Origin of the sequence: Curtobacterium sp. VKM Ac-2887, from assembly GCF_015350935.1 — a bacterium.
Classification (GTDB): Bacteria; Actinomycetota; Actinomycetes; order Actinomycetales; family Microbacteriaceae; genus Curtobacterium.
The window spans coordinates 1-53,945 of sequence record NZ_JADKSB010000019.1 but is presented as its reverse complement, the minus strand read 5'-3'; the positions used below and the strand labels follow the sequence as shown (position 1 = coordinate 53,945).

At 71.4% G+C, this 53,945-nt stretch carries 62 protein-coding genes (1 of these 62 running past the window's edge); 41 read left to right on the top strand and 21 right to left on the bottom strand.

Going from position 1 to position 53,945, the window contains the following annotated elements; translation table 11 throughout:
- The 3 genes from ITJ69_RS17220 to ITJ69_RS17210 form a co-directional block, all read left to right on the top strand.
- Positions 1 to 588 carry the end of an MFS transporter gene (locus ITJ69_RS17220; RefSeq protein WP_194673440.1) on the top strand. The gene continues 765 nt to the left of window position 1, outside the view, so only the last 588 of its 1,353 coding nucleotides appear in the window; its start codon lies beyond the left edge, outside the window; its stop codon occupies positions 586 to 588.
- Between the two features lie 89 nt (positions 589 to 677).
- Entirely contained in the window at positions 678 to 2,171 is a 1,494-nt protein-coding gene (locus ITJ69_RS17215) for an LCP family protein (protein ID WP_159570680.1), read from the top strand.
- 34 nt (positions 2,172 to 2,205) lie between these two features.
- On the top strand, positions 2,206 to 2,988 hold the full coding sequence (locus ITJ69_RS17210) for an endonuclease/exonuclease/phosphatase family protein (protein WP_194673439.1): 783 nt from the start codon (positions 2,206 to 2,208) through the stop codon (positions 2,986 to 2,988).
- A 1-nt stretch (position 2,989) separates the two neighbouring features.
- On the opposite strand, the gene ITJ69_RS17205 is transcribed toward ITJ69_RS17210, so the two are convergent.
- Positions 2,990 to 3,721, bottom strand: coding sequence for a hypothetical protein (locus tag ITJ69_RS17205; protein ID WP_194673438.1), 732 nt, complete (start codon positions 3,719 to 3,721; stop codon positions 2,990 to 2,992).
- Positions 3,722 to 3,919: 198 nt separating this feature from the next.
- On the opposite strand from ITJ69_RS17205, the gene ITJ69_RS17200 reads away from it, so the two are divergent.
- Complete coding sequence (locus ITJ69_RS17200; protein WP_194673437.1) at positions 3,920 to 4,846, top strand: SDR family oxidoreductase; 927 nt, start codon at positions 3,920 to 3,922, stop codon at positions 4,844 to 4,846.
- Between the two features lie 90 nt (positions 4,847 to 4,936).
- Here ITJ69_RS17200 and ITJ69_RS17195 read toward each other — a convergent pair whose 3' ends face one another.
- Positions 4,937 to 5,254 carry a hypothetical protein gene (locus ITJ69_RS17195; protein WP_194648941.1) on the bottom strand — a complete coding sequence of 106 codons (318 nt, stop codon included), beginning with the start codon at positions 5,252 to 5,254 and terminating at the stop codon, positions 4,937 to 4,939.
- A gap of 178 nt (positions 5,255 to 5,432) precedes the next feature.
- Here ITJ69_RS17195 and ITJ69_RS17190 point away from each other — a divergent pair, with 178 nt between their 5' ends.
- Positions 5,433 to 6,116, top strand: a complete 684-nt coding sequence (locus ITJ69_RS17190; protein ID WP_159570694.1) for a TetR/AcrR family transcriptional regulator — start codon at positions 5,433 to 5,435, stop codon at positions 6,114 to 6,116.
- A gap of 10 nt (positions 6,117 to 6,126) precedes the next feature.
- Here the strand turns inward: ITJ69_RS17190 and ITJ69_RS17185 are convergent, their stop codons facing one another.
- Together ITJ69_RS17185 and ITJ69_RS17180 are read right to left on the bottom strand one after the other, a co-directional pair.
- A complete protein-coding gene (locus ITJ69_RS17185) occupies positions 6,127 to 7,656 on the bottom strand; it encodes a threonine/serine ThrE exporter family protein (protein WP_194648940.1) in 1,530 nt (509 codons plus the stop codon).
- Positions 7,657 to 7,769: 113 nt separating this feature from the next.
- Positions 7,770 to 8,210 carry an OsmC family protein gene (locus ITJ69_RS17180; RefSeq protein WP_111085865.1) on the bottom strand — a complete coding sequence of 147 codons (441 nt, stop codon included), beginning with the start codon at positions 8,208 to 8,210 and terminating at the stop codon, positions 7,770 to 7,772.
- 176 nt (positions 8,211 to 8,386) lie between these two features.
- On the opposite strand from ITJ69_RS17180, the gene ITJ69_RS17175 reads away from it, so the two are divergent.
- Positions 8,387 to 9,430, top strand: a complete 1,044-nt coding sequence (locus ITJ69_RS17175) for an NAD(P)-dependent alcohol dehydrogenase (RefSeq protein ID WP_194673436.1) — start codon at positions 8,387 to 8,389, stop codon at positions 9,428 to 9,430.
- Positions 9,431 to 9,555: 125 nt separating this feature from the next.
- On the opposite strand, the gene ITJ69_RS17170 is transcribed toward ITJ69_RS17175, so the two are convergent.
- Both ITJ69_RS17170 and ITJ69_RS17165 read right to left on the bottom strand, forming a co-directional pair.
- On the bottom strand, positions 9,556 to 11,433 hold the full coding sequence (locus tag ITJ69_RS17170; RefSeq protein WP_416354940.1) for a gamma-glutamyltransferase family protein: 1,878 nt from the start codon (positions 11,431 to 11,433) through the stop codon (positions 9,556 to 9,558).
- A gap of 29 nt (positions 11,434 to 11,462) precedes the next feature.
- Positions 11,463 to 12,281, bottom strand: a complete 819-nt coding sequence (locus ITJ69_RS17165) for a sulfite exporter TauE/SafE family protein (protein ID WP_123294862.1) — start codon at positions 12,279 to 12,281, stop codon at positions 11,463 to 11,465.
- Positions 12,282 to 12,357: 76 nt separating this feature from the next.
- Between ITJ69_RS17165 and ITJ69_RS17160 the strand changes: the two genes are divergently transcribed.
- The 9 genes from ITJ69_RS17160 (at position 12,358) to ITJ69_RS17120 (ending at position 19,463) form a co-directional block, all read left to right on the top strand.
- Entirely contained in the window at positions 12,358 to 13,113 is a 756-nt protein-coding gene (locus tag ITJ69_RS17160) for an AraC family transcriptional regulator (RefSeq protein WP_194673435.1), read from the top strand.
- Positions 13,114 to 13,191: 78 nt separating this feature from the next.
- Positions 13,192 to 13,608 carry an ArsR/SmtB family transcription factor gene (locus tag ITJ69_RS17155; protein ID WP_194673434.1) on the top strand — a complete coding sequence of 139 codons (417 nt, stop codon included), beginning with the start codon at positions 13,192 to 13,194 and terminating at the stop codon, positions 13,606 to 13,608.
- Positions 13,605 to 14,081 carry an SRPBCC family protein gene (locus tag ITJ69_RS17150; protein ID WP_194673433.1) on the top strand — a complete coding sequence of 159 codons (477 nt, stop codon included), beginning with the start codon at positions 13,605 to 13,607 and terminating at the stop codon, positions 14,079 to 14,081. Before ITJ69_RS17155 ends, ITJ69_RS17150 begins: the two co-directional genes overlap by 4 nt.
- 123 nt (positions 14,082 to 14,204) lie before the next feature.
- Complete coding sequence (locus ITJ69_RS21040; protein WP_194673432.1) at positions 14,205 to 15,398, top strand: peptidoglycan DD-metalloendopeptidase family protein; 1,194 nt, start codon at positions 14,205 to 14,207, stop codon at positions 15,396 to 15,398.
- Between the two features lie 150 nt (positions 15,399 to 15,548).
- A complete protein-coding gene (locus ITJ69_RS17140; RefSeq protein ID WP_131844825.1) occupies positions 15,549 to 16,265 on the top strand; it encodes an NYN domain-containing protein in 717 nt (238 codons plus the stop codon).
- Between the two features lie 97 nt (positions 16,266 to 16,362).
- Positions 16,363 to 16,560, top strand: a complete 198-nt coding sequence (locus ITJ69_RS17135; RefSeq protein WP_131844824.1) for a hypothetical protein — start codon at positions 16,363 to 16,365, stop codon at positions 16,558 to 16,560.
- 84 nt (positions 16,561 to 16,644) lie between these two features.
- Positions 16,645 to 17,295, top strand: a complete 651-nt coding sequence (locus ITJ69_RS17130; protein ID WP_194673431.1) for a DNA alkylation repair protein — start codon at positions 16,645 to 16,647, stop codon at positions 17,293 to 17,295.
- 69 nt (positions 17,296 to 17,364) lie between these two features.
- The gene (locus tag ITJ69_RS17125) at positions 17,365 to 18,897 is read left to right on the top strand and encodes an MFS transporter (RefSeq protein ID WP_323743141.1); all 1,533 of its coding nucleotides are present in this window, start codon (positions 17,365 to 17,367) and stop codon (positions 18,895 to 18,897) included.
- Between the two features lie 8 nt (positions 18,898 to 18,905).
- Positions 18,906 to 19,463 (top strand): TetR/AcrR family transcriptional regulator, encoded by a 558-nt coding sequence (locus tag ITJ69_RS17120; RefSeq protein WP_123294868.1) that lies wholly within the window; start codon positions 18,906 to 18,908, stop codon positions 19,461 to 19,463.
- A gap of 76 nt (positions 19,464 to 19,539) precedes the next feature.
- On the opposite strand, the gene ITJ69_RS17115 is transcribed toward ITJ69_RS17120, so the two are convergent.
- The gene (locus ITJ69_RS17115) at positions 19,540 to 19,908 is read right to left on the bottom strand and encodes a nuclear transport factor 2 family protein (RefSeq protein ID WP_194673430.1); all 369 of its coding nucleotides are present in this window, start codon (positions 19,906 to 19,908) and stop codon (positions 19,540 to 19,542) included.
- A 22-nt stretch (positions 19,909 to 19,930) separates the two neighbouring features.
- Here ITJ69_RS17115 and ITJ69_RS17110 point away from each other — a divergent pair, with 22 nt between their 5' ends.
- From ITJ69_RS17110 to ITJ69_RS17080, 7 genes are all read left to right on the top strand, one after another.
- A complete protein-coding gene (locus ITJ69_RS17110; RefSeq protein WP_194673429.1) occupies positions 19,931 to 20,818 on the top strand; it encodes an aminoglycoside phosphotransferase family protein in 888 nt (295 codons plus the stop codon).
- Positions 20,819 to 20,942: 124 nt separating this feature from the next.
- Entirely contained in the window at positions 20,943 to 22,136 is a 1,194-nt protein-coding gene (locus ITJ69_RS17105) for a zinc-dependent alcohol dehydrogenase (protein WP_194673428.1), read from the top strand.
- A complete protein-coding gene (locus tag ITJ69_RS17100) occupies positions 22,136 to 23,221 on the top strand; it encodes an NAD-dependent epimerase/dehydratase family protein (RefSeq protein ID WP_194673427.1) in 1,086 nt (361 codons plus the stop codon). The genes ITJ69_RS17105 and ITJ69_RS17100 overlap by 1 nt, the downstream gene beginning before the upstream one ends.
- 177 nt (positions 23,222 to 23,398) lie before the next feature.
- On the top strand, positions 23,399 to 23,752 hold the full coding sequence (locus tag ITJ69_RS17095) for an SHOCT domain-containing protein (RefSeq protein WP_131844819.1): 354 nt from the start codon (positions 23,399 to 23,401) through the stop codon (positions 23,750 to 23,752).
- Positions 23,749 to 24,003: an SHOCT domain-containing protein gene (locus ITJ69_RS17090; RefSeq protein WP_194673426.1), complete on the top strand. Its 255-nt coding sequence runs from the start codon at positions 23,749 to 23,751 to the stop codon at positions 24,001 to 24,003. Before ITJ69_RS17095 ends, ITJ69_RS17090 begins: the two co-directional genes overlap by 4 nt.
- Positions 24,004 to 24,012: 9 nt before the next feature.
- Positions 24,013 to 24,432, top strand: a complete 420-nt coding sequence (locus ITJ69_RS17085; protein ID WP_194673425.1) for a DUF6314 family protein — start codon at positions 24,013 to 24,015, stop codon at positions 24,430 to 24,432.
- A 4-nt stretch (positions 24,433 to 24,436) separates the two neighbouring features.
- On the top strand, positions 24,437 to 25,102 hold the full coding sequence (locus tag ITJ69_RS17080; RefSeq protein ID WP_123937311.1) for a pentapeptide repeat-containing protein: 666 nt from the start codon (positions 24,437 to 24,439) through the stop codon (positions 25,100 to 25,102).
- Between the two features lie 83 nt (positions 25,103 to 25,185).
- On the opposite strand, the gene ITJ69_RS17075 is transcribed toward ITJ69_RS17080, so the two are convergent.
- Positions 25,186 to 26,172 (bottom strand): NAD(P)/FAD-dependent oxidoreductase, encoded by a 987-nt coding sequence (locus tag ITJ69_RS17075; protein ID WP_194673424.1) that lies wholly within the window; start codon positions 26,170 to 26,172, stop codon positions 25,186 to 25,188.
- A 67-nt stretch (positions 26,173 to 26,239) separates the two neighbouring features.
- Between ITJ69_RS17075 and ITJ69_RS17070 the strand changes: the two genes are divergently transcribed.
- Positions 26,240 to 26,848 (top strand): helix-turn-helix domain-containing protein, encoded by a 609-nt coding sequence (locus tag ITJ69_RS17070; RefSeq protein WP_194673423.1) that lies wholly within the window; start codon positions 26,240 to 26,242, stop codon positions 26,846 to 26,848.
- Positions 26,849 to 26,874: 26 nt separating this feature from the next.
- Here ITJ69_RS17070 and ITJ69_RS17065 read toward each other — a convergent pair whose 3' ends face one another.
- Both ITJ69_RS17065 and ITJ69_RS17060 read right to left on the bottom strand, forming a co-directional pair.
- Positions 26,875 to 27,552, bottom strand: coding sequence for a hypothetical protein (locus ITJ69_RS17065; protein WP_194673422.1), 678 nt, complete (start codon positions 27,550 to 27,552; stop codon positions 26,875 to 26,877).
- A 95-nt stretch (positions 27,553 to 27,647) separates the two neighbouring features.
- Complete coding sequence (locus tag ITJ69_RS17060) at positions 27,648 to 28,403, bottom strand: glycosyltransferase family 2 protein (protein ID WP_194673421.1); 756 nt, start codon at positions 28,401 to 28,403, stop codon at positions 27,648 to 27,650.
- Between the two features lie 52 nt (positions 28,404 to 28,455).
- Between ITJ69_RS17060 and ITJ69_RS17055 the strand changes: the two genes are divergently transcribed.
- From ITJ69_RS17055 to ITJ69_RS17030, 6 genes are read left to right on the top strand one after another with little or no spacing between them, the layout of a single operon-like run.
- Positions 28,456 to 28,881 (top strand): MarR family winged helix-turn-helix transcriptional regulator, encoded by a 426-nt coding sequence (locus ITJ69_RS17055; protein ID WP_123339094.1) that lies wholly within the window; start codon positions 28,456 to 28,458, stop codon positions 28,879 to 28,881.
- A gap of 57 nt (positions 28,882 to 28,938) precedes the next feature.
- The gene (locus tag ITJ69_RS17050; protein WP_194673420.1) at positions 28,939 to 29,580 is read left to right on the top strand and encodes an MBL fold metallo-hydrolase; all 642 of its coding nucleotides are present in this window, start codon (positions 28,939 to 28,941) and stop codon (positions 29,578 to 29,580) included.
- Positions 29,581 to 29,635: 55 nt separating this feature from the next.
- Entirely contained in the window at positions 29,636 to 30,325 is a 690-nt protein-coding gene (locus ITJ69_RS17045) for an HAD family hydrolase (protein ID WP_194673419.1), read from the top strand.
- A gap of 40 nt (positions 30,326 to 30,365) precedes the next feature.
- On the top strand, positions 30,366 to 30,848 hold the full coding sequence (locus ITJ69_RS17040) for a GNAT family N-acetyltransferase (protein WP_323743140.1): 483 nt from the start codon (positions 30,366 to 30,368) through the stop codon (positions 30,846 to 30,848).
- Positions 30,849 to 30,898: 50 nt separating this feature from the next.
- A complete protein-coding gene (locus ITJ69_RS17035) occupies positions 30,899 to 31,519 on the top strand; it encodes a TetR/AcrR family transcriptional regulator (RefSeq protein WP_323743139.1) in 621 nt (206 codons plus the stop codon).
- The gene (locus ITJ69_RS17030; protein ID WP_194673418.1) at positions 31,516 to 33,219 is read left to right on the top strand and encodes an MDR family MFS transporter; all 1,704 of its coding nucleotides are present in this window, start codon (positions 31,516 to 31,518) and stop codon (positions 33,217 to 33,219) included. The genes ITJ69_RS17035 and ITJ69_RS17030 overlap by 4 nt, the downstream gene beginning before the upstream one ends.
- A gap of 263 nt (positions 33,220 to 33,482) precedes the next feature.
- Here the strand turns inward: ITJ69_RS17030 and ITJ69_RS17025 are convergent, their stop codons facing one another.
- Positions 33,483 to 34,481: a LacI family DNA-binding transcriptional regulator gene (locus ITJ69_RS17025; protein WP_323743138.1), complete on the bottom strand. Its 999-nt coding sequence runs from the start codon at positions 34,479 to 34,481 to the stop codon at positions 33,483 to 33,485.
- Between the two features lie 163 nt (positions 34,482 to 34,644).
- On the opposite strand from ITJ69_RS17025, the gene ITJ69_RS17020 reads away from it, so the two are divergent.
- From ITJ69_RS17020 to ITJ69_RS16995, 6 genes are read left to right on the top strand one after another with little or no spacing between them, the layout of a single operon-like run.
- The gene (locus tag ITJ69_RS17020) at positions 34,645 to 35,658 is read left to right on the top strand and encodes a nucleoside hydrolase (protein WP_134196181.1); all 1,014 of its coding nucleotides are present in this window, start codon (positions 34,645 to 34,647) and stop codon (positions 35,656 to 35,658) included.
- Positions 35,659 to 35,663: 5 nt separating this feature from the next.
- On the top strand, positions 35,664 to 37,094 hold the full coding sequence (locus tag ITJ69_RS17015; RefSeq protein WP_123294886.1) for an MFS transporter: 1,431 nt from the start codon (positions 35,664 to 35,666) through the stop codon (positions 37,092 to 37,094).
- The gene (locus ITJ69_RS17010; RefSeq protein WP_194673417.1) at positions 37,091 to 37,972 is read left to right on the top strand and encodes a ribokinase; all 882 of its coding nucleotides are present in this window, start codon (positions 37,091 to 37,093) and stop codon (positions 37,970 to 37,972) included. The genes ITJ69_RS17015 and ITJ69_RS17010 overlap by 4 nt, the downstream gene beginning before the upstream one ends.
- Positions 37,973 to 37,981: 9 nt before the next feature.
- A complete protein-coding gene (locus ITJ69_RS17005; protein ID WP_194673416.1) occupies positions 37,982 to 38,926 on the top strand; it encodes a Ppx/GppA phosphatase family protein in 945 nt (314 codons plus the stop codon).
- Positions 38,927 to 38,945: 19 nt separating this feature from the next.
- Entirely contained in the window at positions 38,946 to 39,656 is a 711-nt protein-coding gene (locus ITJ69_RS17000; protein WP_194673415.1) for a DUF998 domain-containing protein, read from the top strand.
- The gene (locus ITJ69_RS16995; protein ID WP_194673414.1) at positions 39,653 to 40,264 is read left to right on the top strand and encodes a TetR/AcrR family transcriptional regulator; all 612 of its coding nucleotides are present in this window, start codon (positions 39,653 to 39,655) and stop codon (positions 40,262 to 40,264) included. Before ITJ69_RS17000 ends, ITJ69_RS16995 begins: the two co-directional genes overlap by 4 nt.
- Here ITJ69_RS16995 and ITJ69_RS16990 read toward each other — a convergent pair.
- The 4 genes from ITJ69_RS16990 to ITJ69_RS16975 all read right to left on the bottom strand — a co-directional run bounded on the left by ITJ69_RS16990 (position 40,261) and on the right by ITJ69_RS16975 (position 43,110).
- Entirely contained in the window at positions 40,261 to 40,872 is a 612-nt protein-coding gene (locus ITJ69_RS16990; protein ID WP_123937324.1) for an antibiotic biosynthesis monooxygenase, read from the bottom strand. The two genes, ITJ69_RS16995 and ITJ69_RS16990, sit on opposite strands and share 4 nt — an antisense overlap.
- A 48-nt stretch (positions 40,873 to 40,920) precedes the next feature.
- Positions 40,921 to 41,403 (bottom strand): hypothetical protein, encoded by a 483-nt coding sequence (locus tag ITJ69_RS16985; protein WP_194673413.1) that lies wholly within the window; start codon positions 41,401 to 41,403, stop codon positions 40,921 to 40,923.
- Positions 41,404 to 41,639: 236 nt separating this feature from the next.
- Entirely contained in the window at positions 41,640 to 42,020 is a 381-nt protein-coding gene (locus ITJ69_RS16980; protein ID WP_123937326.1) for a hypothetical protein, read from the bottom strand.
- Positions 42,021 to 42,090: 70 nt separating this feature from the next.
- Positions 42,091 to 43,110 (bottom strand): Ku protein, encoded by a 1,020-nt coding sequence (locus tag ITJ69_RS16975; RefSeq protein ID WP_194673412.1) that lies wholly within the window; start codon positions 43,108 to 43,110, stop codon positions 42,091 to 42,093.
- 106 nt (positions 43,111 to 43,216) lie between these two features.
- On the opposite strand from ITJ69_RS16975, the gene ITJ69_RS16970 reads away from it, so the two are divergent.
- The 6 genes from ITJ69_RS16970 to ITJ69_RS16945 all read left to right on the top strand — a co-directional run bounded on the left by ITJ69_RS16970 (position 43,217) and on the right by ITJ69_RS16945 (position 48,614).
- Positions 43,217 to 44,107, top strand: coding sequence for an SDR family oxidoreductase (locus tag ITJ69_RS16970; RefSeq protein ID WP_123294896.1), 891 nt, complete (start codon positions 43,217 to 43,219; stop codon positions 44,105 to 44,107).
- Positions 44,104 to 46,620 carry an ATP-dependent DNA ligase gene (locus ITJ69_RS16965; RefSeq protein ID WP_194673411.1) on the top strand — a complete coding sequence of 839 codons (2,517 nt, stop codon included), beginning with the start codon at positions 44,104 to 44,106 and terminating at the stop codon, positions 46,618 to 46,620. Before ITJ69_RS16970 ends, ITJ69_RS16965 begins: the two co-directional genes overlap by 4 nt.
- A 178-nt stretch (positions 46,621 to 46,798) precedes the next feature.
- On the top strand, positions 46,799 to 46,954 hold the full coding sequence (locus ITJ69_RS16960; protein ID WP_159570798.1) for a hypothetical protein: 156 nt from the start codon (positions 46,799 to 46,801) through the stop codon (positions 46,952 to 46,954).
- A gap of 153 nt (positions 46,955 to 47,107) precedes the next feature.
- Complete coding sequence (locus tag ITJ69_RS16955) at positions 47,108 to 47,722, top strand: RNA polymerase sigma factor (RefSeq protein ID WP_235035797.1); 615 nt, start codon at positions 47,108 to 47,110, stop codon at positions 47,720 to 47,722.
- Entirely contained in the window at positions 47,719 to 48,288 is a 570-nt protein-coding gene (locus tag ITJ69_RS16950; protein ID WP_131922097.1) for a hypothetical protein, read from the top strand. Before ITJ69_RS16955 ends, ITJ69_RS16950 begins: the two co-directional genes overlap by 4 nt.
- Positions 48,285 to 48,614, top strand: a complete 330-nt coding sequence (locus tag ITJ69_RS16945; protein ID WP_194673410.1) for a hypothetical protein — start codon at positions 48,285 to 48,287, stop codon at positions 48,612 to 48,614. Before ITJ69_RS16950 ends, ITJ69_RS16945 begins: the two co-directional genes overlap by 4 nt.
- A 3-nt stretch (positions 48,615 to 48,617) precedes the next feature.
- Here the strand turns inward: ITJ69_RS16945 and ITJ69_RS16940 are convergent, their stop codons facing one another.
- The 6 genes from ITJ69_RS16940 to ITJ69_RS16915 all read right to left on the bottom strand — a co-directional run bounded on the left by ITJ69_RS16940 (position 48,618) and on the right by ITJ69_RS16915 (position 53,690).
- A complete protein-coding gene (locus tag ITJ69_RS16940; RefSeq protein WP_165901280.1) occupies positions 48,618 to 48,794 on the bottom strand; it encodes a hypothetical protein in 177 nt (58 codons plus the stop codon).
- Between the two features lie 11 nt (positions 48,795 to 48,805).
- Complete coding sequence (locus ITJ69_RS16935; protein WP_132099402.1) at positions 48,806 to 49,798, bottom strand: sugar phosphate isomerase/epimerase family protein; 993 nt, start codon at positions 49,796 to 49,798, stop codon at positions 48,806 to 48,808.
- A gap of 159 nt (positions 49,799 to 49,957) precedes the next feature.
- Complete coding sequence (locus ITJ69_RS16930; protein ID WP_194673409.1) at positions 49,958 to 50,641, bottom strand: fumarylacetoacetate hydrolase family protein; 684 nt, start codon at positions 50,639 to 50,641, stop codon at positions 49,958 to 49,960.
- Positions 50,642 to 50,674: 33 nt separating this feature from the next.
- Complete coding sequence (locus tag ITJ69_RS16925; RefSeq protein WP_159570810.1) at positions 50,675 to 50,890, bottom strand: hypothetical protein; 216 nt, start codon at positions 50,888 to 50,890, stop codon at positions 50,675 to 50,677.
- The gene (locus tag ITJ69_RS16920) at positions 50,871 to 51,173 is read right to left on the bottom strand and encodes a hypothetical protein (protein ID WP_131844797.1); all 303 of its coding nucleotides are present in this window, start codon (positions 51,171 to 51,173) and stop codon (positions 50,871 to 50,873) included. Before ITJ69_RS16920 ends, ITJ69_RS16925 begins: the two co-directional genes overlap by 20 nt.
- Positions 51,174 to 51,293: 120 nt before the next feature.
- Complete coding sequence (locus ITJ69_RS16915) at positions 51,294 to 53,690, bottom strand: phosphoketolase (protein WP_194673408.1); 2,397 nt, start codon at positions 53,688 to 53,690, stop codon at positions 51,294 to 51,296.
- Between the last annotated feature and the right edge of the window lie 255 nt (positions 53,691 to 53,945).

The following is a 53,945-nucleotide window of genomic DNA, read 5'->3' as shown; positions in this document are numbered from 1 at the left end:
ACGGGGTGGAAGGCCCTGCTCTTCTGCGTCGGGTTCGTCGTCCTCAAGGCGGTCGGCCACTGGATCCTGCAGACCTTCATGCCCTCGTACCTGCAGGTGGACCTCGGGTACTCGCCACTCGTGTCCTACGGCGTCGTCGTCATCGGGTTCCTGGTGATCGCCGGGCTCGTGCCGTTCTTCGGGCTGCTCTCGGACAAGATCGGTCGGAAGCCCGTCATGCTCGCCGGGTGCGCGGGGTTCCTCGTGCTGACGTACCCGACGCTCATGCTCATGGACGCCGGCAACTTCTGGGCTGCCGCAGCCGCGATGGTGTTGCTCGGCCTTTTCATGGCGGCGTTCGACGGGGCGGTGAGTGCGGCGATGGCCGAACTGTTCCCGACCGCCATCCGCTACGGGTCGATGGGCATCGCCTACAACATCAGCGTCGCGGTCTTCGGCGGCATCACGCCGTACTTCGCCACGTGGCTGATCAGCGCGACGGGCAACACCTTCGCGCCGGCCTTCTACGTGATGGCGGCCGCCGCGATCACCGGCGTGACGGTCCTCCGCGCACGCGAGACGCACAAGCAGGGGCTCGCTGCCGAGTGAGCTGCACGTGAGGGGTGTCGCAGGGGCTGTGGGGTGACCTACCAGGCGGATTCCATGTCCCCTGCGCGCGCTCCGGTTATGGTTTCCCGGTGAGCAACGAACCCGAGCAGACGACGGAACCCGCGCGCCGCGGTGCCGTGACGCCGCGCCACGGGCGCCAGAAGCGACGAGCGGGCGTGGTGTTCCCGGCGATCGCGGGCGTGCTCACGATGGCGGTCCTGCTGAGTGGCGGGTACGCGGCCTACGCCTACAACCAGCTGTCCGGCGGCGTCACGATCGTCAACGCGATCACCGGCAAGAAGGACACGAAGAACGACGTCGACGGCAAGGCGCAGAACATCCTGCTGGTCGGCGACGACCACCGGCCGGACAACGCCACCCCGGAGCAGCTCGCCGAACTGAGCACCGAGTCGGACGGCGGGGCGACGAACACCGACACGATGATCGTCCTGCACATCAACGCCGACGGCTCACAGGCGACGATGATCTCGTTCCCCCGCGACTCGTACGTCGACATCCCGGACGTCGGCAAGGGCAAGCTCAACAGTGCCTTCTACTACGGCACGCTCAACGGTGGCGGCGACACCGGTGGCGCGAAGATGCTCATCAAGACCATCGAGAACCTGAGTGGCCTGCAGATCGACCACTACGTCCGGGTCTCGCTGCTCGGGTTCTACCAGGTGGTCAAGGAGCTCGGCCCGGTCGAGGTCTGCCTGAACCAGGCGACCAACGACCCGTACTCCGGCGTCGACCTGCCGGCCGGCAAGTCCACGCTCGACGCCAAGCAGGCCCTGTCGTTCGTCCGCCAGCGCCACGGTCTGCCGAACGGCGACCTGGACCGCAACGTCCGACAGCAGTACTTCCTGTCGCAGGAGGCCCGGAAGGTCACGTCCGCGGGCACGCTGCTCAACCCGGTCAAGATGGGCAACATCCTGAAGGCGGTCGGGGGTTCGATCCAGACGGACACGAACCTGCTCGACCTCGCCTCGCAGATGAGCAACTTGCGGCCGGCCAACATCCAGTCCGCCACGATCCCCACCCTCGGCACGCCGACCATCTACGTGAACGGTTCCGCGCTGTCGATCGTCGAGATCGACACCGTCGGGCTGCCCGCCTTCGTGCAGGGACTGGTCGGCGAACCGGACACCTACACGAAGGCCGCGGCCGCGCAGCCCGCGAACACCTCGGTCACCGTGCTGAACGGCAGCGGTGTCACGGGGGCCGCCGCCGCAGCGGGTCAGGTCCTGACGAGCCGCGGGTTCCAGGTCGCACCGCCCGGTTCCTCGGACCCCACCACGGCCACGCAGGTGCAGTACCCCGCCGGCCAGGAGGCCCAGGCGAAGGCGGTCGCGGCGGCCGTGCCCGGTGCCGTCGCGGTCCGGACCGGTGCCGTGACCGGCGTCACGCTGGTGCTCGGTACCGACGGCAAGGCCCCGAAGGCCGCCAGCGTGCCGAGCGCGCCCGCCTCGACGCCTGCCGACACCGGCTCGGGGTCGAAGCCGAGCAAGCAGGCGACGAAGGAGCCGGCGCCGAAGTCGACCGACGTGCACAACTACGGCACCGAGGGCACCTGCATCAACTGAGGCCGCGGCCGCACCGGATCGCTAGGTTCGAGGGGTGAGCAGCGCAGCGCGTCCGATCGTCCTGATGACCTACAACATCAAGAACCCGGATCCGGAGCACGACTGGCCGGTCCGACTCCCCGTGCTCCTCGACGTCATCCGTCGGCACGACCCGGACCTGGTGTGCGTGCAGGAGGCCTTCGCGCACCAGCTCGACGACCTGCGCGCCGGGCTGCCGGGCCACGCGGACGTCGGACAGGGCCGTGAGGGCGGCGCCGCGGGGGAGCACCCGGCGGTGTTCTACCGTCGCGACCGGTTCCGACCGACGGACGAGGGCTCGTTCTGGCTGTCGGACACCCCGGACGAGCCGGTCTCGAACACGTGGGGCAGCCTGTTCCCACGCATCGCGAACCACGCCGTGTTCCTGGACACCGACGGACCTGCGGTCACGGTGCTCACCACGCACCTGGACCACGAACCCGGCGAGCACGGCGACGAGGTGCGCGGCAAGAGTGCGGCGCTCATCGTCGAACGGCTCGCGCGGGAGACCGGTCCGGTCATCGTCGCCGGGGACTGCAACGAGCCGGCCGGTGCCGGAACCGCGTCACGGGTCTTCGCCGACGCCGGGTTCGACGACACCTGGGTGCTCGCGGGTGACCCCGGTGACCGGACCGCGACGTTCAACGACTGGCTGCCGCCGGTGGACACCGGGGAGCGCATCGACTGGGTGCTGACCCGCGGGGTCACCCGCACCGACCGGGTCGTCATCGACCACGACGGGCCGGAGACGTGGTTCGCGAGTGATCACTTCCCGGTGGTCGCGACGATCCGCGTGTGAGTCAGCAGCTCCGCTGCGCGTGCACGGGCATCGGGGAGCCGAGCACCGTGACCGTGGTCTCGTTCGTCAGGGCCGAGACGCCGTTGGTGCCGGCGGGGTCGTCCGTGCGCTCGTCGTCCGAGGTGGGGTCGACCCAGCCCTCGCGCAGCAGCAACTGCCACGCGCGGGAGTCGTCCGAACCGTAGGACACGCGTTCGGAGCGCGTGGCGTCCGCGATCTCGTCGGCGATGTCGTCACCGACCTGCACGCCGCCGGGGCCGGTCAGCTCGATCCGTGCACCGAGCCGGCTGCGGACCTGATCGCGCAGCACCCGGATCTCGACGGCGTTGCCCGCCCGCGCATCGGTGGCCAGGGCCGCGACGCGGATGGCGCCACCCCACGTGTAGGTGGTGCCGGCCGGGAAGCACGCGCCGCCGTCGCCCTCGGCCGTCTGGGTGCGCGACGGGGTGCCGAGCAGGCGGTCGAGCAGGCTCACGGTCAACCGGGAGTCGCGCATCGAGGACTCGATGACGGTCTTCCCGCCGTTGCGGAGCACCAGGGACTCGGCGTCGAGCTCGATCGAGTCGACCCGCCGGAGCTTCGCGTTCGACACGTGCACCGGAGCGGCGTCGTGCGACGTCTCCGCCGCCACGGCGGTGTCCGCTCCGAGCCCGGTGGTGCCGTCAAGCGCCAGCGCACCGGCCGAGAAGGCGAGCACGGCAGCGCCGAGCGCCAGCAGGGTCCGAGGGGTCACCGTTCGACGGTACGACCCCGACCCGTCCAGAACGACAGGTGTTACCGAATCGGGTCCTGGCCGTCACCGGACCGTGACAAACGAGAAAGACGCAACTGCGGCCCTGGACCGGTGCGGCCGGCGGACGCTGGCCGCTCCGCGCGCCGGGGGACAGCCTCCTGGACGGCCCGTGGTGCGCCCCTGCGTACCGTCGGCGGCATGACGGACCAGCAGAACGACCAGGCAGGGCTCGACCAGTACGCCATGCAGGACCCGACGAAGATGTACGCCGACAAGAAGCCCGACGAGCAGTACCTCGAGGGCGCCGGCACCGACGCCGAGATGGCGGAGAACGTCCCCGCCGACCACGGCGAGGACACCTACCGCGGCTCCGGCCGTCTGACGGGCCGCAAGGCCCTCGTCACCGGTGGCGACTCCGGCATCGGCGCAGCGGTCGCCATCGCCTACGCACGCGAGGGCGCCGACGTCGCGATCTCGTACCTGCCCGAGGAGCAGGAGGACGCCGATCGCATCGTCGCGCTCATCGAGGCAGCCGGACGCAAGGCCGTCGCGCTGCCCGGCGACATCACCTCACTCGCGGTCTGCGAGCAGATCGTCGCCGACACCGTCGCACAGCTCGGCGGGATCGACATCCTGGTGAACAACGCGGGCAAGCAGCAGAACGTCTCCTCGATCGAGGACATCTCGGACGAGGAGTTCGACGAGACGTTCAAGACGAACGCCTACGCGACGTTCCGGATCACGAAGGCCGCCGCGCCGCACCTGCAGCCGGGCTCCACGATCATCAACACGACGTCGATCCAGGCCTACGCGCCGTCGCCGCACCTGGTGCACTACGCAGCCACGAAGGCCACCGTGAACAACCTGGCGAAGGGCCTGGCCGCGCAGCTCGCACCGAAGGGCATCCGCGTCAACGCCGTCGCACCGGGGCCGATCTGGACGCCGCTGCAGCCGGCCGGCGGGCAGCCGCCCGAGGCGCTGCCGTCCGCGGGCGAGCAGACCTACCTGGGCCGCTGGGGGCAGCCGGCCGAACTGGCGCCGGCGTACGTGTTCCTGGCGAGCGGTGAGTCGTCCTACGTGGTCGGCGAGACGCTCCACGTCGACGGTGGGATGCCGACGCCGTAGCGCGTCGCCGACGGGCTGACGGGAGGCGCGGTGCCGGTGGGTACCGCGCCTCCCGCCGTCCGGGTGGTCCCGTCTGTGGCCGTGGTGACGTCAGCAGGTGACGGCGCGCGCCATCCGCTCGAGGAGTTCCCGCGCCGACAGTGCTGCCGCGAGTTCGACCTCGACCGGGTTGATGCCGATCGCGTGCTCGAACGCGCGGCGACGTGCCTGGTCGACGATCGGCACCTCGGGGCGCTGCGGCAGCACCGCGATGGCCCGGGCGGCGGCGTCGAACGCCCCCGCGGGTCGGCCGAGTTGCTCCCACATCGCGCGGACGTCGTGCGCGACCTGATCCGGGTCGCCGCCGAACTCGAAGCCGGCCGAGGCCATCGTCGCGAGTCCCTGTGCGGTGGGGTCGTTCGGGGTCATGCCCGGCATCGTCACACGGATCCGTGCGAACGCGCTGGGCGTGGTGACCGTGTCCGTGTCCCCTCATGTGCTGACACCCGTACCGGGGATTCTGTTGTCCCCCGTTCTGCGTTTGGATGGACGTGCCCCGGGTCGGGGCGACCTCGGACAGGACGTCCGTGGAACGACGGAGGGCACGATGCTCGAGAACACCAGCGCCGACACGCAGGCCGCAGCGGCCGCGGCGGCGACCCTGCACCTCCGGATCACGATCGTGGGGGCCACCGTCGACCTGCTCCGTGACGTCCCCTTCCACGAAGCACGCGCCGTGCACGTCGCCGAGCGGATGGGCATCCCCGTCGAGGAGCTCCAGCAGCACTTCCCGTCCTGGGACGGCCTGGTGCTCGCAGCCGTCGACCGCTGGAACGGCGGTCGGATGGACGAGGTCACCCGCGAGGTCGGCGATGGTTCGACCGTCGAGCTCCTGCGCGCGATCGTCGCGTCGAACGCCGAGGACCCCGCGCTCATGCGTCTGCTCGTCGCCCTGCTGTCCGTCGCGGGCAACCCCGAGCACCCGATGGCGACGTACCTGCGGTCGCGCTACCAGCTCTTCTACGCACAGGTGAAGCGTGGCCTCGAGCACGACATCGCCGTCGGCCGCGCCCCGCACACCATGGAGCCCCGTCGCGGCGCCGAACAGCTCATCGCGCTGTACGAGGGCCTGCAGCTCCAGGCCCTGCTCCGCTCGGACCTCGACCTGGTTCCGGCGTTCGACCGTGCGGTGGCCCGACTCGAGCGCGGCTGGATGGAGCGCTACGAGCCGCAGGCCGCCCGCCGGCACGCGACGTGGAGCGACGGCGACGACGGCAGCTGGGACATCTGAGCCCGGACCGTCAGCGCCCGCCCGGCGCAGACCGTGACCCGCGCGGCACCGAGCCGTCGCCGGGGTCGTACCCGGTGTCGCGGATGACCCGGAGCGCGGTGGTGTCGTTGTGGACCGAGTGCACGACGACCCGACGGGTCCGCCGGAGTGCCCGGCGCGCGCCCGGTGTCGCGAACAGGCCGCCGAGCACGAGCCCGGCACCGATCCCGAGCGCCACGGAGACCGCAGCCACGAAGTCGAGGGCCGCGCTCGACGAGCCCGACATGAAGTTCAGCAGTGCGTTCGACACGGCGACACCGGGCAGCAGTGCTCCACAGAACGCCGGCACCGCGATCGCCGCGACCGCGGTCCGCATCCGCGCGGCTGCGTAGGTGGACAGCACGCCGAGCAGCACCGCGGCCAGGAACGTCGCGCCGAGCAGCGGCAGGCCGAGCTGCCGCAGTCCCCACAGCGAGGCACCCGCGGCCACCGAGAACACCACGGCGACGGGGATCACCCGTGCGCTGGCCTGCTGCACGAAGCAGTTCGCCCCGGCCGACACCACCGTGAGCGAGAGTGACGCCCACAACGGCAGCGCCTGGGTGACGATGCCCGACGGGTCGACCTCGAGGTGCAGCCACTTCGTCATCGCGATCCCCGCGGGCACCCCCACGACGATCGCGGCGATGACCAGGCCGATGTAGAACGCCCGAGCGACCGCCATCGCACGGAAGCCGGAGATCGCGTCCTGGGCCCAGGTCACGAGCGAGACGTGCGGCAGGAGCAGCACCACCAGGGCGGCGACCATCGTGGCGGCGCCCGCCGGGTGCAGGACGCCCGCACCGATGGCCAGGGTGCCGATCACCGACGCGACCGCTCCCTGCGCCCCGGACACGAAGAACTGCGGGTAGCCACGACCCGTCAGCCAGCGCCCGGACAGGATGATCCCGAACATCAGCACGAAGGCGCCGATGCCCGCTCGCCACCCACCACCGGCCTGCATCGCGATCGAGGTGCCCAGGATCGAGAGCCCGACGTCGGCGAGCCACGTGGGCCAGCGCGGCGGCATCCGCAGCACCGCCACGAGGGCGCTGACGCCCGAGGTCATGTCCCGTTGGTCGTGGATCAGGTCGTCCACGATCTGGTTCGCGCGCGCGAGCCGGTCGAGGTCGGAGCCGTCGGAACTCACGGTCCGGACCTTCACGAGCGGCGGGATGTCGGCCGGCGCGTACTGGATCGTCACCGAGCTGCCGGAGAAGTCGAGGTCGAGCGGGGCCAGGTTCCACTTCGTCGACACCGCGACGACGGCGGTCTCGACGCTGCGGGTGTCGGCACCGGAGGCGAGCATCACCTCGGCCAGGTCGAGGCAGAAGTCGACGATCTGGGCGGCGGTGTACTGGTCGCGCCCCTTGGCGTCGGGTTCGACGTGCTCGTAGATCGTGCCGCGCAGTCGGGCACGGGCGTCGCGCAGGTCGTGCTGCGCCAGGCTGCGGCGTCGGGGGCGGGGCGGCCGGTGTGGGCGCCCCGGCTTGGGTTCGCCGGGGAAGTGCTGCTCGGCCATCCGACCATGGTGCCAGTCGCGATCTGGACGCGCCCAGCGCGGCCGGGAGGCCCGGTGCCAGCTGGCACCGGGCCTCCCGTCAGGTGGTCGGTCGCGTCTCGGACGCGACCCGACTACTGCTCGAACGTCGCGTCGAGCGTGATGTCGACGCCGGTGAGCGCCTTGCTGACCGGGCAGGTCGCCTTGGCGTCCTCGGCGGCCTTCAGGAAGGTCGCCTCGTCGATGCCGGTGACCTCGCCGTGCACGGTCAGGGCGATGCCGGTGAGCTTGAAGCCGCCGGCGGAGTCCGGGCCGAGCGAGACGTCGGCCTTGACGTCGAGGGCCTCGACCGTGCCGCCGGCCTCGCCGAGGACGGCGGAGAACTGCATGGCGTAGCAGGCCGAGTGTGCGGCGGCGATGAGCTCCTCGGGGCTGGTGCTGCCACCGGCCTCGTCAGCGGCGCGCTTCGGGAACGAGACGTCGTAGGTGCCGACCTTCGAGCTGGAGAGTTCGACCTGGCCGGAACCGTCGTTGAGGCCGCCGTTCCAGGCGGTGCGTGCGGTGCGCGTGGGCATGGCCGCTCCTTTCGTGTGGGGGATCGGACCCGAGCGGGACCGTCGCAGCCGAGTCAAGCGGAGAACGCACGTTCTCGCAACCGGCTCACGGCGAAGACGCAGGCTTCGCGGTTCTGAGCGACAGGTGTTGCCCACAACAACAGGTGTAGCGTGATGGTGTTCAAAGGAGACCCATCATGCGCGCCGTCGTGTTCGAGCAGTACCAGACCTTCCCGTCCCTGACGGAGGTCCCGAAGCCCACCCCGGGTCCGGGGGAGGTGCTCCTCAAGGTCGCAGGTGCCGGCGCGTGCCACTCGGACGTCGCGGTCTACCGCGAGTTCGCCGCCGGTGCTCCGGGGTCGCAGCAGCCCCCGTTCGTCCTCGGGCACGAGAACTCCGGCTGGGTCGAGTCCGTCGGTGACGGCGTGACCGGGTTCACCGAGGGTGACGCCTACCTGGTCTACGGGCCGGTCGGCTGCGGGCACTGCTCGTACTGCTCGAAGGGGCAGGACACCTACTGCGAGAACGCCGCGACGAACCCCTACATGGGCATCGGTCTCGGGCGCGACGGCGGCATGGCGGAGTACGTCAGCGTTCCCGCTCGCAACCTCGTGCCGCTCGGCGACGCCGACCCGATCGCCGCCGCACCGCTCAGCGACGCCGCACTCACGCCGTACCACGCGATCAAGAACGCGCTGCCGAACCTGGCAGGCGGCGGCAAGTACGCGCTGGTCGTCGGGCTGGGCGGCCTCGGGCAGATCGCCGTGCAGATCCTCACCGCGCTCACCGGCGCCACGGTGATCGCGACCGACGTGAAGCAGGACGCCATGGACCGCGCTGCCGCCCGCGGCGCGATCACGGTGCCCGGCGGGCCGGACCAGGCCGCTGCGATCCGCGAGATCACCGGCGGCCGCGGGGTCGATGCCGCGTTCGACTTCGTCGGAGCGACGCCCACCATCAAGGTCGCTCAGGCGTCCATGGCCGTCGGTGGCCGGTTCACCGTCGTCGGGATCGCCGGCGGTACCACCGAGTGGAACTTCTTCGCGACGCCGTACGAGTCGACGATCACGAACACCTACTGGGGCACGATCGAGGACCTGCACGAGGTCGTCGCGATGTACCGCGCCGGGCAGATCGTCCCCGACGTCGAGCGGTACGCGCTGTCGGACGCGCTCGAGGCCTATCGGAAGCTCGAGGCCGGCGAGCTGTCGGGCCGCGCGGTCGTCGTCCCGACGCTTTGACACTCTGATGCCGGGGCGCCTCGCGGCGTAGCTGGTCGAATCGGGCGTACCTGGTCGGAAGTTCTGACCAGGTACGCCCGATTCCGCTTTCCAGCGCAGGTGTTCTGGGAAGGAACGACCCCGGGTCAGCGGCCTGCGGCGTAGCCCTGGGCACCGCGTGGGTTCGCGGCGGCGCCGAGTACGCCCGTCGCCGGGTCCCGCGTCACGCACGTCAGCCGTCCGAGCGACCAGTCGCCGGCGCGGGTGACGACGTGGCCGCGTGCCTCGAGTTCCGCGATGACGTCGTCGCCGATCCGGTCTTCGACCACGAGGCCCGCCGGCTCCCACGTGCGCGGCCAGAACGACCCCGGGAACGACGTCGTGTGCAGCGCCGGGGCGTCGATCGCCTGCTGCGGGGTGTACCCGCCGACGATCCACCGCAGCAGGAACAGCAGCTGCCACTGGTCCTGCTGGTCGCCGCCGGGTGAACCGACCGCGGCCACTGGTGCGCCGGCACGGAGCACCAGGGTCGGCGTCAGGGTCGTGCGGGGGCGCTCGCCGGGGCGGAGCGTCGACGCCGTGCCCGGTTCGAGCCAGGTCATCTGCAGCCGGGTGCCCAGGCAGAACCCGAGCTCCGGGATCGTCGGCGACGACTGCAGCCAGCCGCCGGACGGTGTCGCGCTGACGATGTTGCCCCAGCGGTCCACGACGTCGATGTGGCAGGTGTCGCCCCGGGTCTCGCCGTCCGGGGCCACGGACGGCTCGCCGCGGTCCTCGACCGGGGCAACGGGAGCGACCGGCGCACGGTCGGTGTCCCGCGCGACCTGCACCGTGGGTTCGCCGAGACCAGCGCCGTCGCCGGCGGAGTACGCCGTCCGGGCCGGCGGCATCGCGCGCTCGACGCCCGCGATCGTGCCCGGACGCAGCTCGGCCGAGGCCCGCTCGCCGATCAGCGCGCGCCGCTCTTCCGTGTACGCGTCGGAGAGCAGCACGTCGAGCGGGACGTCGCCGTCGCCGTAGAACGCCTCGCGGTCCGCCATGGCGAGCTTCTGCGCCTCGACGATGGTGTGTGCGCCGACCGACGTCGACGGGTCGAGCAGTGGGTCGTCGAGCGGTTCGAGCAGCCGCAGGGTCTGCAGGAGCGCCGGACCCTGGCCCCACGGCCCGGTCTTCGCGATCGTGCAGCCGCGGAACTCCACCGTCGCCGCGGGCTCGTACGACGCCCGGAACGCCGCCAGGTCCGACGCCCGGACGACCCCGGCGTGGTCGCTGCCCGACGCGTGTCGGTGCGGCTCCCGCACGAAGCGGTCGATGGCCTCGGCGACGAAGCCCCCGGCCCACTCGCTCCGCGCGGCGTCGATGCGGGCGGTCCGGCTGCCGGAGCCGTCACCGGCGTCGAGGAGCCGGTCGAGCACTGCGGCCAGCGCCTCGTTGCGCACCAGGTCCCCGGGGGCCGGCACCGTGCCTCCTGGCAGCCACTGCGTGGCGGACGTGGGCCAGTGGTCACGGAACAGTCCCTGCACGGCGGTGATCGTCCGGACCACCCCGGCTGCGACCGGGTGGCCGTCACGGGCGTAGCCGATCGCCGGCGCGAGGACGTCCGCGAGCTCCCACGTGCCGTGGTCGCGGAGCAGCAGCAGCCACGCGTCGACGGCACCCGGGACGGTGGCGGCGAGTGCGCCGGAGCCTGGGACGAGGTCGAGGCCCTCGGCGCGGTAGTGCTCGGGTGTCGCGCCGGCCGGTGCCGGACCCTGGCCGACGAGCACGACCGGGGTCGGGTCCGACTCCGTCGCGAACACCGCCGTCAGGTCGCCGCCCGGGCCGTTCAGGTGCGGTTCGACCACGTGCAGGACGAACGCGCCCGCGACGGCTGCGTCGAAGGCGTTGCCGCCGCGTTCGAGCACCGACTGCGCGGTGGCGGTCGCGATCCAGTGCGTCGCGGCTGCCATGCCGAACGTGCCCTGCAGGTCCGGGCGCGAGGTCTGCGTGGTGGGCGGGACGAAGGCGGGGTTCGGCGTCGGCATGCACCCATCCTCTCCCCGGGGCTCCCCGCTCAGCCCAGGGCCACGACGATCCCCGCTGCGACGAGCAGTGCGACGTAGCCCCAGGCGTGCGCGACCTCGGGCAGGTGCGGCGGGCGGCGTCGGAGCAGCACGATGACCGGCATCGCGCCGACCAGCAGGGCCACGGCTGCCCGGACGTCGACGGCGCCGACGAGTCCGGCGGCGTGCGGGACGACCGCCGGCAGCAGCATGGTCACGGCGGCGGCAGGCAGCGTGATCGCCAGCGTGAGGGGGTTCGCCAGGGTGGTTGCCGCCGTCATGGTGGCACCGGACCGGCGCAGCATCGGGACCGTCATCACGCTGCCGCCGACCCCGAGGAACGCCGCGACCGCACCGATCGGGAGGCCCGTGGCGGTCGGCACGCCGGTACGGGTCGGTCCGTGGTCGCGTCCACCGCCGCGGGTCGCGACCGCGCGGTCCGTCGCCGAGCTGCGCAGGAAGCCCGGGCGCAGCAGCAGGTCGGCGACCGTGACCCCGAGGTAGGCGACGAAGCCCCAGCGCAGGAGCGCGTCCGGGGCCCCTCGTGCGGCGAGCACCCCGACCGCGCCGCCGACCCCGAGCAGGACGAACAGCGGCGAACGGCCCCGGAGTGGTGCGAGTGCGCCGCGCCGGGCCGAGACGGTGGCCACGGCGGCGTTCACGAGCATCACGAGGGCCGAGGTCGCCGTGGCCACCCGGACGGCGTCGCCACCGAGGGCTGCGTCGGCGACGGTGATGATCGGCACGGTGACGAACCCACCCCCGAACCCGAACAGGACGGTGGTGACCCCGACCAGGACCCCGATGACCACGAGCACGATGAACGACATGCCTCCATCCCAGCGGGGATCACCACGGCGGACGATCGGGTGTGCGGCAGGTTCCTTCGAGACCTAGCCTCGACGTGTGCGCAACGTCCCGGTCTCCGAGTTCGACCACCAGCCGTTCGACGTCCTGCCGATCGGCACCGACTACCCGCCGGACCACCTGCTCGCCCGGCACGAGCACCGACGGGCGCAGCTGCTCTACGGTGCGAGTGGCGTGATGCTCGTCGAGACCGACGACGGCTCGTGGACCGTGCCGACCGACCGGGCCGTGCTCATCCCGCCCGGGGTGCCCCACGAGGTCCGGATGCTCGACGTCAGCACCTGGAGCCTGTACATCGAGCCGGACACCGTGCCCTGGTGGCCGACCCGGTGCACCGTCGTCGAGGTCGGGCCCCTGCTGCGCGAGGTGCTGCGTGCCGCCAACGCGCTCGACGTGCCGTACGACGACGACGCCCGGGACGGCACCCTCGTCCGGCTCGCCCTGCACGAGCTCCAGCGCGTCGCACCGATCCCGCTGAGCGTCTCGCTGCCGCCACGGGGTGTCCTGCGCGACCTGTGTCGGGCGTACCTGGCCGAGCCCGACGTCCAGGTGACGAACGCCGACTGGGCGCGCGCGGCGGCCGTCTCGGAACGCACCCTCGACCGCCACTTCCGTGCGGCCGCGGGGGTGGGTCCCGCGAGCTGGCGGGTGCGTGCACGACTGTTGTCGAGCCTCCCGGCCCTGCGACGCGGCACCGTGACGGAGGTGGCGGGCCGGCTCGGCTACGCGACCCCCGCGGCGTTCACCGCCGCCTTCTCGAAGGCGTTCGGGGCCCCGCCGTCCCGGTTCCGGTGAGGTCTTGTGCTCCCGGGGGTGCGAGCGCATACTGAACGCCGAGGTTAATTAACCGTCTGGTTCACCGAAGAGGCGACGATGGAACCCGACCACACCGACGTCGTCCTCTCAGCGCTCGCCGACCCGATCCGACGGCGCATCGTCGAGCGGCTCGGCAAGGGCGAAGCGACCGTCTCCGAGCTGTCCGAGCCCTTCGACGTCAGCGCCCCGGCGATCTCGCGGCACCTCGGCGTGCTCGAACGCGCCGGCCTCATCACGCGCGAGCGGCACGGCACGTGGCGCACGTGCCGCCTCCGGCCCGAGGCCGTCGACGAGCTCGGCACCTGGCTGGGCCGGTTGCGTCCCGACTGGGACCGCCGGTTCGACCGCCTGGAGGCCCTGCTCGCCGCCCAGCGCACGCCCGCCCCGGTGGGTAGCCCGTCCACCGCCCCACCCGCCGGTCCCGCCAGTCCCGCCAGTCCCGCCTTCACCGTCGATCCGCAGGAGCAGTCATGACCGAACAGTTCACCGCCCACGCCACCCACCGCTTCGCCCACCCCGTCGCCGACGTGTACCGGGCGTTCGTCGACCCAGCGCTGCTCGCGCTCTGGTTCGGCCCCCTCGGCTTCCACGTCCCCGTCGCCACCGTCGAGGTCGACGCGCGGGTCGGTGGCGCCTGGAACCTCACGATGGTCAGCAACGACAACGCCGAGTGGTCGTCGCCCGTCACCTCGACCCTCGAGCAGATCGAGGAGAACCGGATCATCATCGGGACCTCGACCGCGCACGGCATCCCCGGGGTCGAGGACGGCACCGCGCTGTCCCTGACGCTCGAGTTCGCCGAGGACGGCGACGGCACGATCGTCACCCTGACCCAGGGACCCTTCCCCGAGTTCATGCGCGACATGAACATCGCCGGCTGGACGCAGTCGTTCCACAAGCTCGAAGCGCTGCTGGCGACACCGAAGGAGTTCTTGCAGCAGCCGTAGCCGCACCCCCCTGTCAAGGGGTTGTGCGCCCCGCGCAGAAAAGCGACCATCGTTCGGTGACTCGTACAGGGCGAGCGCCGAACGACCGCGCAGGGGCGTGGTCGGTTCCGAGTCAGGGGATCCATGAGCACCACTCCGTCGACCGTCGCACGTGCGCGCCGACTCCCACGTTTCGCCGGCGCCGTCATGGCGCTGGCCCTCGCGGCGGGGGCGCTCGTCGCCACCGCCGAACCCGCCGCGGCGTCCGCAGTGTGGGTCGGGTCGGTCCCGGCCGGCACGAAGCTCCTGCCCGGTGACCAGGTGACCTCGCAGAACGGCCAGTTCCGGCTCATCATGCAGGGTGACGGGAACCTGGTCGAGTACGGCATCGGGAACCGCGTGCTGTGGGCCTCGAACACCGCAGGTTCCTCGAACGTCTACGCCGTCGTGGGGCGGGACCGCGCACTCGACATCATGCGCAACGGCAAGCGCGTGGCGCGCTGGGCCTCGGCCGGCCGAGCGAACTCGACTGCGCTGGCCGTGCGTGCGGACGGCACCATGGCGCTGCTCGCCGGCACCTCCGTCGTCGTGAAGTGGAACACCTTCCAAGACCGGATCGCCTCCGGTGGTGCCCTGCTGAGCGGCACCGTCCTGCGCTCCGACGCGACCACCAACCGCACGCTCGAGATGCGCGCGGACGGCAACCTGGTGCAGCGGGTGAACGGTGCAGTGGTCTGGCACACGAAGACGGGTGGCCACCCCGGAGCCTGGGCCGAGCTGCAGAAGAACGGCAACTTCGTGATCTGGTCGAAGGACCCGGCGCGCAAGGTCGCACTGTGGACCACGAAGACGACCACCGCGGGCTCGAGCAACCTGCTCCTGCAGGTCGACGGCAACCTCGTGATCTACGGGGCGAAGGACACCCGCGTGTGGTCGAGCCGCCCCGTGACCGGGCTCGCCTGGCCGGTGAAGGGCACGAAGATCACCGGCAGGTACGGCGACGACCGCGGCGCCGGACACGTCCCGCGCTACCACCAGGGCACCGATGCCCCGGTCCCGGTCGGCACCCCCGTGTACGGCGCGGGAACCGGAACGGTCACGAAGACCGTGGCGAACGACGCCTCGTACGGCAACTACATCGTCGTGACCTACGGCATGACCACGGTGCTCACCGCCCACCTCAGCAAGATCGGGGTGAAGAAGGGCCAGATCGTGAAGCTCGGCACCGAGATCGGGAAGTCCGGCAACACCGGGCAGTCCACCGGGCCGCACGTGCACGTCGAGATGCGGCGCAACGGCACGCTCGTCGACCCGTTGAAGAACATGCACTTCCGCTGATCCGGGGCCGCTGGCGTCGCTCCACTTCGTGAGCAGAAATGGTCGGGTCGCCTTCGGGCACCCGACCATTTCTGCTCACGAAGTGCGGGCACCCCGCACCCGACGAGCGCTCGCTCGAGGAAGTGGAACATCACATGACAGACTGTCCCGATGGGTGTGGAAGAGGTCGGCCGCAAACCGCGGGCTGCTGTGTACATCGACGGCTTCAATCTCTACCGCCGCGCCCTGGAACACCGGCCGGATTGCCGGTGGCTGGACGTCCGCAAGCTGAGCGAGACGCTCCTCCCGGATTTCGAGGTCGTCCTCGTGCGGTACTTCACTGCGCGCGTGCGTTTCGTCGAAGGGGAAGATCCGGCGGCGCCCTCCAGGCAGAGCGCTTACCTGCGCGCCCTCGCGACACTCCCCGCGGTCACCACGCACTTCGGCACGTTCCGTTCCGATCGGCGATGGATGGCGAAGAGTCCGCTCGAACTGGACGACGACGGTTCCCCGCGCACTGTGCGGGTCCGGAAGATCGAGGAGAAGGGGTCGGACGTGAGTCTGGCTGCGCACTTGGTCTGCGATGCGATGGACGGGTTGGTCGACGCGGCCTTCGTCCTGTCGAACGACTCCGACTTCGTCGACGCACTGCGAATCGTCCGCGAAAGGGGTGGCGTCGAGATCGGGCTCATGTGCCCGAGCCCTTCCCCTGCGCGGAGTCTCCTCGCACTGGAGCCCGACCATGTACGTCACGTTCGGGCGGCCGTCATGCGCGACTCGCAGCTGCCCGACAGGATCGCGGACGTTCACGGTGTCATCACGCGACCGAAGAGTTGGCGTGCCAGAAGTACAGAAGCCCCGCCAGAGGCGGGGCTTCGCGCCCGGTAGTCGAGACATCCGGGGGTGTACGGCCAATGTACTGCGTATCACCACGGGGTGCAACCGGGCTGCGCAGGACCTGCTCCCCGCCACGAAACGAGGACCCATGACCACGACGTTCACATCGCACGCGCATCGAGAGGGGAGGTGGTGGGTCGTCCAGAACGATCAGGTGCCAGGAGCGATCTCGCAGGTCAGTCGAATCGAGCTGGCCGCCGGAGCGCAGCGGGAAGCGATCGCCTTCGTCGCCGAGGCCGTCGTCGACGATGTCGCGGTGGTGATCCGGATGGAGCGACCTTCGTGAGCAGGAATGGTCGGGTCGCCTTCGGGCACCCGACCATTCCTGCTCACGAAGTGCGGGCAGGACGGCGCGGATACCCTTGACCGGATGACATCGCGCGGCGGGACCGGGGCCGGCAACGCGGCCGACGCGGAGGCCGTGCTCGTCGCCTTCGCGCGCTCCAGCGGGGACGTCGCGGCGGCGCGCCGGGTCGCACGGCGGTTCGAGGGCCTCGACGACGGCGAGCGCTCGGCGCTGCTCTGGAGCGACGACGACGGCGCGAAGCTCATCGCCGTGCTGCTCCTGGTGCAGGCGATGCGCGAGCGCCCCGATCCGGAGCTGACCGACGAGTACCTGTCGGCAGCGAAGGCCGAGCGCTTCGACGACCCGGCGCTGGTCGACCTGGCAGCCGAAGAGCTCGTCGGTGCGCCGCTCGTGGGTGGCTCGACTGGCCCGCTGTTCGCGCTCGTGAAGTCCGACGTGGCGATGGTGCGCCGGATCGCGGTCGTGGCGACGCTGGCGTTCGCGAAGCAGGGCGACGCCGAGGTGCCACTCGGGATCGCTGGACGCCTGGTGCGGGAGCGGAGCGACACCGTGCAGTCGGCGCTGGGGTGGGTCCTGCGCGAGACGGGCAAGCGCGCGTCGGAGCCGGCGCTCGTGGCGTTCCTCGAGAAGAGCGGACGGTTCCTGGCGCCTGCGGCGCGCCACACGGCGACCGAGCACCTGCCGCCGGCGGATCGCGACCGCCTGCGGGGTTGAGGACGAACGACGCTGGCAACCAACTGTGCAGTCGGCTCTACCGACCATGTGGTCGGTTAGGGTCTCCGGGTGACCGAAACCACCCCGAGCACCAGCACCGCCCCGATCCACCGCGCCTCCGTCCGTGAATGGGCGTCCCTCGGTGTCCTCACCCTGGCCGTGGTGCTGCTCGCGATCGACGGCACCGTGCTGGCCCTCGCGGTCCCGTCGCTGACCGCGGACCTCGACCCGACCGCGACGCAGGTGCTCTGGATCGGCGACGTCTACTCGTTCGCGCTCGCTGGGCTGCTCGTGACGATGGGCAACGTCGCCGACCGGATCGGCCGGAAGCGCCTGCTGCTCGTCGGCGCGGTCGCGTTCGGCCTGGCCTCGGCCGCCGCAGCGTTCGCGCAGACGCCCGAGCTCCTCATCGCCGCGCGGGCACTGCTCGGCATCGCCGGAGCGACCCTGATGCCGTCGACCCTGTCGCTGGTGCGCACGATCTTCCGCGACGCCCGGCAGCGCACCACCGCGATCGCCGTGTGGTCGGCGGGTGCGACGGGTGGTGCCGCCGCCGGACCGCTCGTCGGCGGTGCGCTGCTCGAGCACTTCTGGTGGGGCTCGGTCTTCCTCATCAACATCCCCGTCATCGTCGTGATCGTCATCGCCGGCGCGATCCTGCTGCCCGAGTCGAAGGGCGGCGCGCGCACCCCGATCGACCTGCTGTCCGCCGTCCTCTCGGTGCTGGCGATCGTGCCGCTCGTGTACGCCGTGAAGCACGTCGCCGGGCACGGGTTCGACTGGACGGTGCCCCTGACGGCGCTCATCGGCATCGGCGCCGGCTGGTGGTTCGTCCGCCGCCAGAAGCGCCTCGCGACGCCGCTCATCGACCTGCAGCTGTTCCGGATCCCGGCGTTCTCGGGCGCCGTCGTCGCGAACTCGCTGTCGGTCTTCGCACTGAGCGGTCTGCTGTTCTTCTTCTCGCAGTACCTGCAGCTGGTCCGTGGGTTCACGCCGCTGCTCGCCGGAGCGGCCGAGCTGCCGGCGACCCTGGCCTCGATCGCGGTGATCGCGATCATCGGGCTGCTGTCCCGGCGGGTCGGACCCGGCCGGTCGATCGGCCTCGGCCTGGCGGTCGCCGCCGTGGGCATGGCCGGCCTCGCGTTCGCCGAGGGGCTGCCGACGTACTGGGGCATCGCGATCGCGCTCGCCGTGGTCGGCCTGGGCGTCGGGGTGTCGATGACCCTGGCCACCGACGCCGTCGTCGCCGCGGCACCTCGGGAGCGTGCCGGTGCGGCCTCGGCCATCTCGGAGACCGGGTACGAACTGGGCGTCGCGCTCGGCATCGCGGTGCTGGGCTCGCTGCAGACCGCGTTCTACCGGTCGAACCTCGACGTGACGAGCGGTGCGGTCAGCGGCGGTGTCGGCGACCGGATCCGTGAGTCCCTGGCGTCGGCGTCCCAGGTCCTGCAGGACGGCGACCCGATCCTCGAACACGCTCGGCACGCCTTCACCGGCGGCATGCAGCTCGCCTCGATCTGCGCGGCCGTGGCGCTCGCTGTCGCCGCCGCAGTCGCACTCCGGGTGATCCCGAACCGGCAGGATGAACCGCATGAGCACTGAAGGTCGTCATGAGCACTGACGGCACCCGCGATCGTGAGCGCACCCGCCAGGCGGTCCTCGAGGCCGCCGAGCGGCTGCTCGCCGAGCGCGGCACCCGGGTGAGCGTCGCCGAGATCGCGGCGGACGCCGGCGTCTCCAAGAGCGGCCTGCTCCACCACTTCCCGTCGAAGGACGAGCTGCTCCTCGCCGTCGCCGCGCACGGTCTCGCGACGTTCAAGGACGAGGTGCTGCGGCACGTCGACCTGGCCGAGAACCGCCCCGGCAAGGTCCTCCGCGCCTACGTGCGGACCCTGTGCGGCGGCAGCCAACGCGCCATGGAGGTCTTCTCGCCGACCGCGCACTGGACCGGTCTGATGGCAGTGCCGGGGGTCGAGGCGGTCGTCGCCGCGGACGCCGAGGACTGGCGCGCGGTGTTCGCGCGCGACGGCCTGCCCGAGGACCGCACGTTGGTCGTCCGGCACGCGGCCGAGGGGCTCGCAGCAGCTGTCGCCATGCCGCCGTACCTGGACGCACGCGAGCTGGCGGTCACCCGTGACGCGCTGCTCGCCCTGGCAGAACCCGCCTGACGACCCCTGCCAGGAGGCCCGGTGCCGGCCCGCCCCGCCGGTCACCAGGGCAGGCGGCCGGCCCGACCCCCGTGGTTCAGTCGGTGTCGCCTGGCTCGGCGAAGAAGGTGGTCAGGGTGACCACGACACCGTCGCGGACCTCGATCACGTCGATGCCGCGCACCGCCGGGGCACCGACCGGGCCGAAGCCCCACGCCAGGGCCCCGTGCGTCGCGGACACGTAGCGGCGGCCCTCCTCGACGAACTGGAACGCGCCGGGCACCCGGTCGAGCAGCTCGGCGGCCTTCTGGTCGAGGGCATCCCAGCCGACGGCGGTGCCCTCGGGATCGGTGAAGGCGACGGCGGGGGAGTACGTCCGCTCGATCGCGGCTCGGCGGGAAGTGGCGTCTCGGTTCCCGAAGACGTCGTGGAGGTTCGCGGTCAGCAGCTCGGACACGGTGGCCATGCCCGGAGCCTAACCTGGGGCCATGCACACTGAAGTGCCCCGGATCGACGCCGCAGTCGTGGAACGACTCGTCGCGACGCAGTTCCCCGAGTGGAACGGCCTGCCCGTGCGCGAGGTCGACCACCAGGGCTGGGACAACCGCACGTACCGACTCGGCGACGCGCTGTCCGTCCGGCTGCCGAGTGCCGCCGGCTACGTGCCCGCGGTCGAGAAGGAGCAGGACGTCCTGCCGTACCTGGCACGCCGGTTGGACGTCGCGGTCCCCGAGCCGGTCGGTCTGGGCGAACCGGGCGAGGGGTACCCGTTCCCGTGGTCGGTCCGGCGGTGGCTCGACGGGACGGTGGCCGCGCGTGCGGTCGACCTCGACCACGAGCGCTTCGCCGCCGACGTCGGCGCGGTGCTCCGGCAGCTCCGGAGCCTCCCCGCCACCGGGGGCCCGACCGCCGGCGTGCACTCGTTCCACCGTGGCGAGCACCCCTCGGTGTACGGAGCCGAGGTCGTCGCGGCGCTCGACACCCTGGGCGCGCAGGTCGACCGTGCCGCGTGCGAACGCATCTGGGACGACGCGGTCGCCTCGACCTGGGACCGTCCGGGGGTCTGGTTCCACGGGGACGTGGCGCCGGGCAACCTGCTCGTGGACGACGCGGGACGCCTCGCCGCCCTGATCGACTTCGGCACGTGCGGGGTCGGCGACCCGGCCTGCGACCTCGTGCTCGCGTGGACGTTCCTCGAGCCGGCGGCGCGCCCGGTGTTCCACGAGGCCGTGGGGCTCGACGCCGCTGCGTGGGCCCGGGCGCGTGGCTGGGCGCTGTGGAAGGCGCTCATCATGCTCGCGGGCAGTGCCGGTCCGGGCGACCGCGTGGAGCACGAGCGCGTGCTCGCCACGGTGCTCGCGGATCCGGTCGTCTGACCGGGCGGCGGAGCCCCGAACCCAGGCGGGGCTGTGAACGCACCACGGGGCGGGCGCGTACCGAGGAGGGAGAAGCGAGCCGCGCCTCCCGGCCGGCCCGAAGCGACCACGAGAGGAACGCGACGTGCGCGCACTGACCTGGCAGGGCACCGAGAAGGTGTCCGTCGAGACCGTCCCCGACCCGACCATCCAGGAACCGACCGACGCGATCGTGCGGATCACGTCCACGGCGATCTGTGGCTCCGACCTGCACCTGTACCGGGTCCTCGGCCCGTACATCGACAAGGGCGACGTCCTCGGCCACGAGCCCATGGGCATCGTGGAGGAGGTCGGCAGCGCCGTCACGAACCTCAAGGTCGGCGACCGGGTCGTCGTCCCCTTCAACATCTCGTGCGGTCACTGCTGGATGTGCACGAATGGCCTGCAGTCGCAGTGCGAGACCACCCAGGTCACCGAGTACGGCTCGGGAGCGGCGCTCTTCGGCTACACGAAGATGTACGGCCAGGTCCCCGGCGGCCAGGCCGAGTACCTCCGGGTCCCGCACGCGGACTACGGGCCCATCGTGATCCCGGACGACGGCACGCCCGACGACCGGTGGCTGTTCCTCAGCGACATCCTGCCCACCGCGTGGCAGGCCGTGCAGTACGCGAACGTGCCCGATGGCGGCACGCTCGCGGTGCTCGGACTCGGCCCCGTCGGCCAGTTCGCCGCCCGCATCGGCAAGCACCTGGGCTACCGCGTGCTCGCCGTCGACCCCGAACAGGTCCGCCGCGACCTCGGCGCGAAGCACGGCGCCGAGGTGTTCGACCTGTCGAAGGACACCGTGCCGGAGCTCGTCGACCTGACCGACGGCCGCGGCCCCGACGGAGTCGTCGACGCCGTCGGCATGGAGGCGCACGGCAACCCCGTCGCCGGCTTCGCGCAGCGAGCGGCCGGGTTGCTGCCCGACGCACTGGCGCAGAAGGCGATCGAGGTCGCCGGCATAGACCGGCTCGCAGCCGTGCACGCCGCGATCGACCTGGTCCGCCGCGGTGGCACCGTCTCCCTGAGCGGCGTCTACGGCGGCATGGCCGACCCGATGCCGATGATGACGCTCTTCGACAAGCAGATCACCATCCGCGAGGGACAGTGCAACGTGAAGCACTGGATCGACGACATCATGCCGCTCGTGCAGGACCCGTCGGACCCGCTCGGGACGCTCGACCTGACCACCCACCGGGTGTCGCTCGAGGACGCCCCGCACATGTACGAGGTGTTCCAGAAGAAGCAGGACGGTTGCGTGAAGGTCGTGCTCGACCCTGCCCTGGCCGCCGCCTGATGCGGATCGTCGTCGTCGGCGGGACCGGCAACGTCGGGACGGCGGTGCTCCGTCGGCTCGCGGAGGCGCGGGTCGCCGCGCGGGCGGACGGGGCTTCGCCCGGTGCCTCCGACGGCGACGGGCGCGGCGGCAGCGTCGAGATCGTCGGGGTCGCGCGGCGGCTGCCGGACGTGCACGCGGAGCCGTACGGTTCCGCCGTCTGGCACGCCGTCGACGTCGGCGCGTCCGACGCGGTCGGCCAGCTCACTGCGATCTTCACCGGCGCCGACGCGGTGATCCACCTGGCCTGGGCACTGCAGCCGACGCACGACATCCCGCTGCAGTACCGGACGAACGTCACCGGCACCGCGAACGTGCTGTCGGCCGTCGCTCGAGCAGGGGTCCCGCAGGTCGTCGTCGCCTCGTCGGTCGGGACCTACCGGGGCGTCGACGCCGCGGGCAAGCGCACCCCGGTCGACGAGAGCTGGCCGACCGACGGCATCCCCACCGCGACGTACTCGATCCACAAGGCCGAGAACGAAGCGGCGATGGACGCGTTCGAGGCAGACCATCCGTCCGTGGTCGTCACACGGCTGCGCCCGGGGTTGATCTTCCAGCGGGACGCCGCCGCCGAGATCCGCGGGCTGTTCCTCGGACACCTCGTGCCGATGTCGATCGTGCGCTGGATCCGGTGGCTCGTGCTGCCCCTGCCGTACCCGTTCGTGTTCCAGGCGGTGCACGCCGACGACGTCGCGGACGCGTACTGGCGGACCGTCGACCAGCGGGCCGGCGGAGCGTTCAACATCGCTGCGTCGCCCGTGCTCAACCCGCCGCGGTTGGCAAGAGCCTTCGGCATGCTCGGTGCCGTGCGGATCCCGCTCGGACTGCTGCGAGGGATCGTGACGCTGACGTGGCGGCTGCGGTTGCAGCCGACGGATGCCGGCTGGATCGACATCGCGGCCGGCGTGCCGATCATGCGGACCGACCGTGCCCGGTCGGTGCTCGGATGGGAGGCCCGGCACACCTCCGAAGACGCGTTGCGTGCGCTCGTGGCCGGGTTCGCGGACGGTGCGCACGTGGCCGCGTCGGATCCGCTGCGGGGGTAGCTGGCTGGGCGGGGCTGGGCGGGGGCTGCCGGGGCGTAGTGGGTGCTTTCGGGCGTACCGGGTCGGAAGTTTCGGCCAGGTACGCCCGATTCCGCTTCCCATCGCGGGTGTTCTGGGAAGGAACGGGCGCTCGGGTCGCGCTACGCTTCGCTCGTCGTTGTGAGAAGGGGGAGCGCGATGGTGCTCAGTTGGTCGGCGTTCAGTGAACTCGAGGGACCGGGCGGCTCGGGGATGCCCGACCTGTTCGGCGGTTGGTTCGGCATCGCGTTCGGAGTCGTCGCAGCCCTGACGATCCTCACCACCCTGACGATCGTCGTCCTGACGCTCTATCGGGGCAAGCGGATGGCCGACCGCGGTCAGAACCCGCTCACCATGCAGGAGGACATCGCGTACCAGGCGATGCAGAGCCGGACGCTCGCGCCCGAGAAGCCGCTCGAACAGCGGCTCGCCGAACTCGACGACCTGCACGCTCGCGGTGTGATCTCCGACGAGGAGCACCGGGCGGCGCGAGCCGAGGCCCTGCGCGGATGATCGCCTCCGAGGAGCTGCACAACCCGCTCATCCCGCCGCTGTACGACATCGTGTGGAGCGTGGCGATGGGGCTCATCGTGGTCGCCGTCGTCGTCACCGTGTGGATCGCGGTCGTCCGGTGCCGTCGCTCGAATGGTGCGCCCCGGACACTCCGCGAGCAGCGGTTGGCGGAACTCGACGACCTGCACGCTCGCGGTGTGATCTCCGACGAGGAGCACCGGGCGGCCCGAGCCGAGGCCCTGCGCGGATAGCCTGGGGCGGTGCTGCTGCCGACGGACCTGCTGGGGGAGTGGGTGCTCCGCCGGACCCTGGACGACCGGCGTGCCGGCGTGCAGGGCATCGTCACCGGCACCACGACGCTGACCGCGGTCGGCGCGGACGAGGTGCGCTGGGACGAAGCGGGCGTGATGACCTTCGACGGCCGGGCCACCCCGGTGTCCCGGACGCTGACCGTCCGGCGCGACGATGACCACGCGTGGACCGTGCACTTCGCCGACGGCCGGGTGTTCCACGACTGGGTGTGGGGCACGAGCGTCGCCCACGCCTGTGCTCCGGACGACTACACCGGGGCACTGGACGGCGACGAGCAGCGGTGGACCGTGCGCTGGGAAGCCCGGGGCCCGGCGAAGGACTACCGGCTCGACAGCGTGCTGGAGCGTCACCGGCACGCGCCAGACTGAGTCCATGGCACGTTCCTCCGGCACCGAAGCCCCGCGCATCACCCTGACCGAGCCCGTCGACCTGCAGGACTGGGTCCCCGGACCCGGCGACGTCCTGACCGGCGACCGCATCGAGGGGAAGCGCATCGGCGTGCTCGACCTGGCCGGTGAGCGGCTGCCCGACCTCGAGATCGAGGAGTGCGTCATCGACACGCTCCGGGGCGACGGCGCCGACTTCCGTGGCCTGCGGGTGCACGACTCGATCATCGACACGCTCGACGCCCCCGTGCTGCGGGCGTCGAGCAGTTCGTGGCGCGAGGTCCGGGTGTCCGGCGGTCGCATCGGCTCGGGTGAGCTGTACGACTCCGGGTTGAACGGCGTCGAGTTCGTCGGGATGAAGTTCGGGTTCGTGAACCTGCGCGGGTCGACGCTCACCGACGTGGTGTTCCGCGACTGCGTCATCGACGAGCTCGACATCGCGGACGCGAAGCTGCTCCGGGTGTCGTTCGAGGGCAGCAGCATCCGCGACGCCGAGGGCTCCAACACCCGGATCGACCACGTGGACCTGCGGGGTGCGGACCTCGACCGGGTCGAGCGCCTCGAGGGGTTCCGCGGTGCGACGATCGGCGCCGACCAGCTGTACACGCTCGCCCCGCTGCTGGCGGCGCAGGCGGGCTACCGCGTCGACTGACGGCTGCCCCGAGTCTCGGGCCGGCTGCCCCGAGTCTCGGGGTGGACGACACTCCTCGCGGCTCCGAGCGCGAGGACTGTCGCTCAGGCCGAGACTCGCCCAGAGCCCGCCGCCGCGGCCAGCGCCGCCGCGAGGTCGGCCTGCACGAGGTCGCCGTGGGCGGCCGCTCCCGCCTGGACCCCGGCGGCAGCGGACGCGATGACCGTCGCCATCGGAGCGGCCACGTTGCCGGCCGCGTACACACCGCGCACCGAGGTCTGCCCGGCCGGGTCCACCGTCAGCGCACTCGCGTACCGGAAGTCGCCCATGAACTGGTCGGTCGCGACCAGGCCGAGCCCGGACAGGAAGTCCACGCGCGCCTCAGCGGTGCTCGCCGCGGCCAGGGCGTCGAGTTCGACGACCTCGCCGGAGCCGAGCGTGACCCCGGTCAGCGTGCCCTCTGACGACAGGACCTGCGTGACCGTGTCGTCCACGACCTCCATCCCGCGGGCCCGCAAACCGGCCAGGGCGGTGTCGTCGACGAGTGCCGGATCGGTGACGAACGCCGTCACGTGCTCGCTCAACGCCCGGAACATCAGCGCGTGGTGCACGCCGTTCGGTGTCGTCACGAGCACGCCGATGCGCTGGTCGCGGATCTCCCACCCGTGGCAGAACGGGCAGTGCACGACCCCGCGCCCCCACTGCTCGGCCAGGCCCGGTACCTGCGGCAGGACGTCCACGGCGCCGGAGGCGACGACGAGCCTGCGGGCGGTGACGACCGTGCCGGAGTCCAGTGTGACCGAGAAGCCGACCGGGTCGGTGCCGTCGCCCGTCGTCGCGGACGCGGCCACGATCCTCCCGGCCGTCACCTCGACTCCGTAGGCGGCAACCTCGTCGCGACCGATCGCGGACAGCTCGGCGGGGGCGATGCCCTCGCGCCCGAGGTAGTTGTGGGCGCCGGCCGACGGCGCGTTGCGGGGTTCGCCCGCGTCGACGACGAGGACGGAGCGGCGGGAGCGCCCGAGGACGAGGGCGGCGGAGAGGCCGGCGGCTGCTCCGCCGATGACGATGACGTCGTAGTGATCACGCATGCAAGGAGCATGTGGCCGATGGGTCGCGGACAGCAAGAAACCTTGCTGATGTGGCAACCTGGGCAGCATGTCCCACGGCCCGCAGGAACCAGTCGCCCCCCGCACGACCGCGCAGGTCGTCGACGGGGTGGGGCCGCGGTTGCGCGCGCTCCGTGCCCACCGGGACGTCACGCTCGCCGCCCTGTCGGAGAAGACCGGGGTGTCGGTGAGTACGCTCTCGCGGCTCGAGTCGGGGCAGCGCAAGCCGACGCTCGAGCTGCTGCTCCCACTGGCGCGGGCGTACCAGGTGCCGCTCGACGACCTGGTCGGAGCACCCCAGACCGGCGACCCCCGGGTGCACATGAAGCCCGAGGTGCACGGCGGCCGGGTCGTCGTGCCGTTGACGAAGCGCACCGGCGGCGTGCGGTCGTTCAAGCAGCTGTTCCCGCCGAACACACCGGGCGGCGAACCATCGCTCAAGACGCACGAGGGGTACGAGTGGCTCTACGTCCTGTCCGGCCGCCTGCGCCTGGTGCTCGGTGAGCACGACCTCGACCTCGGGCCGGGTGAGGTCGCCGAGTTCGACACCCACACCCCGCACTGGATGGGCAACGTCACCGACTCGGTCACCGAGGTGCTGTGCCTGTACGGGCCCCAGGGGGAGCGAGCGCACGTGCGGTCGCGACCGACGCGCTGACCCGCTGGCCCGCTGGCCCGCTCGGTCTACGACGTGAAGACGTGGTCCATGACGTCGTCGAGGAGTCCCGAGGTCTCGATGTTCGACTGCTGGATGTGGATGCCGATGTCACCACGCGTGAAGTAGGTGTCGCCGTCGGTCACGGGGTACTGCTCGTTCTTCGACACCTTCTGGCACTGGTAGCCCTCCGCCTCGTTGCCGCAGTCGTAGCCGTCGTCCGGCAGCTTCTGCAGCGCTGCGCTCGCGGTTGCCGAGTCCACGACGTCGACCGCGATCGACAGGTACGAGATGTCGGCCTGCGGTTCCCGCCACACGCAGTACAGACGCTTGCCGTCGGCCTGCAGGACGGGGGTGAAGGCGCTCTTCGGGATCGCGACCGGGTCGCCGACGACCGATGGGTCGTTCAGCGGAGCGGAGGCGAACGCGTCGTCCCACTTGCCGGGGGTGATGAGATCGGTGCAGCTCGCCGGCACCGTGCCGCCGTCGTAGTCGACCCCGGGGACCTGCGTGATCGTCGATGTGGGCTCCGGAGTACTGCTCGGGCTGGCGCTCGGTGTGCCGGTGCTCTCCGCCGTCGTCGCGGACGGCGTACCCGGTCCCGCTGGAGCGCTCTGGGCGCAACCCGACAGGGCGAGTCCGATCGCCAGTGCTGCCGTCAGCGTCGCCGTGATCCCGGATGTCGTCGTGCGCGCTGATCGCCGCATCGTTCCCCCTCGTTCGTCGTGCGGACGTGCCCGCACAACCGAACGTAGGCGGACGTGCTGACGGCGTCCGCAAGCGTCACCGTTCCGTGATCCCGTCAGCGCGTGCGCCACCCGCACCGCACCCGCAGCCCCACGCGCACCCGCCGCGCCCACCGACGCACCGGGTTCGCCCGCCGGCCGTTCACGCGGAACGTGTGGAAGGCGCGTCGCGTCCGCAACAGTGCGGACGGGAGGCCCGACAACGGTCGCGCGGACACCTGCACCGTGAGCACGGGGTCGGCCACCACCCGCCAGGCCGGGTCGAGCTGCATGCTCAGGTCGACGTCGTCGTGCACCTCGGGGTCCTCGCGGTGCGCTCGGCTGCGGACCGCGTCCCAGGTCCACCGCCGCATCGCCATCGCGGAACCGAACAGCGGTGGGCGGCCGAGCGCGGCCCACATGAGCGCGAAGTACGGCCGCATGTAGACGGCGTCCCACAGCCGGCCGATCAGCGGTCCGCCGTCGTGCGGACACCCGGGCCCGGTCACCGCGACGACCGACGGATCGGCCAACAGCCGCACCGCGTCGGCGATCCACCCCGGCGGCGGGACGGAGTCGGCGTCGAGTCGGACGAGGACGTCTCCGGACGCCCGGTCGTAGCCGCGCGCCGAGGCTCGGGCGATGCCACGGATGCGTTCGGTGAGCACGATCGCCCCCGCTGCCTGGGCGACCTCGGCACTGTCGTCCCGGCTGCCGTTGTCGACCACGACGACCTCGTCGGCGAGCAGTGTCTGCACCGCGAGGGCGTCGAGGCAGCGTCGCAGGTGCGCAGCGTCGTCGCGCACGGGGATGACGACGGAGACGCGGACCATCCTCCGATCCAACCGGAGGTCCGCTGTGCGACCACGCGGTAGCGTTCCGGGCATGGACCGGACCGACGAACTCGCCGTGGAGCTCCGGCACGCGATCGGTCGCGTCGTGCGCGCTGCGAAGCGGGAGGCGGACTCGTTGCCCACCGCCCACGCGACGACCCTCGGGTTCCTCGAGCGCGAGGGGCCGATGCCGATCGCCGAGCTGGCACGTCGCCGGGCGGTGAAGCACCAGGGGCAGTCGCGCACGGTGGGGGAGCTCGCCGACCTCGGGTACGTCGAGCGGACGACGTCGGACACCGACCGCCGCGTGTCGGTCATCCGCATCTCCGACACCGGCAGCGAGGTCCTCCGCCGGGACATGACGGCGCGGGCCGACTGGTTGGCGACGGCGATCCGCGAGGAACTCGACGACGAGGAACGTGCGGCCCTCGAACGTCTGCCCGGCATCTTCGAACGGTTGGCCCGGCGCGCCGACTGAGTGCTCCCTCACCCGGATCGGCCACCAGAAGTACAACACAGTTGTAGTGTTGTCGTCATGGAGCTGACGAAGTACACCCACGCCACCGTCGTCCTCGAGCAGGACGGCACCACCCTCGTCATCGACCCGGGTGTGTTCACGCCCGAGGCCGCCGACCTCGTCCGCGCAGCCGCCGGCGTCCTGATCACCCACGAGCACCCCGACCACTTCGACGTCGAGGCCGTCCGCGCCGGGCTCGCCGCGAACGACGCTCTCGTGGTGCGGGCGCCCGGTGCGGTCGTGGAACAGCTCGGCGACCACGGCGGTCGCGTGACCGCAGTGCACGCCGGTGACGCGTTCGAGATCGGCCCGTTCTCGGTGCAGGCCTTCGGCGAGCAGCACGCCGTCATCCACCGCGACATCCCGACGATCGCGAACGTCGGGTACCTGGTGAACGACACGGTGTTCCACCCGGGTGACGCGTACCTCGAGCCGGGTGTCCCCGTGCAGACGCTGCTCCTGCCGACCAGCGGTCCGTGGACGAGCACCGCCGCCGCGGTCGACTACGTCCGATCGGTGGCGCCGGAGCGTGCCGTGCAGATCCACGAGGCGATGCTGAGCGAACTCGGCCAGCAGTCCACCGCGCGGTTCCTCGGCTCGGACGGTCTCGGACCGGTGCCGGTCCTGATCCTGCCCGCGGGGGAATCGATCACCGTCTGACGGACGCGACCGTGCTCCTGGGAGGCGATCCGCGCCTCCCGGGCAGCATGGAGGGATGTCCGACGCTCCCTCGACCGCAGTCCTCTTCGACATCGACGGCACGCTCGTCGACTCGAACTACGCCCACATCGACGCCTGGTGGCGAGCTGCCCGCGCAGCGGGCGAGTCCGTGGACGCCTGGCGGATCCACCGCGCGATCGGCATGGACTCCGCGAAGCTGCTCGAGACGCTGCTGCCGGACGCCTCCGGCGAGACGCGCGACACCGTCAAGCAGTTCAACACCGCCTACTTCGCCGAGCACATGCCCCAGCTGCGGCTGCTGCCGGGCGCCCGTGAGCTGCTCCGTGCGGTCGCCGAGGCCGGGCACGCCGTCGTCCTGGCGACGAGTGCGCCGGAGCACGAACTGACGCGGCTGCGCGAACTGCTCGACGCCGAGGAGTGGCTCACCGCGGTGACGAGTTCCGAGGACGTCGAACAGGCGAAGCCGGACCCCGGGATCATCCAGGTGGCGCTCGACCGGGCCGGTGTGCGTGCCGATGCTGCCGTGATGGTCGGCGACGCGATGTGGGACGTCGAATCGGCCGGACGCGTCGGCGTGACCTGCGTCGCGGTGATGACCGGCGGCATCGGCGGCGACGAACTCCGCGGAGCCGGCGCCGCCGAGGTCCACGACGACGCTGCTGCCGTGCTCGCCGCGCTGCGGTCCGGGGACGGCGCGATCGCCGCGCTGGGTGGGCGCGCGTGAGCGTGCACCGCCGCTGGCATCCGTGACAGGATCGTCGACCGTGATCACGATCGAACGCGTGTCCTGGGACGACCCCCGATCCGTTGTGCTCCGCGCCCGCATGGACGACGAGATGCACGAACGCTACGGTTCGTCGAACGGCGACGAGGACCCGGCGATCACGGCCGAGCGGAGCCGCGCGCTGTCCGTCGATCCGTCGACCGTCGTCGCCTCGGTCCTGGCGCTCGACGAGTCCGGTGACGCCGTCGGGCACATCGCGATCCGCCGTCTCGGCGACGAGGTCGAGCTGAAGCGACTGATCGTGCTGACGTCGGCTCGCGGCAAGGGCGCCGCCACCGCACTGCTCGACGAGTGCGAGCGCATCGGCCGCGAGCTCGGCGCACCCCGGCTGATCCTGCAGACCGGTGACAAGCAGCCCGACGCGGTCGCCCTGTACGAGAAGACCGGGTGGAGCCCGATCCCGGTCTACGCGCCGTACGTGGCGACGATGCCGTGGTCGTTCTGCTTCGAGAAGGCGCTCTGAGGCTTCCCGCCCGTATTGCACTCTCAGGGAGATAGTGCAATTCTTGCTCGGTGAGCACCACCGAACGCACCCGCGCACTGCGCCGACGCATGATCGTCGAAGCGCGTCGGGCGACCGTCGAGCACGGGTTGAGCGGTTTCACGATCGAGCAGCTCTGCGAGACCGTCGGGGTGTCACGGCGCACGTTCTTCAACCACTTCGCGTCGAAGGACGACGCCGTGCTCGGCATCGAGCTGCACGCCGACGTCGAGGCGATCGACCGGTACGCCGAGGGCGGGATCGTCCCCGGCGGACTCGACCCGCTCGACTCGATCGTCGCGCTGGCGATCGACCAGTTCCACCGTGTCGGCATCGATCGTGCGGACGAGGTCCTGGTGCGCCGGGTCTTCGAGCGGGAGCCGGCGCTCGTCGCGCGCTTCCTGTCGGCGACCGACGTGCAGCTCGCCCGGATCACGGACGCCGTGCGGCTGCGGTTCGGATGGGACGATCCCGCCGACCGCCGTGCGCGCCTCGTCACCGAGGCTGCCGCGGGGCTGCTCAAGGTGACGGCGGAGACCTACTTCGACGACGCCTTCGACGAAGCCACCGGCCCGCCGTTCGACGAGCTGCTCACCCAGAACCTCCGCCTGATGAGGGCGGCCATCACCACCGGACAGGACTCCACACCATGAGCGCAACCGCGCCGGGCACCACCAAGCGTGCCCGCCCCGGCACCGACGGGCCGCTGCTGCTGACGCAGCGCCGGATCTGGATCATCTTCTCCGCGCTCATCGCGGGGATGCTGCTCTCCAGCCTCGACCAAACCATCGTCTCGACGGCGATGCCCACCATCGTCGGCGAACTCGGCGGCGTCGCGCACCAGGCTTGGCTGACGACCGGGTACCTGCTCGCCTCGACCATCGTGATGCCCGTCTACGGCAAGTTCGGTGACGTCCTGGGCCGCCGCAACCTGTTCCTCATCGCGATCGCCCTGTTCACCATCGCGTCGGCCGGGTGCGCCTTCGCCGGCGACTTCACGCAGCTCGTCGTGTTCCGCGCCATGCAGGGGCTCGGCGGCGGCGGTCTGATGATCCTGTCGCAGGCGATCATCGCCGACATCGTGCCCGCTTCGCAGCGCGGCAAGTACCTCGGCCCGCTCGGTGCGATCTTCGGCCTGTCCGCGATCGGCGGCCCGCTCCTCGGTGGCTTCTTCGTCGACCACCTCACCTGGAACTGGGCGTTCTACATCAACATCCCGGTCGGCATCGCGGCGTTCTTCGTGGCGTGGTTCGCGCTGACCCTGCCGAACAAGAAGGCGACGAAGCGCATCGACGTGCTCGGCGTGCTCTTCATGTCCGCCGCGACCACGTGCCTGGTGTTCTTCTCGGAGTTCGGCGGCAGCAAGGACCACGGCTGGGACGCCCCCGAGACCTGGGCGTGGTTCGCCGGGCTCGTCGTCTCCGCCGCGCTCCTCGTGCTCGTCGAGTCGCGTGCGCAGGACCCGGTCCTGCCGCTGTCGTTCTTCAAGAACCGCACCTTCCTGCTCGCGACCGGCATCGGCCTGGTGCTCGGCATCGGCATGTTCGCGGCGATCGGCTTCGTCCCGACGTTCCTGCAGATGGCGTCCGGCACCTCGGCCGCGGTGTCGGGTCTGCTGATGCTGCCGATGATGGTCGGCCTGATCGGCACCTCGATCGCGTCCGGCAACCTGATCACCAAGACCGGCCGCTACCGGATGTTCCCGATCATCGGCACGGTCCTGGTCGCCATCGCCATGCTCGCGATGACCCAGCTCGCCGCGGCCACCCCGATCTGGCTGATCTGCGCGTACCTGTTCGTCTTCGGCGCTGGGCTCGGACTGATCATGCAGGTGGTCGTCCTGGTCGCGCAGAACGCCGTGCCGGCCGAGCAGGTGGGCACCGCGACCTCGACGAACAACTACTTCCGCGAGGTCGGCGCCTCCCTCGGGACCGCCGTGTTCGGTGCCCTGTTCACGGCCCGGCTCACGACGTCGCTCACCGACGTGTTCACCGGTGCCGGCGGCTCGGCGACCGATGCGGCGTCGTCGGCGGGCAGCATCGACCCCGCGACCGTGGCGAAGCTGCCCGAGGCGGTGCAGGACGGCATCGTGAACGCGTACGCCGACTCGCTGGCGCCCGTGTTCTGGTACCTGCTGCCCTTCATCGCGGTGGCGTTCCTGCTCGCCCTGTTCCTGCCGCAGATCACGCTCTCCGACACGGCCGGCATGGTCGCCCGTGGCGAGGCCGTCGGTGGCGACGAGGCCGACGAGCTCGAGCGTGCGCAGCGCGCGGGCCGGGCGGAGTCCGTGTCGTCGGCGTCCGTGTCGTCGGGTGGTGAGACGCCGGCGTCCCGCCGGGACACCTCCGACTGAGCGAGACGCCGCCGGATCAGGCGGCGTCCTGCGGATCGCGGGGCGCGTTGTGGAGACGACGGCGTGCTGACGGGAGGCGCGGTGCCAGCTGGTGCCGCGCCTCCCGTCCGTCGTCCGGTCGCGTTCACTGCCGCGGCCGGCCCCGAGTCTCGGGCTCAGCGACATTATTCGTGCTCGTCGGCGCGAGAACTGTCGTCCAAGCCGAGTCTCGCCGCGCCGCCGCCGAGTCTCGCGGCGGGCGGGCGGGTGCTCCGCGGCGGGCGCTACGCGCCGGTGCTCGCGCGCCGGACCAGGCGGGTGGGGAGCGCTACCGGCTCGGCCGCGGTGCCGTCGAGCGTCGCGAGCAGCCGTTCCGCGGCCGCACGCCCGAGGTCGGCGCCGGGCAGGGCGACGCTCGTCAGCGCGGGGGCCGTCACCGACGACGACGGCAGGTCGTCGAAGCCGGCGACCGCGAGCTCCCCGGGAACCGCGATGCCCAGTGACCCGGCGACGCGCAGGACGCCGTAGGCCAGGGTGTCCGCCGCGGCGACGACCGCGGTGACGTCGTCGTCCTGCCAGGCCTCGATGACGTGCTCGGTGGCCGAGGCGGCGGCGTCCACGGTGAGGTCGGCGCGGGCGGTGACCTCGGACACGGTGATGCCTGCGGCGGCGCACTCCTGCTCGAAGAGGTCGCGCCGGACCCCGAACGTCGTCGCGCGGGAGGTCCCGTCGAGGTACCCGACGCGGCGGTGCCCCTGTTCGTGCAGGTGCGCGACGAGGTCGTGGACGCCGGGGGAGAGGTCGTAGTTGACCGCTTCGGAACCACCGGGGGCGTCGAGGAGCACCACGGGCACGCTCGCCGACATCGACTCGCCCGCGGCCGGGGCGTCGACGAGGATGCCCGCCGGCCGGAGGCGTTCGAAGCGGCGGACGTCGGCTGCCAGGGGCTGCGCGCCGCGCTCGGTGACCGACAACACGAGCTGGAACCGGTCGCCGATGGTGTCGCGCACGCCGCGGATGACCTCGGCGAAGAAGGGGTTCGACAGGTCGGGGGCGATGAGGACGACCAGGTCGCCGCTGCCGCGCGCCAGGGAGCTCGCGGCGTGGTCGACGACGTAGCCGAGCTCGTCGACGGCGTCGCGCACCCGCGTGGCGATGGGGACGGACACCCGGCCGCGGTCCTTGCCGTTGACGACCAGGGAGACCGTGGCGATGCTCGTGCCGGCGCGCTCGGCCACCATGGCAGCGGTCACACGGCGGCCCGGGGCGACGGATGAAGGCACGGGTCGATGCTACCGAGGAGGCCTCGACGACTTGACGTCAAACGCTTGACGTGTTTCGATGTCAAACGCTTGACGCGCTGCGTGACGACGCTCTGTCGGACCGCGGATCCCCACCGCGTCGAGCACAGACCCCTCGATTCCCCGAAGAAGTGGAGCGCCCAGCGTGCCCAGTGCGACCCAGCCCGCGAAGATCATCCTCGACTGCGACCCCGGCCACGACGACGCCGTCGCCATCCTGCTGGCCCACGGCAACCCGGACATCGAGCTCCTGGCCGTCACCACCGTCGTCGGCAACCAGACGCTGCCGAAGGTCACCCGCAACGCCCTCGCCGTCGCGCGCATCGCCGGCATCACCGGGGTGCCGTTCGCCGCGGGTGCCGACCGTCCGCTGCTGCGCCAGATCGAGGTCGCACCGGACATCCACGGCGAGAGCGGCCTCGACGGGCCGATGCTGCCCGAGCCCTCGTTCGAGCTCGACCAGCGGCACGCCGTCGACCTGATCATCGAGACGGTCATGGCGCACGAGCCCGGCACCGTCACGCTGGTGCCGACCGGCGGCCTGACGAACATCGCCCTCGCGGCCCGCAAGGAACCCCGCATCGTCGAGCGCGTCAAGCAGGTCGTGCTCATGGGCGGCGGCGTGCACGTCGGCAACTGGAGCCCCGTCGCCGAGTTCAACATCGTCATCGACCCCGAGGCCGCGTCGATCGTCTTCGACGCCGGCTGGGACGTCGTCATGGTCGGACTCGACCTGACGCACCAGGCCCTCGCCACCCCCGAGGTCGCCGCACGCATCGCCGCCGTCGGCACCGCCCCCGCCGCGTTCGTCGGCGAGCTGCTCGACTTCTTCGGCCAGACCTACAAGGACGCGCAGGGCTTCGACTCCCCGCCGGTGCACGACCCCTGCGCCGTCGCGTACGTCATCGACCCGACCATCGTCCGCGCCGTGAAGGTCCCGATCCACATCGAGACCCAGGGCACCCTGACGCTGGGCATGACCGTCGCCGACTTCCGTGCGCCCGCGCCGGAGGACTGCCGGACGAGCGCGGCCATGGAGCTCGACCACGAACGGTTCTGGGACCTGGTCGTCGACGCCCTCGAGCGCATCGGCGAGACCCCTGACACCGGCTGGACCCCGCGCGCCGCCACGACCACCACCACGACCCCGGAGATCTGAACACCATGACCACCACATCGACGAAGAAGTCGATCGGCGCCCTCACCGCGGCGCTCCTCGCAGCGTGCATCGCGTTCCAGCTCAACGCGAGCATGCTCAGCCCCGCGCTGGTCACGATGGCGCGCGAGCTCAAGACCGACGACGCCACGATCGGTCTCTCGCAGACCCTGTACTTCACGCTCGCGGCGCTGTTCTCGCTGTTCCTGCCGCGCCTGTCCGACATCGTCGGCCGTAAGCGCGTCCTGATCGGCATGCTCGCCGTGATGCTCGTCGGCAGCATCGTCGCCGCACTCGCCGTGAACGTGCCGATGCTGTTCGCCGGCCGGATCATCCAGGGTGTGACCGGTCCGGTCGTCCCGATCTGCCTGCTCGTCCTGCGCAACGAGATCGCCGACCCGAAGCGCTACGGCGCCGCGCTCGGTCTGCTCACCGCCGTGAACGGCGGCATCGCCGGCGTCGATGCCCTGGCCGGTGGCTGGATCGCCACGAACTTCGGGTTCCGCGGGATCTTCTGGGTCATCGCCGTCGTCACCGTCATCGCGCTGGCGCTCGTCGCCGTGTGGGGTGTGGAGTCGAAGCCGTCCGCCGGTACCCGGATGGACTGGATCGGTGTCGTCCCCCTGGTGGTGAGCGTCGGCGCACTGCTCACCGCGTTCAACGAGGCCGGCAAGCTCGGTGCCGCCAACCCGGCACTGGTGATCGGCGGTGTCGTCGTCGCGCTCGCCGCCTTCGCGGTCTTCTGGGCGGTCGAGTCCCGCGTGAAGGAGCCGCTCGTCGAGACCCGGTTCCTCAAGCGCCGTGCCACGTGGGCGCTCCTCGCGACGACGTTCCTGACCATGACGGGCGTCTTCGCGGTCGTCAACGGTCTCGTCACGTCGCTCGCGCAGAACGGCGACGCCGGCTTCGGCATGGAACCCGACCTCGCCTCGCTGGTGTTCCTCACCCCCTACGCGCTGGTCGGCTGGATCGTCGGTCCGTTCGCCGGACGCCTCGCGCCGACCATCGGCTACCGCGCCGTGCTCCGCTTCGGCCTCATCGGCAGCATCGTCTCGACGGTCCTGATGGCGCTCGTGGGCGTGCACTCGCTGCCGGTCCTGGTCACCGCGACCGTCCTGATCGGCATCACGTACGCCGGCATCGCGAACATCATCTTGAACGGCCTGGGCATCGTGCTCTCGCCGGAGTCGAACCCCGGCTTCCTGCCCGGTCTGAACGCCGGTGCGTTCAACCTCGGTGCCGGGGTCAGCTTCGCCGTCCTGCCGGCGCTGCAGATCGCGCTCGGGGTCGGCGGGTCCGCGGGCACCGCCGGGTACTCGGGTGGCATGCTGCTCGGTGCCGTGATCACGACCGCCGCACTCGCGATCTCGTTCCTCATCCCCCGCCCGGAGAGCGCCGAGACCACGTCCGTCGCGCCGCAGAAGGAGACCGTCCGTTGACCCAGACCATCGTGATCGTCGGATCGCTCAACGCGGACCTGGTGGTCCGGACCGAGCGGTTCCCGAAGCCCGGTGAGACCCTGCACGGGTCCGACCTGGCGATCCTGCCGGGTGGCAAGTCCGCCAACCAGGCGGTGGCTGCCGGGAGGCTCGGGGGCACGGTCCGCATGATCGGTGCGGTCGGCGACGACGGGAACGGTGCGCTGCTCCGCGACTCCGTCGCGGCTGCGGGTGCGGACACGACGCACGTCGCCGTCCGGGAGGGCGTGGCCACCGGCACCGCCGTCATCACGGTCGACGCCGCGGGGGAGAACACCATCGTGATCTCCGCCGGCGCCAACGGCACGCTGACGCCGGACGACGTGCCCGCCGACGCCTTCGACGACGCCGGCGTGCTCGGCCTCTGCCTCGAGGTCTCGATCGACGTCGTCCTCGCCGCAGCCCGGGCAGCGCACGCCGCCGGGGTCACGGTGTTGACGAACCTGTCGCCCTTCGGCGATGTCCCCGCCGAGTTGCTCGAGCTGACCGACGTCCTGCTCGTCAACGAGCACGAGGCCGAGTCGCTCGGCGAGCACGGTGTCGCGCGCTCGATCGTCACCCGCGGCGGCTCGGGCTGCGTCGTGCACGACGGTGAGGCGGACCCGGTGTCGATCGACGCCGTCCGGGTCGAGCCGGTGGACACGACGGGCTGCGGCGACGCCTTCATGGGTTCGGTGGCCCTGCGGCTGGCGGCGGGGGACTCCCTCGTCGACGCCGCACGGTTCGCGGTGGGGGTCGGGGCGTACGCCGCGACCAAGGCGGGCGCACAGGCCTCGTACCCGACCACGGCGGAACTCGAGGCGTTCCTGCGGGCGGAGGACGGGCCTCCAGGCAGCTAGCGTTGTGGCATGCGCGTGGGAGTCCTCGACATCGGGTCCAACACCGGCCACCTGCTCGTGGTGGACGCCCACGGCGGCGCCGCGCCGCTGCCGGCGTCCTCGTTCAAGCAGCCGCTGCGGCTGGCCGAGCACCTCGACGACGCAGGGGCGGTGACGCCCGAGGGCGTCGACGCGCTGACGCGGTTCGTCGCGGACGCCGTGCGCGTTGCCGAGGAACGCGGCTGCGAGGACATGCTCGCCTTCGCGACCTCGGCCGTGCGCGACGCGGTGAACTCCGACGAGGTGCTCGCCCACGTCGAGGCCTCGACCGGGGTCGAACTGGCCGTCCTGTCCGGTGGGGACGAGGCGCGACTGACGTTCCTGGCGGTCCGGCGGTGGTTCGGGTGGTCCGCCGGACGGCTCGCGGTGTTCGACATCGGCGGCGGCTCGCTCGAGATCGCCGGGGGCGCCGACGAGGCCCCGGACGTCGCGTGGTCGATGCCGATCGGTGCCGCCCGCCTGGCCCGGTCCTACTTCGCAGCCGGCACCCCGACCGAGGACGACGTCCGCCGCATCCGGCACGAGATCCGCGTGGAGATCGCCCGCGACGCCGGCAAGTTGCTCCGCGCCGGTCGGCCGGACCGTGCCGTGGCGACCTCGAAGACCTTCCGGTCGATCGCGCGGATCTGCGGGGCGGCGCCCTCGGGTGCCGGTCCGCTCGTGCCGCGGGCGCTCGACGGCGACGTGCTCCGGTCGAAGCTGCCCGCGCTGCTGACGATGTCGGTCGACGAACTCGCGACGCTGCCCGGGGTGTCGGCGAGCCGGGCGCACCAGGTGGTGCCGGGTGCGCTCGTGGCCGAGGCCTGCCTCGACATCTTCGACCTGCCGGCGCTGGAGATCTGCCCGTGGGCGCTCCGCGAGGGCGTGATCCTCGAGCGGCTTGACCAGCTGTCGGTGCTGGGCAACTCCCAGTAGTGACCGTTATGGTCAGTACATGACCAAAACGGACACACTCCGTGCGCTCGTCCCCGGCGCACTCTGGACGGTCGCGGGGGTCGGATGGCTCGTCGGCGAAGCCGTCTCGGCGTCGGCGTTCCCCGGCTACAGCTACGCGACGAACTACATCTCCGACCTCGGGGTCCCCGACGTCGGCGCGTTCCAGGGGCGGGGGATCGACTCACCGCTGCACGCGCTCATGAACACGACGTTCATCGGGCAAGGCGTCCTGTTCGGGATCGCAGCGGTGCTCGCCGTCGTGGTGTTCCGTGCCGCGTCCCGCCGTGCGCGGGTGGCGACCGCGGTCCTCGCCGTGGTCCACCTGGTCGGGATGGTCCTGGTCGGCTCGTTCCACGGCAGCCAGACGAGCACCGACGGCGGCACCATCGTGTTCCACGTGCTCGGCGCGGCGGCAGCGATCACGACCGGCAACCTCGTGGCGATCACCGCCGGCATCGGGTCCCGGGCGCTGCGGGCGCCGGCGGCCTACCGGATCGCGAGCGTCGTGCTCGGGATCGTCGGCCTCGTCTCCCTCGTGATGCTCGTCGTGGACTCGTCGTCGACGGTGATCGATGTGCTCCCCGACGGTGTGTGGGAGCGTGCGTCCGTGTACACGATCGTCGCGTGGGAGCTCATGACCGGGATCACCCTGCTGGTCGCGGGGACCCGGCGCCGTCGGGCGGCACGAGCCTCGGCGGTCCGCGCATGACCCGCCCCGCGCGCCGTGCTCGGCCCTCTGCCGAGGAGATCAACGGGGACGTCCTGGACATCACCGCCGGACTCATCGCCCGCCGCGGCATCAAGGACACCGCCGTGCAGGCCGTCGCCGACCAGGCCGGCTACTCGAAGGCGGGCATCCTCGCCCGGTTCACGAGCAAGGAGCTGCTCGTCGAGGCCGCGCTCGCGCAGTGCGCCGTGCAGACCGAGGCGATCCGGGCAGCTGCCTCCGACGCCCCCGCGGGGGAGTCCCGCGACGCCGCGGCGCTCGCGGGGATCGCCGACCTCGCACTCGCCCGGCCGGGGTGGGCGGAACTCGCCCTCGCGGCGTTCACCCTGCGGCGCGGGGACGACGTCGGCGTCCGGCTCGAACCGGTCGCCGCGACGCTCCTCGACGTGTTCGGCATCGACATGGCCGACGCCACGGCCACCCCGCTGGACCGGCGGGCGCGGGTCTCCGGGGCGTTCGGTGCGATCGTGATGCTCGCGCTGACGTACGAGACCGAGGCCTCCGCCGCCGAGGCCCGGCCGCACATGCTGCAGGTCGGGTGGGACGCCCTCGGCCACGACGGGTTCGTGCCGCTCGGGGTCGTCGACTAGGGCCGCTCGGACCTCGGTGGAGCCAGCAGCCACGGACGGATCAGCTTCGTCACGAAGGGCAGCACCCAGAACGTCATGATCGGTGTGAGCACGAGCGTCGTGATGAGCACCCGCGGCAGCGCTGCGAGTCCCGCGAACGACGGCACGAGCAGCCCGACGACGATCGTGAACGCCAGGTTCACCGGGAAGAAGCCGAGCCAGATGCTCACCGCCTGCTTCCACCGCGGGGGAGCGCTCGATGCAGGGGCGTCCTGCGGGACGTCGAACCAGCCCTCGATGCCCGTGCGCTTCTCGACGCGGGACTCCACGACCAGGTCGCGACCGAGGTCGAGCCAGCGCAGCCGGTCGTCGGAGTTCTCCCACGTGGCCAGGGAATCGTGGTCGGCGAAGCGGTAGAGCATGTGCCACTCGCGGGACTGCGCCCGGGACCGCACCCACCCGGAGCCGAGGAACCCCGGGTACCGGTTGGCGAGGTTCACGCCGGACTGCACCCAGTGGGTGACCTCGGGGATGCGATCGGGTTCGACCAGGCGGGTGATGGACACGGTGACGGGCGGGCCGGCGGTCTCGGGTGACGACTGCAGGCTCCCTGGCTCTTGTGGAGTCATGGGTCCAGTGTCGCGGACGCGTGTTACCGGCTCGTGTCGTCGAGGAGGTCAGTCCTCTGCTGACAGGCCGTGGAGCTGCATCGCCGCGATCACTGCAGGATCGTGCGTTCGGAGCGGTTCCGCTGTGACGTCGTGGAGCAACCGGCTCCGGTCCCCGTCGTCCGATCGCTCGAACACCGTCCAGAGCTCGAGGTCGGACCCGTGCCGGGAAAGGAACCGCACTCCGTCGAACACCGGGTTCATCGCCTCGTCGGTGAGTGAGTAGATCGCCAGACCAACTCGTTGCGTCAGCGCCCGGTGCGTCGCCTGCTGGACGGCGGAGACGTCGAAGTCCGCGAGCCCCAGCCGCTGCGCGGACTCGAGGAACTCCGGACGGAGCTGTGCCACGGTCGCAGCTGCGCCGACGTCGCAGAACACTCCGGAAAGCGCCGCGCGGGCGAGGAGCCGCTCTCGGAACCACGTCGACGGTACGACACCGGCTTGGCCCGTCGGGTAGAGCGCATCGACTTCGTCTTCGATGATCTCCGCCATTGCGTCGATGACCTGAGGGTCCGGGCGGAACTGTGCGAGTACCTCGACGAGGGACGCGAACGGCGAGGAACCCGCGTAACTCGTCCGGTAGGTTCCGTTCGGCGAATCCCATCGGCCAGGGAACACTCCCCCGTCTGCCCACTTCCAATCGGACCAACCCCACGGCGTCGGCTTCCGACCGACGCGCCACACCGGTCCGTCGGGGCGGCAGGCGACGAGGTCGCCCTCGAGCTTCATCAGCCGTTCGCCACGAACGCTCGGGCCGCGTCCAAGACCCTCGGGCCGACTTCGTCCAGGTCGCCCTCGCGCAGGGTCCGCGCCGGGGAAGCGTCGTCGAGTCGCGGATTGAGTCCCTGGAACCAGGCTTGGGCAACGCGTTCTCCGTCGACCCCGGCGATGAACTCGGCCACGCGGAACGTGAGCTTCAGCCGCTGCTCGACGACGCTTGATGGCCGTCGGCCCCCGGCTTCGGACCATTGCTGCACCGCTCGGGTCTCGTTCACCCCCGCGATGTACGCGACCAGCTTGGAGCCGAGAACCGAGCGGAGGTCCCCCACGATCTCCGGGAGGTCAGCGCGGATCGAGCGTTCGAATGCCTGGAGCTCTGTGGTGCGCATGCTTGCAACTTACCACTCACACCCCGGATCACACCCCGGATCACACCAAACTGCGCCGCAGTGAAGAGGCCTAGCTCGCCTGCTTCTTCTCGGCGGGGGCCTTCTTGGCCACGGGTTTCTTCGCGGGTGCCTTCTTTGCGGGGGTCTTCTTCGCGGGGGCCTTCTCGGTGGCCTTGGCGGGCGCAGTCTTCTTTGCAGGCGCCTTCGCGGCCGGCGCCTTCTTCGTCGAGCCGGACGCGCTCGAGTCGGAACCCGACGACGAACGCGAGCTGGACGCCGAACGCGACCCCGAGCCTCCTGTCCGCTTCTTGTCCACGGACGCACGCAGGGCGGCCATCAGGTCGAGGACGTCACCGCCCTCGCCCTCGTCGTCCTCGTCGTCCTTCGCGCCGAACGTCTTCTCGGTGTCGATGTCGTCACCGGCGTCGAGCTTGGCGTCGATGAGCTGCTGCAGTTCCTCTTGGTAGGAGTCGGTGTAGCGGTCGGGATCGAAGTCCGTCGACATGCTCTCGACGAGCGACGAGGACATCTTCAGCTCGTTCGCGCTGACCTTCACCGACGAGTCCAGCGCCGTGAAGTCGGCGGCTCGGACCTCGTCGCCCCACAGCAGCCCCTGCAGCAGGATGACGTCGTCGTGGACGCGCAGCACGCCGAGCCGGGTCTTCTGGCGCAGCGTGAACTGCACGATCGCGAGCCGGTCGGTCTTCGCCAGGGTCTCGCGCAGCAGCACGTAGGCCTTCGGCGAGCGCGAGTCCGGCTCGAGGTAGTACGTCTTCTCGAACATCATCGGGTCGACCTGATCGACGGGGACGAACTCGAGCACCTCGACCTCGTGCGACTGCTCCTCGGGGAGCTGCTTGAAGTCGTCCGCGGTCAGCACCACGGTCTTGTCGCCGTCGTCGTAGGCACGCTGGATGTCGGCGTACTCGACCTCGTGTCCGAACTCGCAGACGCGCTTGTAGCGGATGCGGCCCTTGTCCTCGTCGTGGACCTGGTGCAGGGACACGTCGTGGGTCTCGGTGGCCGCGTACACCTTGATGGGCACGTTGACGAGCCCGAACGCGATGGAACCCTTCCAGATCGACCTCATGCGCACATGATGCCCGTGTCCGCACGGGAGTGCCCGCAGCCGACGGGTTCTCCACAGATCCGGGTTCGCTGGACCGTCGACCGGTCGACGCGAGCACGATGGGCGCATGAGCCAGCTCGACAAGCAGGACCCGCGCTCGCAGTTCGCCAGACCGCCGTTCCCCGCGCAGACGCAGCAGGGGTCCGGGCTGGCCAGTGCGATGGACCCGCCGCCCGACCACGGCGAGGTCTCCTACCTCGGCACGGGGCGCATGCGGGGGTACCGCGTGCTCGTCACGGGTGCCGACTCCGGCATCGGCCGAGCCGCGGCGATCGCGATGGCGAAGGAAGGGGCAGACGTCGCACTGAACTCCCTGCCCGAGGAGATCGACGACCTGACCGAGGTCCGTGACGTCATCGCCGACCTCGGTCGCAACGCCGTGATGCTGCCCGGTGACCTGACGGACGAGGGCTTCTGCGACGAACTCGTCCGGACGGCGGTGCGCGACCTCGGCGGGCTGGACGCCCTCGTCCTGGTCGCCGGACACCAGCTGGTGCACGAGGACGTCACCGAGCAGTCGACCGAGGACTTCGACCGCACGATGAAGGTCAACCTGTACTCGCTGTTCTGGCTGGTCCGGGCTGCCGTGCCGCACATGGCGCCGGGCAGCGCGATCGTGACGACGAGTTCGGTGTCCGCGTACCAGCCGCAGGACCGCATGATCGACTACGCGGCGACGAAGGCCGCGATCACCACCTACACCAACGGCCTCGCGCGGCAGCTCGCGGCGAAGGGCATCAGAGCGAACACCGTGGTGCCCGGGCCCGTGTGGACGCCACTGCAGCCGATCAGCTACCCGGGCGACGAGATCGCACGGTACGGCCAGGACACCCCCTTCGGCCGGCCGGCGCAGCCCGTCGAGCTCGGCAGCGCCTACGTGTACCTGGCGGGGCCGGAGTCGTCGTACACCTCGGGCACGACCCTGACGGTGGCGGGAGCGACCGGGGTGGCGCTGTGAGTCCGGCGGCCCGCAAGACCGTCGTCCTGGTCGGCGATCGGCGACTGGCGCTGACGAACACGGACAAGGTGCTCTACCCCGAGACCGGCACGACCAAGGGGCGGGTGATCGAGTACTACGAGCGTGTGGCGCCGTGGACGATCCCGCACGTCAAGGACCGTCCAGTGACCCGGAAGCGGTGGGCGAACGGCGTCGACGGCAAGGTCTTCTTCGAGAAGAACCTGCCGGACTCCGCGCCCGACTGGGTCCGCCACCACACCATCCACCACTCCGAGCACGACAACGAGTACCCGATCGTCGACGACCTGCCGACCCTCGTGTGGATGGCGCAGCAGGCCGCGCTGGAACTGCACGTGCCGCAGTGGCGGTTCGGCCCGCGCGGTGGGCAGCAGAACCCGGACCGGCTCGTGCTCGACCTGGACCCCGGCGAGGGCGTCGGCCTGCCCGAGTGCGTCGAGGTGGCGGTCGCGGCACGCGAGATCCTGCACGGCATGGGGCTCGACCCGTACCCGGTGACCTCCGGTTCGAAGGGGATCCACCTCTACGCCGCCCTCGACGGCCGGTCGACCACGGCGAACGTCTCCGACGTCGCGCACGAACTCGCGAAGGCGCTCGAGCACGACCTGCCCGACCTGGTGCTGTCGTCGATGAGCCGGGCCGAGCGGACGGGCAAGGTGTTCGTCGACTGGTCGCAGAACAACGGCAACAAGACGACGATCGCGCCGTACTCGCTGCGCGGCCGCGAGCGGCCGACGGTCGCAGCACCCCGCACCTGGAAGGAACTCGAGGAACGCGGGCTCGCGCAGCTCACGTTGGACGAGGTCCTCGAACGCCTGCAGGCGCACGGGGACCACCTGCACCCGGTCGCCTCCGCCTCGCTTGCCGTCGGGCGCGACGACCACGGTCACTGGGACAGCGACCGGACCGAGCGTGCGAACGAGGCCGAGCAGCCGGCTCGCGACCGGCTCACCGCCTACCGCGCGAAGCGCGACGCCTCGAAGACGCCGGAGCCGGTGCCCGAAGGAGCCCCCACGGTCCGGAAGGACGGCACCCCGACGTTCGTGATCCAAGAGCACCACGCCACCCGCGACCACTACGACTTCCGGCTGGAGCACGACGGTGTGCTGGTGAGCTGGGCATTGCCCAAGGGCGAACCGACCGACCCGGGCAAGAACCACCTGGCCGTGCAGACCGAGGATCACCCGCTCGAGTACGGCGCGTTCGAGGGCACGATCCCGAAGGACGAGTACGGCGGCGGCACGGTCACGCTCTGGGACGACGGCACCTACGAGCTCGAGAAGTGGCGCGAGGGCGAAGAGGTCATCGTCACCCTGCACGGTCGGACCGGCGGCGCTCGCCGACTGGCGCTCCTGCACACCCGCGGCCGGGGCGGGGCGGGCGACGAGAAGAACTGGCTCATCCACCGCACGAAGGAGCAACCCGACCGGCTGGCGGACGCCGGCGGCGCGACGGACGCGGGGCGGGCCTCCCGTCCCTCTGCCGCGCACCGAGACGGACAGCGGCGCATCAGCGGAGCCAGCCCCGCGGACACCGCTCCAGGGGACCGACGGACCATGCAGGCCACCCTGGCGAAGGACGCACCCCGGCTGGACCCGGCCGACTGGGCGTTCGAGATGAAGTGGGACGGCGTCCGTGCGCTCGCCACCGTCCGGGACGGCTCGGTCACGCTGCGGAGCCGGAACGACAACGACCTGACGGAGCAGTACCCGGAACTCCAGGAACTCGGCGACCGTGCCGGGGTCGACGGCGTCTTCGACGGCGAGATCGTCGCGTTCGACGACCGGGGGCGCCCGAGCTTCCAGCTCCTGCAGAACCGGATGGGCCTGACGAAGGCGCGCGAGGTGCGGGCGGCGCAGCAGACGACCCCCGTGCGGTTCCTGGTCTTCGACGTGCTCGAGGCCGACGGGCACGAACTCACCCGCCTGGCGTACGACGCCCGGCGGCAAGCGCTCGAGACGGTCGTCGAGCCCGGCGGGGCGATCGACGTGCCGCCAGCCTCGCAGGGTGACCTCGACGGCGTGATGGCGTCGTCGCAGGAGCAGGGCCTCGAAGGGGTCGTCGCGAAGAAGCGCAGCTCGAAGTACGCCGAGGGCAGGCGGTCCGAGGCCTGGCTGAAGCTGAAGCACCACGCCACGCAGGAAGTCGTGGTCGGTGGGTGGAAGCCTGGCAGTGGTCGTCGAGCGGGCGGGATCGGCTCGTTGTTGCTCGGCGTGCCCGGTCCGGACGGTCTCGAGTACGTCGGCAAGGTCGGCACCGGGTTCCGTGACCGCGACCTCGACGAGATCGCCGCAGCGCTGCGACCGCTCGACCGGAAGACCTCGCCGTTCGTCGACGTGCCCCGGATCGACGCACGGGACGCGCACTGGGTGACGCCGAAGCGGGTGGGCGAGGTCGAGTTCGCCGAGTGGACCGGTGACGGACGCCTGCGGCAGCCGTCCTGGCGGGGCTGGCGTCCGGACAAGGACCCCGAGGACGTGGTGCGCGAACACTGACCTGCTCGCCGGACCGGCCGCCATGTGCCGGCTCGCGAACGCGCTGATGCGTGCGCATGGGGTCCGCCCGTGGCGAAATTCCGTCCCCCGTCCGGCGCCCGGGCGGGGGACGTTTCCACATGTCCGGCCGCCGGTCCGCCGCCGACTGTTACGTTCGCCGGGACGAAAGGGCCTGGGGATGAGCTCGAGCAAGTACCTGCCGCCGTACACGGCCGAGGAACGCGTCGCGATCAACGGGGATCGTGCCGCACGGATCCCGGTCGATCCGGGGGCCGTGGTGACCGACACCGAAGCGACCTACGCGGACTTCCTCGCCGACGAGACCGACGAGTAGCCGCCGGGGCGGGGGAGAAGACGGCCCGTGCACCGGATCAGGGAGCGCACGGGCCGCCGTCGAAGCACCGTGACCGACCCTTCAGGGATGGCCGGCCACGGCGCGCTCGCACCAGGCGCGCGGAGGCGTACCTGGTAGGCACGTACTAAGGACGTGACGAACACCCGATTCGTCACACGAGAATCCGAGATCCGCGAAGAGGAGCTGCTCCTGTCCAGCGACGAAGCCCTCGCGGCGTTGTCCGACGCCTCGCTCGTCGAGCGCAGCGCCGACGGCGACACGGCCGCGTTCGGGGTGCTGATCCGTCGGTACGGACCGCACATGCGGGCCTACGCGGCTCGGATCCTCGGGTACGGCGACGGCGAGGCCGACGACGCCGTCCAGGAAGCCGCACTGCAGGCCTGGCAGCGCATCGACCGGGTCGAGGACCCGGAGCGGGTGCGCAACTGGCTCTTCCGGATCGCGGCCAACAAGGCCCTCGACCGGCTCCGCGGGCGGCACCCGCACGCCGACCTCGAAGCGATGGTCGACGCCCCGGACGAACGACCCGTCGACGAGGTGGTCGCCACCCGGATGCAGGTGCGGGAACTCGCGCGTATCGTGCAGGCACTCCCGGATGCACAGCGCGCCGTCTGGGTGATGCGCGAGGTGGGTGGGGCGCCCTACGCCGAGATCGCCGAGGCGACCGGGTTGCCCGCGCCGACCGTCCGTGGGCTGCTCGCACGTGCGCGGCGACACGTGCTCGAACAGATGGAGGGGTGGCGATGACCGACGACGTCGACGACCGTCACGGTGCCTTCACGCTGGACGAACTCTCCGACTACCTCGACGCCGACCGAACGCCTGTCCGGGCGGACATCGAGGGTGATCCCGAAGCCGTCGCCGCACTCGAGCGGCTGCAGGCCCTGCGGGTGGCATCACGGGACCTGCTCGACACCGAGGCATCGGCGGACGGCGACGAGCGCTGGATCAGCTCGGTGCTCGCGTCCATCCGGACGACCGCCCACGCCGGACGGGACATCCCGGTCCCCGACGACGACCCGGCCGCGCACCTGGTCGTGACCGAGGGGGCTCTGCGCGGACTCGTCCGCACCCTCGGTGACGACGTGCCCGGTGTCGTCGTCCGGCGGACCCGGTTCAGCGGGGACGTCGGAGTCCCCGGCGGCGCCGTGGACGTCGACGTCACCATCGTGGCCACGCTCGAGGCATCGGTGTCGGACCGTGCCGAGGCGCTCCGGGCGCACATCACGTCGGTGCTCGGCGCGCACGCACCGTTCCGGATCCGCAGTGTCGTCGTCCGCGTCGCCGACGTCGTGGTCGGGGGCGCACCGTGACCGCGGACGTCCGGGTGCTCTCCCGCGAACTCACCTCCGTCGTCCTCGCGGTGCCGGGCGTCCGGTCGGTCCTGCCGCCCGGACCCGGGCTCGCCACGCTCGTCCGCGACGTCCGCTCCGTGCTCGAGATCCCGCGGGACGGTGGGGCCGTGCTCGTGCAGGACCGCCCGGACGGGGCGCGGATCCGCGTGGTCGTCACGACCGACCGGGCCGTGCCGACGATCACGGTCGTCCGGGCCGTGCGTGACGCCGTCGTGACCGCAGCGCGCCACTCCCTCGGGGCATCGCCCTCCGACGTCACGGTCCGCGTCGTCGAGATCGACTAAGCGTCAGGCGGCCGGTGCCGGTCCGTCCGACGGCTCGGCGTCGTCCGCGACGGGGAGGTCCTCGTCGACGAGCTCGTCCTCGCCGGGTTCGGACACCTCGGCCGCAGCGGCCTTGGCCTCGTCGATGGACTCCTGCGAGCGGCGGAGGAGGTCGTCGTCGTGTGCAGTCTGGTCGCTCATGCTCCAGGAGGCTACGCGGGCGTGCCTGTGTCGGCGTCCCGGCGTCCGGCCGGGCGGTGCGACCCCCAGTGTGTCCTGCCCCGCGGATCGGTCCGGGGGTGGGGCGGCTCGAAGTCGACCGCCGAGGTCGGAGCCGGTGACGAGGGCATCGCCGGCGCGGCCGGTGCGCCGTACGCGTCGGCCGCGTCGAGCACGGCCCGCGTCGCCGCCGCGGCCGTCCGCAGGGCGTCGCCGATCGGCATCGCTCGGTGGCCGGGGGTCCGGACCTCGACGCCCCACGGCTCGTCGAAACCGAGCTCCCGGACGGTGCGCACGAGCCCCGGCAGGTCCCACGCGCCCGCTCCGGGCAGGTACCGTGCCTCGCGGGCCTCTTCGGACAGGGTCATGCCGGCCGGGGTGTGCAGGAGCCCGTCGCTCAGTTCGACCGCCGCGAGCGTCGCGGGCGCGACCGCCTGGCGGATCGACGCCAACGTGGACCCGCCCCGCAGGGTGTGCATCGCGTCGAGCAGCAGCCCGCCGTTCGGGTGACCCGCCGCCGCGACGAACCGCGAGGCCCGTTCGATCGTCGGCAGGTTCGACCACGGCTCGGGTTCGAGGACGAGCTGCGCGCCGACGGCCGCGGCCTGGTCGGCCAGCACGGTCCAGTCGTCGGCCATCGTGATCGGTGAAGCGCCGGGCAACGTCGTGTCGGCACGAGCGATCACCTGCCAGGCGCGGAGCGCCGCGGCGGCCTCGAGGACCACCCCGCGGTCGGCGGCGTCGTCGTCGGTCCGGCTCGTGCACGTCCACCAGCGGTCGAGCGGCCCCAACTGGACCCAGACGATCCCCGCACCGTCGAGCATGCGGCGGAGTTCGGCGAAGCCCGTCGTCGCACGCACCTCGTGCAGGTCGTCGAGCGACAACGAGAGCCCGGCGAACCCGGCGGCACCGACCGCGTGGACGCGATCTCTGATGGGCTCGTCGCCCGCCCACGTCCACGACGTCGCCAGCAGATCGTGTTCCATCACGGCCGTACCTCCGTCATCCCGGAGCAGCTGCAGACGCCCGTCGCGATGGTCCTGCCCCGTGTGTGCGACGCCGCGATCCCCACCTGGCGTCGCACCAGGGATACCCGGCGTGTCTGCGAGCCCTCCCAGCGGCGCGTCACACTGCGGAAACGCCGGTCAGACGATGCGGGTGCGGACCGTGCCGATGCCGGCGATCGTGCCGACGACGAGTTGTCCGCGTTGCAGGACCCCGACCCCCTCGGGCGTCCCCGTCATGAGCAGGTCCCCTGGGGCGAGCGTCACCGATCGCGACAGCGCCGCGATCGTCTCCGCCACGGACCAGATCTGCTCGGCCAGGTCACCGACCTGCCGTCGTTCGCCGTCGACGACGAGCTCGATCGCACCAGCCGTCGGGTCGATGCCCTGCGCCGGGACGATCGCGCCGATCGGTGCCGAGGCGTCGAACCCCTTCGCCGTGTCCCAGGGCCGACCGAGACGCTTGGCCTCGGCCTGGAGATCGCGTCGGGTGAGGTCGATGCCCACCGCGTAGCCCCAGACGTGGGTGAGCGCGTCGTCGACGCTGATGTCCGCGCCGCCGGTGCCGATCGCGACGACCAGTTCGACCTCGTGCTCGAGCTGCGCCGTCTGCGGCGGGTACGGGGTGTCCGCGTCGTCGACGACGACGACGTCCGCCGGCTTGGTGAAGAAGAACGGCGGCTCGCGATCTGGGTCGTGACCCATCTCGCGTGCGTGCGCCGCGTAGTTCCGACCGACGCAGAAGACGCGTCGGACGGGGAAGCGTGCGCCCGTGGTCGTGGGGACGGTCGGGAGGCTCGGGGCCGGGATGACGAGGTCGGTCACGGTCTCAGCGTGGCAGGCTCGCAGGGCGTCGGTTCAGCTCTCACCGAAGGACGCCTCGTACTTGAGCTTCCGCGCGCGGGCGCGCTCCTGCCGTTCGCGCCACTCGATCCGTGCCTGGCGGAGCTCCTCCTCGGCGCCCTTCGCCCGCATCAGGGGGCCGTAGTGCGGATCGGCGAGCAGCGCTGGCGTGGTGAGCTCACGTCCGTCCAGCCAGTACTTGAAGTCCCGGTCACTGAGCTTCGAGATCATCGTTCGTCCCTTCGTTCGTCGCTGTCTTCAGGTCATCGAGTGCCTGGCGGACCCAGCGGTCGTCAGCGGTCGTCCAGTCGCGGGTCGTCAGGGCGACCGACATGACAGCAGCGGCCTCTCGCTGCCGCACGTCGTCCGAGGTCGCGCGGTCGGCGACCCACGACCAACGCTGCCACCAGAGATCCCGGTGCCCCAAGAACTCGGTATTTCGCCGCCCGGCCCGCCCGTCGACGACCGACACGACCAACGCGCCGACGGCCACGAGAGCCCCGACCACCGACACGACCGCACTCGTCAACGCGACATCCATGTGGACCACCCTGACGCCACAGGACCGGCCACGCGGCGGGCGTGACCGGTCCTGTGGACGGTGATCCGGGCCTCCCGGCCTGTGCAGGAGGGATCAGACAGACGGGTCCTGCGGCCACCCCGAGAACTCCCACCCGTCGACGGACGGGTGGTCCTCGCCCCGTGAGTAGGCGTACTCGCGGGCCGCGTCCCGTGCGACGGACAGCCGGTCGAGCAACTCGGCGTGTGCACCCGCGTCGACCCGCGTCAGGGCGTCGTGCGCCAGCGCGAAGCGGTCCATCTCGTTCCGCATGAGCATGTCGAACGGCGACGTCGTCGTGCCCTGCTCCAGGAACCCGTGCACGTGCAGGTCGTCGTGGCCGTTGCGGCGGTAGGTCAGCTGGTGCACGAGCGACGGGTACCCGTGGAACGCGAACACCGTCGGGGTCCCGGGCAGGAAGAGCTCGTCGTACCGCTCGTCGGGGATCGGGTGCTCGTGCTTCCGGGGATCGCCGAGGGCGAGCAGGTCGACGACGTTGACGACCCGGACGCCGACCCCGGGAGCGTGCTGCCGGATGATGTCCGCGGCGGCGACCGCCTCGACCGTGGGGACGTCCCCGGCGCAGGCGAGGACGACGTCGACGCGACCGACGGACTGCTCGGTACCGGCCCAGTCCCAGACCCCGAGACCTGCGTCCGCGTGGGCGACGGCGTCCTCGAGGGACAGGAAGACGGGCTCGGGGTGCTTCCCGGCGACGATCACCTCGATGCGGTCGGTGGTCTCGAAGGCGTGTGCCGCGACGGCGAGCAGCGTGTTGGCGTCGGCGGGCAGCTTGATCCGGACCAGGTCCTGCTGCTTGGACGCGACGACGTCGAGGAACCCGGGGTCCTGGTGGGAGAACCCGTTGTGGTCCTGCCGCCAGACGTGCGACGACAGCAGGATCGACAGGTTCGACACGGGCGCACGCCAGTCGATGTCGGTCGAGGACTCGAGCCACTTGGCGTACTGCCCGACCATCGAGTCGATGATGTGGGCGAACGCCTCGTAGGTGTTCAGGAGCCCGTGCCGGCCGGAGAGGACGTAGCCCTCGAGCATGCCCTCCAGCAGGTGCTCGGACAGCACCTCGGTCACGCGTCCACGGGCAGCGAGGTGTTCGTCGCCGACCGCGCGTTGTGCCCGCCACACGCGCGAGGTGACGTCGAAGACGGCGTCGAGCTTGTTCGAGATCGTCTCGTCCGGGCCGAAGAGCCGGAACGACGACGGGTTCTTCGTGATCAGCGCTGCGAGCCACGGGCCGAGCGTGCCGGTGGCCGAGGCCGTCGAGCCGGCGGGGACCCCGTACGCGTCGAGCGCTGGTCGGTCGAGGGCCGTCCGGATGCGCCCGCCGTTGGCGTGGGGAGTGGCGCTCATCCGGTCGTCGCCGGTGGGACGGATCGTCGTCATGATCCCGACGGGGTTCCCGTCCGCGTCGAAGAGCTCCTCGGGTCGGTAGGACCGCATCCACTCCTCGAGCTGGGCGCGGTGTGCGGAGTTCTCGCGGACCTCGGACAGCGGCACCTGGTGGGCGCGGAACGTCCCCTCGACCTGCTGGCCGTCGACCTCCTTCGGCCCGGTCCACCCCTTCGGGCTGCGGAGGATGATCATCGGCCAGCGCGGGCGCAGGCCGGCGGCGCCGGCGGGTTGCCCGGCAGCCGCACGTTCGGCCTGCGCCCGAGCTGCCGCCTGGATGTCGTCGATCGATGCGAGCGCTCGACGCAGAGCACCGTCGAACAGGGCGTGCACGGCGTACGGGTCGTCGTCGACCCGCTTCGAGTCCACCACGATCGGGTCGTACCCGAGGCCGCGGAAGTACGCGGTCAGGTCCTCACCGGGGATGCGGGCGAGGACGGTGGGGTTCGCGATCTTCCACCCGTTGAGGTTGAGGATCGGGAGCACGGCACCGTCGGACACCGGGTCGAGGAAGGTGTGTGCCTGCCACGACCCCGCGAGCGGGCCGGTCTCCGCCTCGCCGTCGCCGACGACGCACGCGACCACCAGGTCGGGGTTGTCCAGGGCCGCTCCGTACGCGTGGGCGAGGGAGTAGCCGAGTTCGCCGCCCTCGTTGATGGACCCGGGTGTCTCCGGTGCCGCGTGCGACGGGATCCCGCCGGGGAACGAGAACTGCCGGAAGAAGCGCTGCAGGTCGTCGTCCGCGTACAGCTCGCCCCACGTGCCGTCGAGCCAGGCGTTCGCGTTCATCGCCGGGCCGCCGTGGCCCGGGCCGCAGACGTACAGGAACTCGCGTCCGGTCTCGGCGATCAGCGCGTTGCAGTGCGCGTACACGAGGTTGAGGGCGGGCGAGGTGCCCCAGTGTCCGAGCAGCCGGGGCTTGATGTCGTCGGGCTCGATCGGCCGCCCCAACAGCGGGTTGTCCAGCAGGTAGATCTGCCCGACCGTCAGGTAGTTGGCGGCACGCCACCAGGCGTCGACCGCCCGGAGTCGGTCGGTGGTGGAGAGCTGTGCAGGAGCCATGCCCCCACGCTACGAAATGCCGGCCCCGTGAACCTCAGGAAACCCGTTCCAAACCGATCGCGGGGGTGCACCGAATGAGTTGCACAGGGCAAAAGCCCAGGGCGCTCTCCGGTCAGACATGGCCGTTGTTCAGCGTACGCACAGGAGCATACGTCGGCCGTCGGCCGGGGTGCCCACACAGCAAAGGAAACGATCACCATGCGCAAGAGCCTGAAGACCTCCATCACCCTCGCCACGACCGGCGCCCTCGTGCTC

What these genes read in the sequence shown, in the direction of transcription:
- ITJ69_RS17065 (WP_194673422.1), bottom strand. Translation starts at nt 27,552, where the DNA reads ATGCGGCGATCAGCGCGCACGACGACATCCGGGATCACGGCGACGCTG.
- ITJ69_RS17100 (WP_194673427.1), top strand. Translation starts at nt 22,136, where the DNA reads ATGCGGATCGTCGTCGTCGGCGGGACCGGCAACGTCGGGACGGCGGTG.
- ITJ69_RS17000 (WP_194673415.1), top strand. Translation starts at nt 38,946, where the DNA reads ATGACCAAAACGGACACACTCCGTGCGCTCGTCCCCGGCGCACTCTGG.
- ITJ69_RS17185 (WP_194648940.1), bottom strand. Translation starts at nt 7,656, where the DNA reads ATGGCCGAGCAGCACTTCCCCGGCGAACCCAAGCCGGGGCGCCCACAC.
- ITJ69_RS17120 (WP_123294868.1), top strand. Translation starts at nt 18,906, where the DNA reads ATGAGCACTGACGGCACCCGCGATCGTGAGCGCACCCGCCAGGCGGTC.
- ITJ69_RS17130 (WP_194673431.1), top strand. Translation starts at nt 16,645, where the DNA reads ATGACATCGCGCGGCGGGACCGGGGCCGGCAACGCGGCCGACGCGGAG.
- ITJ69_RS16915 (WP_194673408.1), bottom strand. Translation starts at nt 53,690, where the DNA reads ATGGCTCCTGCACAGCTCTCCACCACCGACCGACTCCGGGCGGTCGAC.
- ITJ69_RS17135 (WP_131844824.1), top strand. Translation starts at nt 16,363, where the DNA reads ATGACCACGACGTTCACATCGCACGCGCATCGAGAGGGGAGGTGGTGG.
- ITJ69_RS16975 (WP_194673412.1), bottom strand. Translation starts at nt 43,110, where the DNA reads ATGAGGTCGATCTGGAAGGGTTCCATCGCGTTCGGGCTCGTCAACGTG.
- ITJ69_RS17190 (WP_159570694.1), top strand. Translation starts at nt 5,433, where the DNA reads ATGCTCGAGAACACCAGCGCCGACACGCAGGCCGCAGCGGCCGCGGCG.
- ITJ69_RS16995 (WP_194673414.1), top strand. Translation starts at nt 39,653, where the DNA reads ATGACCCGCCCCGCGCGCCGTGCTCGGCCCTCTGCCGAGGAGATCAAC.
- ITJ69_RS16970 (WP_123294896.1), top strand. Translation starts at nt 43,217, where the DNA reads ATGAGCCAGCTCGACAAGCAGGACCCGCGCTCGCAGTTCGCCAGACCG.
- ITJ69_RS16935 (WP_132099402.1), bottom strand. Translation starts at nt 49,798, where the DNA reads ATGGAACACGATCTGCTGGCGACGTCGTGGACGTGGGCGGGCGACGAG.
- ITJ69_RS16980 (WP_123937326.1), bottom strand. Translation starts at nt 42,020, where the DNA reads ATGCGCACCACAGAGCTCCAGGCATTCGAACGCTCGATCCGCGCTGAC.
- ITJ69_RS17150 (WP_194673433.1), top strand. Translation starts at nt 13,605, where the DNA reads ATGACCGAACAGTTCACCGCCCACGCCACCCACCGCTTCGCCCACCCC.
- ITJ69_RS16990 (WP_123937324.1), bottom strand. Translation starts at nt 40,872, where the DNA reads ATGACTCCACAAGAGCCAGGGAGCCTGCAGTCGTCACCCGAGACCGCC.
- ITJ69_RS16985 (WP_194673413.1), bottom strand. Translation starts at nt 41,403, where the DNA reads ATGGCGGAGATCATCGAAGACGAAGTCGATGCGCTCTACCCGACGGGC.
- ITJ69_RS17155 (WP_194673434.1), top strand. Translation starts at nt 13,192, where the DNA reads ATGGAACCCGACCACACCGACGTCGTCCTCTCAGCGCTCGCCGACCCG.
- ITJ69_RS17090 (WP_194673426.1), top strand. Translation starts at nt 23,749, where the DNA reads ATGATCGCCTCCGAGGAGCTGCACAACCCGCTCATCCCGCCGCTGTAC.
- ITJ69_RS16960 (WP_159570798.1), top strand. Translation starts at nt 46,799, where the DNA reads ATGAGCTCGAGCAAGTACCTGCCGCCGTACACGGCCGAGGAACGCGTC.
- ITJ69_RS17195 (WP_194648941.1), bottom strand. Translation starts at nt 5,254, where the DNA reads ATGACCCCGAACGACCCCACCGCACAGGGACTCGCGACGATGGCCTCG.
- ITJ69_RS16950 (WP_131922097.1), top strand. Translation starts at nt 47,719, where the DNA reads ATGACCGACGACGTCGACGACCGTCACGGTGCCTTCACGCTGGACGAA.
- ITJ69_RS17115 (WP_194673430.1), bottom strand. Translation starts at nt 19,908, where the DNA reads ATGGCCACCGTGTCCGAGCTGCTGACCGCGAACCTCCACGACGTCTTC.
- ITJ69_RS17080 (WP_123937311.1), top strand. Translation starts at nt 24,437, where the DNA reads ATGGCACGTTCCTCCGGCACCGAAGCCCCGCGCATCACCCTGACCGAG.
- ITJ69_RS21040 (WP_194673432.1), top strand. Translation starts at nt 14,205, where the DNA reads ATGAGCACCACTCCGTCGACCGTCGCACGTGCGCGCCGACTCCCACGT.
- ITJ69_RS17170 (WP_416354940.1), bottom strand. Translation starts at nt 11,433, where the DNA reads ATGCCGACGCCGAACCCCGCCTTCGTCCCGCCCACCACGCAGACCTCG.
- ITJ69_RS17055 (WP_123339094.1), top strand. Translation starts at nt 28,456, where the DNA reads ATGGACCGGACCGACGAACTCGCCGTGGAGCTCCGGCACGCGATCGGT.
- ITJ69_RS17140 (WP_131844825.1), top strand. Translation starts at nt 15,549, where the DNA reads ATGGGTGTGGAAGAGGTCGGCCGCAAACCGCGGGCTGCTGTGTACATC.
- ITJ69_RS17110 (WP_194673429.1), top strand. Translation starts at nt 19,931, where the DNA reads ATGCACACTGAAGTGCCCCGGATCGACGCCGCAGTCGTGGAACGACTC.
- ITJ69_RS17030 (WP_194673418.1), top strand. Translation starts at nt 31,516, where the DNA reads ATGAGCGCAACCGCGCCGGGCACCACCAAGCGTGCCCGCCCCGGCACC.
- ITJ69_RS17015 (WP_123294886.1), top strand. Translation starts at nt 35,664, where the DNA reads ATGACCACCACATCGACGAAGAAGTCGATCGGCGCCCTCACCGCGGCG.
- ITJ69_RS17050 (WP_194673420.1), top strand. Translation starts at nt 28,939, where the DNA reads ATGGAGCTGACGAAGTACACCCACGCCACCGTCGTCCTCGAGCAGGAC.
- ITJ69_RS17180 (WP_111085865.1), bottom strand. Translation starts at nt 8,210, where the DNA reads ATGCCCACGCGCACCGCACGCACCGCCTGGAACGGCGGCCTCAACGAC.
- ITJ69_RS17175 (WP_194673436.1), top strand. Translation starts at nt 8,387, where the DNA reads ATGCGCGCCGTCGTGTTCGAGCAGTACCAGACCTTCCCGTCCCTGACG.
- ITJ69_RS17200 (WP_194673437.1), top strand. Translation starts at nt 3,920, where the DNA reads ATGACGGACCAGCAGAACGACCAGGCAGGGCTCGACCAGTACGCCATG.
- ITJ69_RS16940 (WP_165901280.1), bottom strand. Translation starts at nt 48,794, where the DNA reads ATGAGCGACCAGACTGCACACGACGACGACCTCCTCCGCCGCTCGCAG.
- ITJ69_RS16925 (WP_159570810.1), bottom strand. Translation starts at nt 50,890, where the DNA reads ATGATCTCGAAGCTCAGTGACCGGGACTTCAAGTACTGGCTGGACGGA.
- ITJ69_RS17070 (WP_194673423.1), top strand. Translation starts at nt 26,240, where the DNA reads ATGTCCCACGGCCCGCAGGAACCAGTCGCCCCCCGCACGACCGCGCAG.
- ITJ69_RS17075 (WP_194673424.1), bottom strand. Translation starts at nt 26,172, where the DNA reads ATGCGTGATCACTACGACGTCATCGTCATCGGCGGAGCAGCCGCCGGC.
- ITJ69_RS17045 (WP_194673419.1), top strand. Translation starts at nt 29,636, where the DNA reads ATGTCCGACGCTCCCTCGACCGCAGTCCTCTTCGACATCGACGGCACG.
- ITJ69_RS17165 (WP_123294862.1), bottom strand. Translation starts at nt 12,281, where the DNA reads ATGTCGTTCATCGTGCTCGTGGTCATCGGGGTCCTGGTCGGGGTCACC.
- ITJ69_RS17005 (WP_194673416.1), top strand. Translation starts at nt 37,982, where the DNA reads ATGCGCGTGGGAGTCCTCGACATCGGGTCCAACACCGGCCACCTGCTC.
- ITJ69_RS17060 (WP_194673421.1), bottom strand. Translation starts at nt 28,403, where the DNA reads ATGGTCCGCGTCTCCGTCGTCATCCCCGTGCGCGACGACGCTGCGCAC.
- ITJ69_RS17095 (WP_131844819.1), top strand. Translation starts at nt 23,399, where the DNA reads ATGGTGCTCAGTTGGTCGGCGTTCAGTGAACTCGAGGGACCGGGCGGC.